Annotated in this window: 56 protein-coding genes, 1 pseudogene and 2 riboswitches (2 of these 59 only partly in view); of the genes and pseudogenes, 29 read left to right on the top strand and 28 right to left on the bottom strand. The window is 47.6% G+C overall.

Going from position 1 to position 57,671, the window contains the following annotated elements:
* Positions 1–491, bottom strand: partial view of an ABC transporter substrate-binding protein gene (locus I2H74_RS06250; RefSeq protein ID WP_195572528.1) — the 5' portion only. Its footprint begins 808 nt before the window's first position; the window shows 491 of its 1,299 coding nt (coding positions 1–491); the start codon lies at positions 489–491; its stop codon lies off the left edge, out of view.
* 412 nt (positions 492–903) lie between these two features.
* Positions 904–2,682: an ABC transporter ATP-binding protein gene (locus I2H74_RS06240; RefSeq protein ID WP_195572526.1), complete on the bottom strand. Its 1,779-nt coding sequence runs from the start codon at positions 2,680–2,682 to the stop codon at positions 904–906.
* Positions 2,683–2,834: 152 nt separating this feature from the next.
* Here I2H74_RS06240 and I2H74_RS25095 point away from each other — a divergent pair, with 152 nt between their 5' ends.
* Positions 2,835–3,722 (top strand): AraC family transcriptional regulator, encoded by an 888-nt coding sequence (locus I2H74_RS25095; protein ID WP_195572524.1) that lies wholly within the window; start codon positions 2,835–2,837, stop codon positions 3,720–3,722.
* Positions 3,723–3,787: 65 nt separating this feature from the next.
* Here I2H74_RS25095 and I2H74_RS06230 read toward each other — a convergent pair whose 3' ends face one another.
* Positions 3,788–5,065: an adenylosuccinate synthase gene (locus I2H74_RS06230; RefSeq protein ID WP_195572522.1), complete on the bottom strand. Its 1,278-nt coding sequence runs from the start codon at positions 5,063–5,065 to the stop codon at positions 3,788–3,790.
* A 110-nt stretch (positions 5,066–5,175) separates the two neighbouring features.
* Between I2H74_RS06230 and I2H74_RS06225 the strand changes: the two genes are divergently transcribed.
* Positions 5,176–6,060 (top strand): LysR family transcriptional regulator, encoded by an 885-nt coding sequence (locus I2H74_RS06225; RefSeq protein WP_195572520.1) that lies wholly within the window; start codon positions 5,176–5,178, stop codon positions 6,058–6,060.
* Positions 6,061–6,462: 402 nt separating this feature from the next.
* Here I2H74_RS06225 and I2H74_RS06220 read toward each other — a convergent pair whose 3' ends face one another.
* The 3 genes from I2H74_RS06220 to I2H74_RS06210 all read right to left on the bottom strand — a co-directional run bounded on the left by I2H74_RS06220 (position 6,463) and on the right by I2H74_RS06210 (position 7,800).
* Positions 6,463–6,810: a hypothetical protein gene (locus I2H74_RS06220; protein ID WP_195572519.1), complete on the bottom strand. Its 348-nt coding sequence runs from the start codon at positions 6,808–6,810 to the stop codon at positions 6,463–6,465.
* A 158-nt stretch (positions 6,811–6,968) separates the two neighbouring features.
* Positions 6,969–7,505: an ROK family protein gene (locus tag I2H74_RS06215; protein WP_195572517.1), complete on the bottom strand. Its 537-nt coding sequence runs from the start codon at positions 7,503–7,505 to the stop codon at positions 6,969–6,971.
* Positions 7,465–7,800 carry a hypothetical protein gene (locus I2H74_RS06210; RefSeq protein WP_195572515.1) on the bottom strand — a complete coding sequence of 112 codons (336 nt, stop codon included), beginning with the start codon at positions 7,798–7,800 and terminating at the stop codon, positions 7,465–7,467. The genes I2H74_RS06215 and I2H74_RS06210 overlap by 41 nt, the downstream gene beginning before the upstream one ends.
* A 234-nt stretch (positions 7,801–8,034) precedes the next feature.
* On the opposite strand from I2H74_RS06210, the gene I2H74_RS06205 reads away from it, so the two are divergent.
* The 3 genes from I2H74_RS06205 to I2H74_RS06195 are packed head-to-tail and all read left to right on the top strand — an operon-like array spanning position 8,035 to position 10,748.
* Positions 8,035–8,721, top strand: coding sequence for a GntR family transcriptional regulator (locus I2H74_RS06205; RefSeq protein ID WP_195573392.1), 687 nt, complete (start codon positions 8,035–8,037; stop codon positions 8,719–8,721).
* Positions 8,722–8,772: 51 nt separating this feature from the next.
* Positions 8,773–9,867, top strand: coding sequence for a mannonate dehydratase (gene uxuA, locus I2H74_RS06200; protein WP_195572513.1), 1,095 nt, complete (start codon positions 8,773–8,775; stop codon positions 9,865–9,867).
* Complete coding sequence (locus I2H74_RS06195) at positions 9,864–10,748, top strand: SDR family oxidoreductase (RefSeq protein WP_195572511.1); 885 nt, start codon at positions 9,864–9,866, stop codon at positions 10,746–10,748. Before uxuA ends, I2H74_RS06195 begins: the two co-directional genes overlap by 4 nt.
* A gap of 190 nt (positions 10,749–10,938) precedes the next feature.
* Here the strand turns inward: I2H74_RS06195 and I2H74_RS06190 are convergent, their stop codons facing one another.
* The 3 genes from I2H74_RS06190 to I2H74_RS06180 form a co-directional block, all read right to left on the bottom strand.
* Positions 10,939–11,661 carry a DUF981 family protein gene (locus I2H74_RS06190; protein WP_195573390.1) on the bottom strand — a complete coding sequence of 241 codons (723 nt, stop codon included), beginning with the start codon at positions 11,659–11,661 and terminating at the stop codon, positions 10,939–10,941.
* Between the two features lie 327 nt (positions 11,662–11,988).
* On the bottom strand, positions 11,989–12,438 hold the full coding sequence (locus I2H74_RS06185; RefSeq protein ID WP_195572509.1) for a thioredoxin family protein: 450 nt from the start codon (positions 12,436–12,438) through the stop codon (positions 11,989–11,991).
* Between the two features lie 186 nt (positions 12,439–12,624).
* A complete protein-coding gene (locus I2H74_RS06180) occupies positions 12,625–13,899 on the bottom strand; it encodes a Gfo/Idh/MocA family protein (protein ID WP_195572508.1) in 1,275 nt (424 codons plus the stop codon).
* A gap of 389 nt (positions 13,900–14,288) precedes the next feature.
* Between I2H74_RS06180 and I2H74_RS06175 the strand changes: the two genes are divergently transcribed.
* Complete coding sequence (locus I2H74_RS06175) at positions 14,289–14,612, top strand: DUF5658 family protein (protein ID WP_195572507.1); 324 nt, start codon at positions 14,289–14,291, stop codon at positions 14,610–14,612.
* A 256-nt stretch (positions 14,613–14,868) separates the two neighbouring features.
* Here I2H74_RS06175 and I2H74_RS06170 read toward each other — a convergent pair whose 3' ends face one another.
* The 4 genes and pseudogenes from I2H74_RS06170 to I2H74_RS06155 all read right to left on the bottom strand — a co-directional run bounded on the left by I2H74_RS06170 (position 14,869) and on the right by I2H74_RS06155 (position 19,393).
* Positions 14,869–15,609 (bottom strand): ABC transporter permease, encoded by a 741-nt coding sequence (locus tag I2H74_RS06170; RefSeq protein WP_195572506.1) that lies wholly within the window; start codon positions 15,607–15,609, stop codon positions 14,869–14,871.
* A 1-nt stretch (position 15,610) separates the two neighbouring features.
* Positions 15,611–16,560 (bottom strand): annotated as a pseudogene (locus I2H74_RS06165) (ABC transporter ATP-binding protein).
* 602 nt (positions 16,561–17,162) lie between these two features.
* Positions 17,163–17,465 (bottom strand): DUF6509 family protein, encoded by a 303-nt coding sequence (locus I2H74_RS06160; protein WP_195572505.1) that lies wholly within the window; start codon positions 17,463–17,465, stop codon positions 17,163–17,165.
* Between the two features lie 5 nt (positions 17,466–17,470).
* Positions 17,471–19,393 carry an ATP-dependent DNA helicase gene (locus I2H74_RS06155; protein WP_195572504.1) on the bottom strand — a complete coding sequence of 641 codons (1,923 nt, stop codon included), beginning with the start codon at positions 19,391–19,393 and terminating at the stop codon, positions 17,471–17,473.
* A gap of 193 nt (positions 19,394–19,586) precedes the next feature.
* Here I2H74_RS06155 and I2H74_RS06150 point away from each other — a divergent pair, with 193 nt between their 5' ends.
* Entirely contained in the window at positions 19,587–19,910 is a 324-nt protein-coding gene (locus I2H74_RS06150; RefSeq protein WP_195572503.1) for a DUF3889 domain-containing protein, read from the top strand.
* A 133-nt stretch (positions 19,911–20,043) separates the two neighbouring features.
* On the opposite strand, the gene I2H74_RS06145 is transcribed toward I2H74_RS06150, so the two are convergent.
* A complete protein-coding gene (locus tag I2H74_RS06145; protein WP_195572502.1) occupies positions 20,044–20,316 on the bottom strand; it encodes a hypothetical protein in 273 nt (90 codons plus the stop codon).
* 310 nt (positions 20,317–20,626) lie between these two features.
* Between I2H74_RS06145 and I2H74_RS06140 the strand changes: the two genes are divergently transcribed.
* From I2H74_RS06140 to I2H74_RS06130, 3 genes are read left to right on the top strand one after another with little or no spacing between them, the layout of a single operon-like run.
* Positions 20,627–20,974, top strand: coding sequence for a DMT family transporter (locus I2H74_RS06140; protein WP_195572501.1), 348 nt, complete (start codon positions 20,627–20,629; stop codon positions 20,972–20,974).
* Entirely contained in the window at positions 20,971–21,285 is a 315-nt protein-coding gene (locus tag I2H74_RS06135; protein ID WP_195572499.1) for a DMT family transporter, read from the top strand. Before I2H74_RS06140 ends, I2H74_RS06135 begins: the two co-directional genes overlap by 4 nt.
* A gap of 29 nt (positions 21,286–21,314) precedes the next feature.
* Positions 21,315–21,899 (top strand): TetR/AcrR family transcriptional regulator, encoded by a 585-nt coding sequence (locus I2H74_RS06130; RefSeq protein ID WP_195572497.1) that lies wholly within the window; start codon positions 21,315–21,317, stop codon positions 21,897–21,899.
* A 168-nt stretch (positions 21,900–22,067) separates the two neighbouring features.
* Here I2H74_RS06130 and I2H74_RS06125 read toward each other — a convergent pair whose 3' ends face one another.
* The 3 genes from I2H74_RS06125 to I2H74_RS06115 form a co-directional block, all read right to left on the bottom strand.
* Positions 22,068–22,343 carry a barstar family protein gene (locus I2H74_RS06125; protein WP_195572495.1) on the bottom strand — a complete coding sequence of 92 codons (276 nt, stop codon included), beginning with the start codon at positions 22,341–22,343 and terminating at the stop codon, positions 22,068–22,070.
* 21 nt (positions 22,344–22,364) lie between these two features.
* Entirely contained in the window at positions 22,365–22,793 is a 429-nt protein-coding gene (locus tag I2H74_RS06120; protein WP_420707421.1) for a ribonuclease domain-containing protein, read from the bottom strand.
* Between the two features lie 167 nt (positions 22,794–22,960).
* Positions 22,961–23,287, bottom strand: coding sequence for a cupin domain-containing protein (locus I2H74_RS06115; RefSeq protein WP_195572492.1), 327 nt, complete (start codon positions 23,285–23,287; stop codon positions 22,961–22,963).
* A 233-nt stretch (positions 23,288–23,520) separates the two neighbouring features.
* Positions 23,521–23,691, top strand: a riboswitch (M-box (ykoK) riboswitch).
* 181 nt (positions 23,692–23,872) lie between these two features.
* Between I2H74_RS06115 and I2H74_RS06110 the strand changes: the two genes are divergently transcribed.
* The 9 genes from I2H74_RS06110 to I2H74_RS06070 all read left to right on the top strand — a co-directional run bounded on the left by I2H74_RS06110 (position 23,873) and on the right by I2H74_RS06070 (position 33,751).
* Positions 23,873–24,592 carry a response regulator transcription factor gene (locus tag I2H74_RS06110; protein WP_229106427.1) on the top strand — a complete coding sequence of 240 codons (720 nt, stop codon included), beginning with the start codon at positions 23,873–23,875 and terminating at the stop codon, positions 24,590–24,592.
* Between the two features lie 2 nt (positions 24,593–24,594).
* Positions 24,595–26,001 carry a sensor histidine kinase gene (locus tag I2H74_RS06105; protein WP_195572488.1) on the top strand — a complete coding sequence of 469 codons (1,407 nt, stop codon included), beginning with the start codon at positions 24,595–24,597 and terminating at the stop codon, positions 25,999–26,001.
* A gap of 79 nt (positions 26,002–26,080) precedes the next feature.
* Positions 26,081–26,596, top strand: a complete 516-nt coding sequence (locus I2H74_RS06100) for an FG-GAP repeat protein (RefSeq protein WP_195572486.1) — start codon at positions 26,081–26,083, stop codon at positions 26,594–26,596.
* Between the two features lie 129 nt (positions 26,597–26,725).
* The gene (locus I2H74_RS06095; RefSeq protein ID WP_195572484.1) at positions 26,726–27,697 is read left to right on the top strand and encodes an LCP family protein; all 972 of its coding nucleotides are present in this window, start codon (positions 26,726–26,728) and stop codon (positions 27,695–27,697) included.
* Positions 27,698–27,751: 54 nt separating this feature from the next.
* Complete coding sequence (gene ftsW, locus I2H74_RS06090; RefSeq protein WP_195572482.1) at positions 27,752–28,894, top strand: putative lipid II flippase FtsW; 1,143 nt, start codon at positions 27,752–27,754, stop codon at positions 28,892–28,894.
* A gap of 4 nt (positions 28,895–28,898) precedes the next feature.
* Positions 28,899–30,029 carry an FtsW/RodA/SpoVE family cell cycle protein gene (locus I2H74_RS06085; protein ID WP_195573388.1) on the top strand — a complete coding sequence of 377 codons (1,131 nt, stop codon included), beginning with the start codon at positions 28,899–28,901 and terminating at the stop codon, positions 30,027–30,029.
* A gap of 282 nt (positions 30,030–30,311) precedes the next feature.
* Positions 30,312–30,800 (top strand): RNA polymerase sigma factor, encoded by a 489-nt coding sequence (locus tag I2H74_RS06080; protein WP_195572480.1) that lies wholly within the window; start codon positions 30,312–30,314, stop codon positions 30,798–30,800.
* Positions 30,790–32,055: an anti-sigma factor family protein gene (locus tag I2H74_RS06075; protein ID WP_195572478.1), complete on the top strand. Its 1,266-nt coding sequence runs from the start codon at positions 30,790–30,792 to the stop codon at positions 32,053–32,055. Before I2H74_RS06080 ends, I2H74_RS06075 begins: the two co-directional genes overlap by 11 nt.
* A 106-nt stretch (positions 32,056–32,161) precedes the next feature.
* Entirely contained in the window at positions 32,162–33,751 is a 1,590-nt protein-coding gene (locus I2H74_RS06070; RefSeq protein WP_195572476.1) for a DEAD/DEAH box helicase, read from the top strand.
* A gap of 97 nt (positions 33,752–33,848) precedes the next feature.
* Here I2H74_RS06070 and I2H74_RS06065 read toward each other — a convergent pair whose 3' ends face one another.
* Positions 33,849–34,727: a LysR substrate-binding domain-containing protein gene (locus tag I2H74_RS06065; protein WP_195572474.1), complete on the bottom strand. Its 879-nt coding sequence runs from the start codon at positions 34,725–34,727 to the stop codon at positions 33,849–33,851.
* 116 nt (positions 34,728–34,843) lie between these two features.
* Here I2H74_RS06065 and I2H74_RS06060 point away from each other — a divergent pair, with 116 nt between their 5' ends.
* Entirely contained in the window at positions 34,844–36,037 is a 1,194-nt protein-coding gene (locus I2H74_RS06060; RefSeq protein WP_195572472.1) for a CynX/NimT family MFS transporter, read from the top strand.
* A 92-nt stretch (positions 36,038–36,129) separates the two neighbouring features.
* Here the strand turns inward: I2H74_RS06060 and I2H74_RS06055 are convergent, their stop codons facing one another.
* Both I2H74_RS06055 and I2H74_RS06050 read right to left on the bottom strand, forming a co-directional pair.
* Positions 36,130–37,623 carry a protein kinase domain-containing protein gene (locus tag I2H74_RS06055; protein WP_195572470.1) on the bottom strand — a complete coding sequence of 498 codons (1,494 nt, stop codon included), beginning with the start codon at positions 37,621–37,623 and terminating at the stop codon, positions 36,130–36,132.
* A 28-nt stretch (positions 37,624–37,651) separates the two neighbouring features.
* The gene (locus tag I2H74_RS06050) at positions 37,652–38,923 is read right to left on the bottom strand and encodes a CpaF family protein (protein WP_324254014.1); all 1,272 of its coding nucleotides are present in this window, start codon (positions 38,921–38,923) and stop codon (positions 37,652–37,654) included.
* 684 nt (positions 38,924–39,607) lie between these two features.
* On the opposite strand from I2H74_RS06050, the gene I2H74_RS06045 reads away from it, so the two are divergent.
* Both I2H74_RS06045 and I2H74_RS06040 read left to right on the top strand, forming a co-directional pair.
* Complete coding sequence (locus I2H74_RS06045; protein ID WP_195572469.1) at positions 39,608–39,934, top strand: helix-turn-helix domain-containing protein; 327 nt, start codon at positions 39,608–39,610, stop codon at positions 39,932–39,934.
* Positions 39,935–40,100: 166 nt separating this feature from the next.
* Positions 40,101–40,180: riboswitch (ZMP/ZTP riboswitch) on the top strand.
* 52 nt (positions 40,181–40,232) lie between these two features.
* Positions 40,233–40,847 (top strand): DJ-1/PfpI family protein, encoded by a 615-nt coding sequence (locus tag I2H74_RS06040; protein WP_195572467.1) that lies wholly within the window; start codon positions 40,233–40,235, stop codon positions 40,845–40,847.
* A gap of 167 nt (positions 40,848–41,014) precedes the next feature.
* Here I2H74_RS06040 and I2H74_RS06035 read toward each other — a convergent pair whose 3' ends face one another.
* The gene (locus tag I2H74_RS06035; protein WP_195572465.1) at positions 41,015–42,211 is read right to left on the bottom strand and encodes a GTP-binding protein; all 1,197 of its coding nucleotides are present in this window, start codon (positions 42,209–42,211) and stop codon (positions 41,015–41,017) included.
* Positions 42,212–42,445: 234 nt separating this feature from the next.
* On the opposite strand from I2H74_RS06035, the gene I2H74_RS06030 reads away from it, so the two are divergent.
* A complete protein-coding gene (locus I2H74_RS06030; protein ID WP_195572463.1) occupies positions 42,446–42,877 on the top strand; it encodes a VOC family protein in 432 nt (143 codons plus the stop codon).
* 127 nt (positions 42,878–43,004) lie between these two features.
* On the opposite strand, the gene I2H74_RS06025 is transcribed toward I2H74_RS06030, so the two are convergent.
* On the bottom strand, positions 43,005–43,379 hold the full coding sequence (locus I2H74_RS06025; RefSeq protein ID WP_195573385.1) for a nuclear transport factor 2 family protein: 375 nt from the start codon (positions 43,377–43,379) through the stop codon (positions 43,005–43,007).
* Positions 43,380–43,509: 130 nt separating this feature from the next.
* Here I2H74_RS06025 and I2H74_RS06020 point away from each other — a divergent pair, with 130 nt between their 5' ends.
* Positions 43,510–43,920, top strand: coding sequence for a GNAT family N-acetyltransferase (locus I2H74_RS06020; RefSeq protein WP_195572461.1), 411 nt, complete (start codon positions 43,510–43,512; stop codon positions 43,918–43,920).
* A gap of 140 nt (positions 43,921–44,060) precedes the next feature.
* Here I2H74_RS06020 and I2H74_RS06015 read toward each other — a convergent pair whose 3' ends face one another.
* From I2H74_RS06015 to I2H74_RS06000, 4 genes are all read right to left on the bottom strand, one after another.
* Complete coding sequence (locus I2H74_RS06015) at positions 44,061–45,197, bottom strand: 5-methyltetrahydropteroyltriglutamate--homocysteine S-methyltransferase (protein ID WP_195572459.1); 1,137 nt, start codon at positions 45,195–45,197, stop codon at positions 44,061–44,063.
* A 245-nt stretch (positions 45,198–45,442) separates the two neighbouring features.
* Entirely contained in the window at positions 45,443–46,276 is an 834-nt protein-coding gene (locus tag I2H74_RS06010) for a phosphoenolpyruvate hydrolase family protein (RefSeq protein ID WP_195572457.1), read from the bottom strand.
* A gap of 121 nt (positions 46,277–46,397) precedes the next feature.
* A complete protein-coding gene (locus I2H74_RS06005) occupies positions 46,398–47,609 on the bottom strand; it encodes a Tm-1-like ATP-binding domain-containing protein (protein ID WP_195572455.1) in 1,212 nt (403 codons plus the stop codon).
* Positions 47,610–47,833: 224 nt separating this feature from the next.
* Complete coding sequence (locus tag I2H74_RS06000; protein WP_195572453.1) at positions 47,834–49,036, bottom strand: phosphoenolpyruvate hydrolase family protein; 1,203 nt, start codon at positions 49,034–49,036, stop codon at positions 47,834–47,836.
* Positions 49,037–49,159: 123 nt separating this feature from the next.
* Between I2H74_RS06000 and I2H74_RS05995 the strand changes: the two genes are divergently transcribed.
* Positions 49,160–49,654 carry a PH domain-containing protein gene (locus tag I2H74_RS05995; protein ID WP_195572451.1) on the top strand — a complete coding sequence of 165 codons (495 nt, stop codon included), beginning with the start codon at positions 49,160–49,162 and terminating at the stop codon, positions 49,652–49,654.
* On the top strand, positions 49,651–51,237 hold the full coding sequence (locus I2H74_RS05990) for a PH domain-containing protein (RefSeq protein WP_195572449.1): 1,587 nt from the start codon (positions 49,651–49,653) through the stop codon (positions 51,235–51,237). Before I2H74_RS05995 ends, I2H74_RS05990 begins: the two co-directional genes overlap by 4 nt.
* Positions 51,238–51,398: 161 nt before the next feature.
* Here the strand turns inward: I2H74_RS05990 and I2H74_RS05985 are convergent, their stop codons facing one another.
* Both I2H74_RS05985 and I2H74_RS05980 read right to left on the bottom strand, forming a co-directional pair.
* Entirely contained in the window at positions 51,399–52,292 is an 894-nt protein-coding gene (locus I2H74_RS05985; RefSeq protein ID WP_195572447.1) for a GNAT family N-acetyltransferase, read from the bottom strand.
* A 171-nt stretch (positions 52,293–52,463) separates the two neighbouring features.
* Complete coding sequence (locus tag I2H74_RS05980; protein ID WP_195572445.1) at positions 52,464–53,450, bottom strand: phosphotransferase; 987 nt, start codon at positions 53,448–53,450, stop codon at positions 52,464–52,466.
* Between the two features lie 200 nt (positions 53,451–53,650).
* On the opposite strand from I2H74_RS05980, the gene I2H74_RS05975 reads away from it, so the two are divergent.
* The 3 genes in view from I2H74_RS05975 to I2H74_RS05965 are tightly spaced (at most 19 nt apart) and all read left to right on the top strand, a layout consistent with a single transcriptional unit that may run on beyond the window.
* Positions 53,651–54,964 (top strand): glycosyltransferase family 4 protein, encoded by a 1,314-nt coding sequence (locus I2H74_RS05975; RefSeq protein ID WP_195572443.1) that lies wholly within the window; start codon positions 53,651–53,653, stop codon positions 54,962–54,964.
* A 15-nt stretch (positions 54,965–54,979) separates the two neighbouring features.
* Positions 54,980–56,683, top strand: coding sequence for a CotS family spore coat protein (locus I2H74_RS05970; protein WP_195572441.1), 1,704 nt, complete (start codon positions 54,980–54,982; stop codon positions 56,681–56,683).
* A gap of 19 nt (positions 56,684–56,702) precedes the next feature.
* Positions 56,703–57,671, top strand: the 5' portion of a protein-coding gene (locus I2H74_RS05965; RefSeq protein ID WP_195572440.1) for a glycosyltransferase family 4 protein. The gene runs 168 nt beyond the window's last position; 969 of the gene's 1,137 nt are visible here — the first part of the coding sequence; the start codon lies at positions 56,703–56,705; its stop codon lies beyond the right edge, outside the window.

Below are 57,671 nucleotides of genomic sequence, written 5' to 3'. Positions count from 1 at the left end.
ACTTCCTTAAACAGCTTGATGTTGTAGTACATCACATAGGGATTGCAATCAACGGTGATGCCGTACAACTCATCCCCCTGCTTCGCTGCCCCCCATAAGCCTTCTGCATATTCCTCAGCCTTCGTATAGCTGGCATCGGTCTTTAGAAAGTCGGACAGCGGCAGAATCGATTCACTCTTCACAAGCTTCGCCATCGTCGTATCGCCAACATAGAAGACGTCTGCCCCTGCTCCGCCTGATAGTTCGGTCATAAGCTTCTGCTCATAGCCGTCACTTGGAATCGGGATAAGTTTAACGCTCACATTTTTATTTTTCTCCTCATACGCATCGATCGCCCGTTGGTAGACCTTCAGCTCTGCGGGATTGCCCCAAGCCGACATCGTTAGCTCTACCTTGCCCCCTGAACCGCCAGAATCACTGCAAGCCTGCAGCAATGGAACCATAACGAGCATGGCCATCATGACACAGAGAATCGATATTCTCTTTTTCATAAACACCCTCCTTATTGTGGTAAGCGTTTACAAACATGAAGATCAAAGTTCATATCCATCTTATGGAGCATACGACACGTCCATGCCATTATTTTTTATGAGAACGAAAGGAATTCGAGTTCTTTCAGGTTCTTCACCGTAGGATAATATGATTTTTTAAAATTATGATACGAATTAATATGTCAATATTGAGATATTAATCCTTCTTCTCTTGCAAGCCGTGAAAGCATAGGGGGCAAGCCAAATCTTCGTGTTTGAGGTTGCGGAGGAGCGCCGCCAAAAGGCGTTGGAGCTTGGTGCGACTTATGCCGTTAATCCGATCGAGAAAAGGGCGACCGTGAATCTTCATGATGCATGAAGATAACGATCGCCCTTTCCTTCGTTATGCTTGAGTCTGTTCTAATCCATCTTATTACATATTCTTGAGCTTATAGAACTCGCCCTTCTGCGCAAGAAGCTCTTCATAGGATCCCATCTCAATAACACGTCCGCGCTTCATCACGACAATTCGATCCGCATTGCGAACCGTAGATAGACGGTGCGCTACAATAAAGGTCGTTCTTCCCTCCATCAGCTGCTCCATCGCCTGCTGCACATGCTTCTCGGAAGCGTTGTCCAATGCTGAAGTTGCTTCATCCAGGATAATAACCTTCGGGTCCCGTACTAGTGCTCTTGCGATGGCAATGCGCTGACGCTGCCCTCCAGACAATCGTCCGCCATGCTCACCCACCGTAGACTCAAGGCCTTCCGGCAGTGCATCGATGACATCCTGCAAGTTCGCCATCCATATGGCCTGCTGCAGGCGCTCCTCTGTAATATGAGGCAGGCCGTAGGTAATGTTCTCCCGAATCGTGCCTGAGAACAGAATATTATTTTGGAGCACAATCGCAAGGGATTGGCGATATCGCTTCATGCTCCAATCCTCCATGGGGAGACCGTCAATGAATACACGTCCCGTCTGAGGCTTATAGAATCCGATGATCAAATTCAGGATCGTCGACTTCCCGGAGCCGGATTCCCCTACAAATGCAATCTTCTCTCCGGCCTTTACCGACAAATTGAAATCCTCCAGCACATGCCGGTCGGAGTCAGGGTACCGGAAGCCAACATGCTCAAAGCGGTATTCGCCCTTAAGCTGCTCTGGCTTCAGCTTCCCTTGATACTCCTCCGTCTTCTCTGAATGAAGCACCTCCGTTATGGAATGCAGGGATTCGAAGCCCTTCACCAGATTCGGATACACATTAATGATGGATGACACCGAGCCTACAATCATCCCAAAAAAGCCCTGGTACATCACGATGTCGCCGACCTTCATATAGCCGAGATACGACAAGTATGCGGTAAAGAACAAGCATGCGACCTGAAAAATCTGAAAGGCTACCCAGCTTGATGATCCAAAATAAGCCTCCAGCACATCAAGACGATGCCCGCGCTCGCGAATGTGCTGCAGCGCATGATCGACTTTTCGAATCTCTTCATCTTCAAGGCCATGTGCACGTGTGACGGGAATCATCTCCATCGTCTCCGATACACGTCCAGACATGTTTTCGATATTTTTGCGGACATCTCGGTTCCTCGTTGCCATCTTCGTCCGGAAGAAGCGCACGAGGAGAATCGACATCGGTGCCAGGAAAATAAAGAACAGCGCCACAATCCAGCTGTGGTATAGTGTTAGTCCGATAATGATAATTAAGTTGATGATCGCCGGAATGATATTCATCAGAATCTGGCGAGACAAGAAATCAATCGCTTCTACGTCGCGGAGCACCTTCGATTGCAGCTTCCCAGCGCTAATATCGCCATGGAAGCCCAAGCTTAGCTTCTGCAGCTTGCGCACAAGCGTGCTGCGAAGTCCCGCTTCCACGTGACGCACCGCTTTGCTTATATAGCTGACATGAAGCGTATGCGTCAATATATTTTGCATGATAACAAGCAAGATAACAACGAGATTGATCCAAAAATCCCGCATTCCATACTGATCCGGATACGTCACAATATTAATGATATTTGCCGTTACTAGTGGCAGAATCCAGACTGGCGAAGCTTTGATGGCATAGAAGAATGCGGATAAGCCGATCTCCTTCATATGCTCCCTGTACAGCCGTGACAGCAGACGAAGCGGCTTGATTCTTGCTGCCTGCTCTCCTTCAAACCATTTTGAGAAATCCAATGACTCCATCGTTTTAGCCATTCGATTGAGTCCCCCTTTTGTTGTCCTTGATGTGTGCTCTATGTTGAACATGGATAAGTATAGTGCTACCCTTACCCAACATCCATAACAAGATCGGTCAGTTCTTGTGCTATAATTTAACTAAATCGGACATTTAATAGGAGGGTTTCCCCGTGGAACATTTTCCGCCTGAGCGTTGGTTTGATACGATCAACGGTGAATCTCACTTATTCAGTACGCATACCCGAATCGTTGAACGAGGCTGGTCCTTCGATCGCCATATTCATCATAATCTGATTGAACTAAATGTTGTTCTGGAGGGCCACCAGCATGCAAGTGTTGGCAGCGCTCGGTACAAGCAGCGCCAAGGCGATTTGCTCATCATTGCTCCGAAGCAAATTCATAGCTATGAGTCATTGGAAGCAGACCGCACGCGTTTTTTCGTAACTCATATACAAGTTCCTGACGACGACTTCCTACAGCTGCTAGCAGCTGAAAATGAAGAGCATTACACAAGCCGCCACCCACTAAACAAGCGTTTAATGCCCATCATCCATCAACTCATCGACGCGCTTTATAGCCAGAGCTTCTCTAAGATTACGATCATGCTCAAGCTGTACCAGATTCTAGACACCATTCAGCAGTACCTGAAGTCAAATATGGATGGCAAGCTTCATGCGGAACAAGACCATCTTGCCTATCAGATCGCAAAGCATATAGAAGCCTTGGTGATTATGAGTCAGCAAGACGAACAGCTTCTGCATGCCGATTGGTCCGAGCTAATCGCTCAGCAGCTTAATATGAGCAGACGCCACTGCCATCGTCTGTTCAAGTCCGTGTATGGCATGTCCTTGCGGGATTACTTTATGATCTTGAAGCAGCAGGAGGCAAAGCGGCTGCTGCTAACCACCGAGGATTCGATTGAGGAGATTGCCCATCGCATCGGCTATGAGAATGTGCAGAGCTTCAGCCGCCAATTTACGAGATGGGCCAATTGTACACCAAGAGACTATCGAAAGCTGCATAAGGATGAAGCCTTTCATTTGACACCTCTGCAATGAAGAAACCATGCAAAAAGACCTTCGCCATTCCTGCTTAATGAGGACAACGAAGGTCTTCTTTTATATTAGCGTATAATCATTTGCTCGCGTCTTGGACCGACAGAGATATTGTGGATTGGCACTCCGATCAATTCCTCAATGCGAAGCACATAGTCTTGCGCTGCCTTAGGAAGCTCTTCGAATGTACGAATGCCGGAAATATCGCTCTTCCAGCCAGCAAGCGTCTCATAAACCGGCTTCGCCTTGTCGAGCTCAGCGGTTACTGGGAATTGCATCGATTGATTGCCATCAACCTCATAAGCTACGCATACTGGAATCTCATCCAAGTAGCCAAGAACGTCCAGGTTCGTAAGCACGACTTCCGTTGCGCCTTGCAGCATGCAGCCATACTTCGTCGCTACCGCATCGAACCATGCCATACGGCGTGGACGGCCTGTTGTTGCGCCAAACTCTCCAGCATCGCCGCCGCGAACGCGAAGCTCTTGGGCAACGTCGCCTTCCAATTCGCCCACAAAGGGGCCAGCACCTACGCAGCTGGAATAGGCCTTCGTTACGGCAATAACCTGCGTAATCGCATGCGGAGGCACTCCTGCGCCAACCGTTGCAAAGCCGGCAAGCGTGGATGAGGACGTGGAGTATGGATAGATGCCATGATCCGGGTCGCGAAGCGCGCCTAGCTGCCCTTCAACGAGAATCTTCTCACCGTTTTTCAAGCCTTCATGTAGAAGGGTTACCGTATCACATACGAACGGCTTCAAGAAGTCCGCATGCTCAAGCACGGCATTCATAATGTCCTCTACTTTAAGCTCTGGCTTCTTGTAGAGATACTCCATCATGATATTTTTGGATTCAAGCGCTGCTTCTATACGAGCTTGCAAGCGTTCCTTGTTGAACAAATCTGCAACTTGAATGCCAAGCTTCACATATTTATCGGAATAAAAAGGGGCGATTCCTGACTTCGTGGAACCGAATTGGCGGTCCGCAAGACGCTCCTCTTCGAGTTCGTCGAACAGCTTATGGTATGGCATAAGCACTTGAGCACGATCTGAGATACGCACGATAGGCTCAGGCACTCCCTTAGATACCAGTTCCTTGTATTCTTTTACAAAGTCACCGATATTAAAAGCTACGCCAGGTCCAATAATATTAGTTACGCCTGGGTAGAATACGCCGGAAGGCAGCAAGTGGAGCGCGAATTTGCCATGGTCATTAATAATCGTATGGCCTGCATTGCTCCCGCCTTGATAACGAACGACATACTTCGAATTTGCAGCGAGTACATCCGTTACTTTCCCTTTTCCTTCGTCTCCCCAGTTCGCACCAACAATTGCTGTAATCGTCATTGACACACCTCTTCTATACTTGAGATTGTTTCCCTATGATCAGTATAATGGGATTACTCATATAAATTAAATTAATGTTTATAATACCTTCTATAAAGGGGATTTATGCCATGATCGAAAACATGGAGTGGTATCGCGTCTTCTATGTCACAGCCAAAGCCGGCAGCTTTACGCTTGCCGCAGAGCAGCTGTTTATTACCCAGCCAGCAGTCACTCATCATATCAAGCAGCTAGAGCAGGCGCTTGGCGGGCAGCTGTTCTTTCGAACCTCCAAGGGCGTTCATCTGACCCACGCCGGGCAGATGCTTTATACCTATATTGAGCAAGCCATGAATCTCATTGGAACTGGCGAACGGAAGCTTGCCGAGCTTCATCAGCTGATGGAGGGCGAGATACGTATTGGTGCAGGCGACACGCTGTGCAAGCACTATCTCCTTCCTTATCTTGAGCAATTTCACGAAAGCTATCCGAACATTCATATTCAAGTCACCAATCGAACGACGCCAGAAACAATACAGCTGCTTAAAGCAGGCAAGATCGACTTTGGCATTGTGAACCTGCCTATCTCGGACAAGCAGGTTACGATCTTAGAGAGCTGGGAACTTATTGACTGCTTTATTACCAGCGCCAAATATAAGGATATCGCCAGTCAACCGCTGACTTGGGAGCAATTGATTCAGCTTCCGCTCATTTTGTTTGAAAAAGGGAGCAACACAAGATCGTATATCGATCATTTCTGCTTGCAGCAAGGGGTTGAAATGAAGCCCGAGATCGAGCTTGGCAGCGAGGATCTGCTGGTGGAATTCGTGCGCAGAGGGCTTGGCGTCGCCTGTGTCGTCAAAAATTTCATTCAAGAAGAGCTGAACAAGGGCACCTTCTATGAAATTGAAGTTGCCCCTCCACTTCCGCCACGCAAGGTCGGCATCATTACGATGAAGCATATTCCGCTTACCTCGGCGGCAACCACTTTTATTGAGATGCTGCCGATCGGGTAACGAGATGCTTACGATCTGGTAACGAAATGTCCACCCTATTCACCGCAGCTTACCTCTCCGCGTTATAGGAGTATAAGGTGATCTCTATTCTGACATTTGCAAAATGAACGATAATACCTAGATACTCCTTTTTTGACACAACGAATGATGCCCTCCTCTGATTGAAGCTAGAATCAATTGTATGAAAAGAAAAAAGGTCTCACCTAAGCTAACCCTTAGTGCAGACCTTTTGTTTTATGCATATACCAGCGAAGCTGCTTACTCTCAACAGTGATAAACACGAGAGTTGATTGATATTGATCATATGAAACGGCTTCATATAAATGTCTGCAATGGTCATTTAACAGAGTTTATCTAAAAACCTGAAAGTGCAGCTGTCTCGTGCTTGAATAAGCAGCACGGCTACTTTTTCTCTACCTTCAACAAAGTCACAGGCTTAAGCGTATACGTATCCTTAAGCTTCTCCTCTGGAATAACATTGAGCTTCACGAGACCTGCCAGCTTGGAGGGGTCCGTCTTAGAACAAAGCCTCCACACCTCAGGATCAGGGAGCGCTTCATACAATTTCGTGTCATCGTATTCCTTACGCTCCTGCAGAACCAGCTTGACTCGATAAGAGCCAATCTCGATATCCGACGTTTGCTGCTCTTGGCAGTAGGACATGATCTGCTCATGCAGCTCCTGAAGCTCAGCCTCAAGCTCCTTTTTTTTCTGCTTCAAATGATAATATCGTTTCACTTGGGTATCCATTTGCGTTTCATTCCCCTTTCACTGTCATTTAAGCAGCAACAAGCCAAAGATGTAATACCGTATACCATGATAAGATTAAGATGCAAACGATTAGCGTATCTTTTGGATTTCATGATTATTTAACATGCAGACCCTATCCAATGTTCTTCTTTATCCATTTATACAAATGCAAGCTGCTCTCTTGCATATTCACTCGCTCCAATCGCAACACTGCGATGTCCCTCACGCGCCGTCTCGATTCTGCAAGCTTGGAACAAATCTTGCAGCGTGTACTGTGCCGCGATCGTAATCGCCCGCTCCAAATAGCCAGGATACTGAGCTGCTGCGCCTCCTATCACAATCACATCTGGATTGTACAAGTGAATAATGTTCGTAAGCGCAAGCCCAAAGTAGAAGCCTGCCTGCTGGATTATCGAAGCTGCTTGAGCATCATGCTTCTCAAGCTTGCGCAAAAAGACTTCGGCACTGACCTTAGCCTCCCGGAGAATAGCTGCGCTGCTTGCCAAGTCATCCAGCTTTTTCACCCGGCCACTTACGGGAACCATCGTGTATCCAAGCTCTCCTGACCAGCCGCATGCTCCTTGCAGCGGCTTCCCGTCTACAACAACGTGAGAAGCGATACCGGCATCGGCCAGAATAAATGCTACCGTTCGGTTATTTGGATAAGGCCTCGTTTCCGCAATGGCAGCTGCCATTAAGCAGTCTCACCGGAACCTTTCCATCCGTAAATTGGTCGGCCGTTACACCATTCAGAATGTCCATATCACTGAACTGCACGCGCTGGTCGCCTTCAACAAGACCAACCAAGCCAATTCCTACTCCTGCTGGCTCACTTGGAAGCTCTTCAATAAAAGACCGAATATGCTGCTTCAATGAATCGAAGGTGCATGCACTGCCTGTGGGCACCGTTCGCTCCATAATCCCCTGCTCCGTCTGCGCGTACATGTACATGCTCGTTACCCCTACTTCAATTCCCACATAAGGATTCATGCCGTTCCTCCTCCATCTTAAGTCGGTCTTGAACTCACAACCGCTGTTCATTGTAGGACTATATGAGACTACTAGCGAAAACATGACTTTCAAAGCGAATGCCGTTGAAAGAACACGCCCATCCTGCTCAAAACAGCATGATGATCAAGGATAAAGAGGAACATTTTTCAAAAAAAGAGGTATCAGCGATACTACTTGTATGGTAGTATGGTAGTTGAAAGAAGGTGAATCATGATGAACGGATCTTTCCAACGAACACCCGACTCTGCTGGGAATGTGGTGTACAACGAGCTAAAGCAGCGCATTATGAATCTGGATTTGCCGCCTGGCACCTCCCTATCAGAGAAGGAGATGTCCCTTGCGTTCGATGTCAGCCGCACCCCTGTGCGGGAAAGCTTCGTGCGCTTGGCACAGGAGGGACTCGTTCAAGTCCTGCCCCAGCGAGGTACGAAGGTGTCTCTGATCGATCCGGCGTATGTGGAAGAGGCGAGATTCATGCGTGAGCAGCTGGAGAAGGCCGTTATTCGCTTAGCCTGCGAATCCTTCCCTGAAGAAGCCATGAGCAGGCTGAAGCAGAATCTAGCACTACAGGCCGAAAGCATGGAGAAGCATGACGGCAAGCAGATGTTTGAGCTCGATGAGGCCTTCCACCGTACGCTGTTCGAAGGCTGCCGCAAGAGCGGAACATGGGCGGTCATGCAGCAGATGAATGCCCATTTGAACCGCAGCCGCCGTCTGTGGCTGATTGCCTCCTCTGATTGGAGGCACCTTTATGAGCATCACGGCAAGATGGCGGAGCTGATTGAGAAGCACGATGCCAAAGGCGCCGAGCAGCTGATGCAGGAGCATCTGACGTTAAGCATTACCGATCTGGAAGTATTAAGAGCCACGTATCCGAATTATTTCATCCCTGTAAGCTGATTGAACTTGATCCAAATGAGCTGGATCAACCATTAATGAGGCGGTGAACGTATGCGTATGACATTTCGATGGTTTGGCAAGGGCAATGATACCGTATCCCTTAGCCAGATTAAGCAAATTCCAGGCGTAGAAGGAATCGTATGGTCCCTTCACGATGTGCCGGCCGGCGAGGAATGGCCGATGGAGAAGATTAAGGCTGTTCAGGAGCAGGCTTCTGAGTATGGACTCCATCTGGATGTTGTTGAAAGCGTTAACGTACATGAAGACATTAAGCTTGGACTTGCTTCGCGTGATCACTACATTGAGAATTACATCAAGACGATAGAGAAGCTTGCCTCGGTTGGCGTAAAGGTGATTTGCTACAACTTCATGCCGATCTTCGATTGGCTCAGAACCGATTTGTTCAAGGAGATGGAGGATGGATCAAATGCTCTCTTCTTCGAAAAATCCCGCATTCATGGCATGGATCCGTTTGAGCTTGTCGAATCCATCAATAAAAACAGCGAGCTGACGATGCCAGGCTGGGAGCCTGAGCGTCTCTCCCATCTCACGAGCTTGTTTGAGGCGTATCAAGGGGTTACGGAAGAGAACCTCTGGGATCATCTTGAATACTTCCTTCAAAAGGTCGTTCCGGTTGCGGAGAAGCACGACATCCAAATGGCGATTCATCCAGACGATCCGCCTTGGTCTGTCTTCGGCTTGCCTCGCATTATTACCTGTCAGGACAATCTGCGCCGCCTGCTCCGCCTCTATGACAGCCCGTCCAATGCCATTACGCTTTGCAGCGGGTCATTCGGTGCGAATCCAGACAATGATATCGTTGCGATGATCCATGAGTTTAAGGACCGGATCCCATTTGCCCATATTCGAAATGTTCGAGTATATGAGAATGGGGACTTCATTGAAACCTCACACCGTACTCAGGATGGTACGGTAGATATTGCAGGCATCGTCAAAGCCTATCATAATATCGGCTTTACGGGATATGTCCGGCCTGACCATGGCCGCCATATCTGGGGAGAACAGTGCCGTCCGGGCTACGGGCTGTATGACCGAGCACTTGGCATCATGCACCTGTGGGGACTATGGGATGCCTATGAGCGGGTGGCACAAGCCGCGAAGTCTGCAAAGGAGGCCATGGTATGAGTTGGAATCCACAAGCTGCATCCGAGAAGGCTGCGCTCCCCCTGCACCCTTCTTTAGCAGGGAAAGTCGCGGTTGTCACTGGCGGCGCTGGCGTATTGTGCAGCGCAATGGCTATAGAGCTGGCTAGACAAGGCGTGAAGGTCGCGATTCTAAATCGCACGCTCTCGAAGGGTGAAGCCGTTGCCCAAGAGATTGAACAACAGGGAGGAACGGCCATCGCCGTATCGTGCGATGTGACGGATGCTGCCAGCGTGCAAGCGGCCTCCGCTCTTATTACGGAGCAGTTCGGCCCATGCGATATTCTCATCAATGGTGCCGGCGGCAACCATGCCAGCGCCAATACGACCCACGAGACATTCCGGCAGGAAGATCTGGAGCTCCCTGATGTCACTTCCTTTTTCGATACAAAGGTGGAGGGCTTTAGACATGTGCTGGATCTGAACTTTACAGGCACATTGATTCCAACCCAAGTGTTTGCGAAGCAAATGATCGGGCGTGCCGGAGCTGTCGTCATTAATCTGTCGTCCATGAGCTCATTCTCGCCGTTAACGAAGGTAGGTGCTTACAGTGCTGCAAAGGCTGCCATCAATAACTTTACGCAGTGGCTTGCCGTTCACCTCGCAGATGCCGGAATCCGTGTAAATGCTCTAGCTCCCGGCTTCTTCCTAACGGAGCAGAATCGGACCCTGCTGACGAATGAAGATGGCAGCTTGACGGAGCGCTCGAACAAGATCATAAGCCATACGCCGATGCGGCGCTTCGGCACGCCTCAGGATCTGCTTGGCACTCTGCTGTGGCTTGCAGATGAGGATACCTCTGGCTTTATCACAGGTGCGGTCATTCCTGTAGATGGCGGATTCATGGCTTACTCTGGCGTGTAATCGGATCTTCGATGTTATCGATAAAAAGAACCCCCTCGCTTCACCATGAACCAGGTTGGCAAGCTAAGAGGAAGCCTGCGGACCTGGTTCATGGTGAAGCGAGGGGTTATTGCATGTATGGAAAATGAACTAGCTCTATGTACAAGCTTGAAGCCCCATGTAAACTTAGATTTCCGCTTTGATTACAACATCAATTCATCGTATTAACAATTAAGCCGATGTGCGTAAAGTAATTCATCGCTCCGAACAGTGCAAAGGCAATCCCTGCAAGGGTCCATACGACCGCGATCACCTTGACGACCTTCGATTTGCGATTGTTTAGTCCAAATGGGAACAGAATCGCACCGATGCCGGTTAAAGCATAGAGGCCAGAGATAAAGCTGGCTTCAAGCAGCGGATAATCCGCGAATTGCCCCGATATTGGCTCTTCAGGAGGTGCTGCAAACAGCTGATAGTATATCCCTGCAAAGGCGATCGCGATGAGTCCAAGGCCAATCGCTGCGGCAAAATAAGATAAGGGACGTGTCATTTCCGTTAAGTCATCAGCCACTCGTCCACCCGTAATCTTGGTTCCAGGCTGCTTTTGATCAGATCGGAGCAGCAGGTTGGACTTGCGCCACAGCAAGATGGCACCTGCCAGCATCAGAACCCCGAAAGCAAGCGAGGGTTCACCGAATATAATATCGTCAAACGGAAAACCGACCTTGGAAAGCGGCCAGGTTAAGGTCATCGCCCCGCCAAGCAGCGTAAGCAGAAAGCCGTTTACCCCGAAGCCCATGGCCCACCCTTCAAGGCTTATCGTTCTGTCTCGTTGGATGAGCCAGCCGAAGCGAACAAGCTGCAACAAGGCTACACCCGCAGCTACAGCCATTAAGGTATTGTACATTTGTGTGGCCGACCATTCGATATGCATCATGATCATCCTTTCCATTAATTATATATGTAAATGTTTATATAATAACATTCCATTATTACCCTGATCCCATAGCAATGAATCCGTTATATGCCATATCCTCAACCTACTATTGAGAGATTCTAAGGATGTATGAGACTACAGATTAGTGAAATTACCTTACCTATAAAAAGGCCGTTCGATGATGGTGCGACTTGGATGATATTTTTTATGCTTCATCATCATGCCATAGAAAAACGCCCCTGCTTCCTATCCGATTAGGCCTAACTTTAAGCCTATCCTCTGATAGAAACGCATGGAGCGTCTTTTATTGATCATCAAGTTAAGTTATGAAGCAGTCATATACTTGTTCATCAACTGCTGAATATCCTCATTGGAGAAGCGGCCCTCATCGATTCGTTCGACCTCTTGTCCATCTCTGATATAAAGAAGTGCTGGCACGGTTGAAATATTGAGCGAGTTCAGCATCTCAACCATCTTCTCTTCATTTTCTTTGCGGCCTTCGTCTGTGTTGAAGTAGTGCACTTCCGCTTTGTTTGCTTTTACTTCCTTCACAAGCTTCGGCTCGAATTCCTGACACACCGGACAGGTTGGCCGCCCCACATAGACGAATCCAGACTTCTTCTCTGTTAAGAACGTCTCTAGCTGCTGATTGGACATCGGCATCAACACCTTCTTGTCCATCTGTTCAGGAAGCTTTAATAGCAGCAGAATCAAGATCAGGATGACGAGCCCCCACAGAAATTTGTTTTGGAACCATTTCTTTTTCTTGTTCACAAATCCACATCCCTATCAGGTATTAAGATAACCTTAGGTTTAGCAACCCTTCTATTCGCATTATAAATGAAACTATAACGGGATGTTTCATCAATTCCGTTCAAATATTCAAGGATTTGTGAACAAAAACACAAATGGAAAAATAAAGGAAATGCCCTGCGGGCTGCGCTTTAGAATGATCTCTATTCACGCATTGGCCTGAGCTGCAAATTGCTCAGCAAATGAAGACAGTGAAACCACTTCACCTGTAAGGCGAGAATGCTCGGCAGCAAACGACATGAGATGGCTCTGCACAGAAATATCAGCAGAAGTTAGACCTTTCTCGCTGCCATTTGCTCGAACAAGCTTAATAAAGTCCCACACCAAGCCTTCATCGCCGCCTCCATGGCCAGCGTGCCCGCCAGGTGTATCAAGATGAATACATTCAGATGATTCCTGTCCAAAGCGAATCCACTCTATCTCATTCTTCTCCATGGCACCGCGAATCTCGCCTGCTGTTCCCATCAGCTTAATAGTACGGGAGCATTCCTGTGTAAAGGCCGACATTGTAAATACCGCCGTTACTTCATTATCAAATTCCATATTCACGACCTGATGATCGACGACATCATTATCGCAATGGTAGACGCAGCGTCCATAAGGGCCTTCCTCGATCGCTTTTTGTCTTGCTTCATAGCTTAGGTCATTGCTGATCGCTAGCTGCATCCAGTTCGGCTCATCAATTAAATAAGTCTTCGGTGCATAGTAGATGCATGTATCTGCTGCAGGGCACCCATCCAGGCAGCGCTTTGGCGCGCCTTTCGGCGCATTCTCTGCTCGGAAATGCGAAAGGCTGCCGAAGGAAGAAATCCGTTTGCAGGAAGCGCCTGCAAGCCATAGCATAATGTCCATGTCGTGACAGGACTTCGCTAGAATCATCGGGCTGCTCTCCTTTGAATTTCGCCAGTTCCCCCGCACAAAGCTGTGTGCTTGATGCCAGTAGCCCACATTTTCATTATGCTGAATCGACATTAGTCTTCCAATCTTTCCTTCCTCAATCATGTGCTTGATCGTACCGAAGAACCGTGTATAACGGAGCACGTGACAGATCGAGAAGACAAGACCCAGCTCCTTCGCCTTCTCCCCCATCTTTATGCATTCCACCGGATCAGGCGACATCGGCTTCTCCAGCAGAACATGATAGCCTGCCTCCAAAGCTTTCATCGTTGGCTCAAAATGCATATTGTCCTGCGTGCATACAAGTACAGCATCCGCAAGCTTGGGTTGGCTAAGCATCTCACGCCAGTCCGTAAAGCACATCTCGTCTTTAAGCTGATGCGCCTCTTGGAAATTGAGCCTTCTCTCCTCCCAAGGGTCCGCTACCGCAACCACCTCCACTTCATCCGGATTGCTAATCGCTACATTCGTATAATTAATGCCACGCAGTCCTGCCCCGATCAATGCCAGCTTTACTTTGCTCATCTGTTCTCTCCTCCTGCATATAAGTATAGCGCTTACATTATGATCATATCGCAATCACCAGCGTGCCAACAATTTCGATCCTTTTACATGCTTCTGATTTCTTTACTCTCCTTGCTGATGCATGCTTTGCCGTGTTTTTGACCATGATGATAGAGAGAAATATTTCCAGTGGACATTGCAAATAAATCCTATATTGGCAACATCGCCCTACCTTCATGATCAAGTCTTTGTTTTGTCTATTGCAGAAAGGCTTCAAGCAAGCGAATCATTCTATGAATCTATGAATATCCTAGCAATAGATCGCTCGTGGATCCACTCGAAACATCTCTAACACTTAAAATTAACCCATTCTGCTGCTATGAACTTAAGTAGTAAAAGGAGTCATGAAGATGATCAAAGATCGGCCTCTATTCTTCATAAAAGCGATTATCTTATTCAGCCTGTTCGATGCCCTCTGCACGGACATCGGCATTAAGCTTGGCTGGGTGACAGAAGCCAATCCCATTGCAGGCGCAGTGTATGAGTGGAGCATACTCGCTTTCTATGGCCTGAAAGCGCTTCTTCCCCTTACCCTCCTGCTCCTCTATCCAGTGATCACCATGCGGCGATTCCATCAGTGGCTTATTACGATGACAGCTTTCATTTATTTGGCTGTTAGCCTATATCACTGCGTTTGGATGGTGTACGGCTGGTATGTGCATCGTTTAATCTGAACAATTGGCTGTCAACAAAAAAAGGACGGTCATCCCTACGCAAATTCATAAGCAAGCCCAGCGAATTTAACATTCCATTTTGTCAGCCCTATGCGCGGTTCTTGCTTCGTCCATGACAGTCTTCATGTTGTCGGTTAGGGGGTCCCATGGGGGAACTCCACCTAGTTTCTGCCCGAAGATAAAATGTTAGACTGACTTTAATGTATAACCAGTGTAACTGTATCCTATTTTGCTCATTCTTAGCTCCGTGTTATGTTTAGTCTGCTCCTCTCTCTTTGACGAACAACCATAGTCCAATTGCAAAGAAAAACAAGATATAGGCGATATCTATCGCTAACGACATAGGTAAGCCCACTAATTCCGATTTAGATTGTGATGTGCTCCAATAGACACTTAAATCATCATGATGAATGAATAGAATGTGCGTCCATGATGTCGATAAGAGACTACCACCAAACATTATCTGTAAAAAGTATAGCACTAAGCTGCAGCCTACTGCGATAGCAGCTGATCTCGTCCACACGCCAATCAAGGATGCTAGACTTGCATATAGGCAACATTGCAATACGAGTGCTCCGATAGAGTATAGTACAACCGTCATGTCCCCCCATTGCATGTTTTGTGGAGCCATCAGAAGATTCAATAACAAAGAAACAATGAATATACTAACTACACTCGTAACGATGAGCAAGATCATCGCAGCAATCTTTGCAGCATGCAACCGTGCGCGCGAAGACGTATGCAGGAATAGTTGTTTCAGAGTACCATATTGATACTCATCCGTCCAAATAAGAGGTGACAAAACAATCGCCCAAGGCAGAATAACAAGCATTCCCGATAGGTCAAGCAAAGCATCTACCATTTGAGCCACCGTAACATTGGCCTGGAGATTACTGATGTACGACCAAGACAACAGTACCGTCATCACAATAAAACCAATATGTGAAAGAATAAAGATTCTTTTATTTACTATCTTCAAACATTCATTCCATAGCAATTTAACTCACCTCACCGCGCGTAGTTGTCCATTCTAAAAACTTATCCTCTAAACTCGTATGTGCCGGCAACACCCGATGAACTTCCACCCCGGCATCACACAATGCTCTAATCAGCTTTGGAACTTGACATTCATCAATAGCTACTGTCATCTTATGCAAACCGTTAGATAATTTCTCTGTCTGCATATCATCCAATGCATGATGATCATCCCCAAACAAGTTAACTACAACTTCGCTTGTAAGCTCAATATGATCAACATGAAGGGTAACACAGAATTCCCCACCACTTAATTCATCATCAATCCGCTGCTCTGTCATTAAGCAGCCATTCTGCATAATAACCACTCGGCGTGCCATCTGCTCAATCTCAGACAGTTGATGACTGGAGATCACAATTGCTACGCCCAAATCTGCCGCAATTTTATTTAAATAGTTCCGGGTTTCACGGACACCAGCAGGATCAAGTGCATTCATCGGCTCATCTAACACAAGCAACTTTGGCTTTCGCAGTAGTGCTTGTGCAATTCCCAAGCGTTGTTTCATTCCCATGGAGTACGTACCGACTCGCTGCTTAAGCGCATGTTCGATCCCGGTCAGACTGGCTACCTCCAACAGCCAATCCTTACTCGCATTTTTGTGCAGACGCTGATATTGACGTAGATTTTCATACCCACTCAAATAAGGTAGAATGCAGGTGCTTCAATCACTGCCCCTACATTGAGGAGTGCTTTAGAAAACTGACTCTTAATACTGTAACCTGCAATCCGCACGTCCCCGGCACTTATTGTGCTTAGACCAACGATCATCTTCATCGTAGTTGTCTTGCCCGCTCCGTTCGCACCAAGTAGTCCAATAATCTCTCCCTCTACCACATCGAACGATATGTCTTGCACGATCAACTTGCCCTTGATTTCTTTCGTTAGGTGTTGCACCGACAGTACCGTTTCCAATTGTCCCACTCCTTACAATTTAAGTGCAGCTTCATTTTATGAATTCATTAAGAACAGCCTGTAAATAAAAATCAACTATGAACTCATTTCCCTATAGTAATATTGATAATAACTTGAAGTATGTACCAGGTCATTGGTTCTCATCTTTGTGATATCTGTCCCGGCAATGGAATGATAGATACCTTCAGTTGCTTGATCTAAAAGTAGAAATTATAATCGTTCCCTCCAATATCCAACGTAATCTCGAGTTGTTCATATATTGTAAGTGTAGTTAGTAGGTTTTAAAGAAGAAATTTAAGATTCTTACATTTACCCTACAATATTGTAAGGTTTAATAAGTATTATATTTTCAATCAAAGTATAGGCAACAAACACTATCCCACTGATGTATAGAAATAAAAAAACTATCTATTTCCTTAAAGAAATAGATAGTTTTTGCGAAAATGTATCTTAATGTGCAATTTTCCCTAAATGATAGGGTGACCCTTATTATATCCGTCTAATTCTAAATTTCGTCCAAGGATTTTCGAGTTTTTTGAAGGGTGATGACCATCTCTTCCTACAGCAAATCTTATTACGGGTAAACGGAGACTTTTCTCCCCTTATTCGCCCGCAGCCTCTTTCAACAGCTGCTCGCGGCAGTACTGCTCGACGAGCGCAAGTTCTTCATCTTCAAGATCGATGTCTAGATAACGATCCGTGAAGCGTTCGTGCAAGTCATACTTTACAATACTGGATTGGTCGCCATCGGCGCGGAAGATGACACGCACATATACACCATTTTCCAAGTAAAGCTCATCGTCCTCCGGCACCTCAATGTTCAGATTGCATTCATAGCGAATCCCGCTTAGAATGCCAAACGGATCTTTTACTTGTTCTGCCGTATGTCCAATTATCGTCAACATGATCGTTACTCCCCTCTAACAGGCAGGGCCAATTCCACCTGCTCTCGTACGTCTTTTTGGTTCAGCTCAGTGCCGAAAATCGACACCATGCCGCGGTCTTCGCTGGAGCGAATTAATCTTCCGATCCCCTGCTTCAAGCGCAGAAGCATGTACGGCATGTCTACTTCATTGAACGCATCCTTCGCATCATGGCGGCGCGCCGTGAATACAGGATCATTCGGCGGGAATGGAAGCTCCCACAGGATAACGTGGGACAAGGACGGGCCCGGAATATCAAGGCCCTCCCATAAGGATACGGCACACAGCACGCTAGACTCGTCCTGCTGGAACTGCTCAATCAAGCGGCTGATCTCCTGTGTGCCCTCATAGAGCATCGGATAAGGAAGTTGAATATCAGCTTCTGCAAGCGCCTGTTTAAACTGCTTCATTTCCTCTTCGCTTCGGAACAAGATAAGGGCTCTACCCTCGGATTCTTGAAGCAGCTCCACAACTTTGTTGATCTTTTCTTCTCCGACAATAGAAGTATGCAGCCTTGCCTTCATTTGCGCTTCATAGTCGTAAGGCGAAGGGGTTGAGAAATGAAGGGCCTGAGTCAGTCCAAGGCCTGCCGTCATATAATCAAAGGAACCATCAACAGACATCGTTGCAGATGAGAATACAATCGGCATGTGCTGAGCGAACACTCGCTCCTTCAGCACCTCCTGCACTTTCTTTGGCATAATGACTAATGACAGACCGTCCTGATCCTCTCTCAGCCAAGAGATAAGACGCTCAGGCTGATCGAAGAGCTGGAGAGCCGTCTGCATCATATCCAGATGCTCCTCCACAATCTTCAGCTGATATTCATTCAGCGTGAACGTACCTCCCTCGTATACGAGCTCCTCCTCAATCGTGTTCAGCACCAAACGAAACCGTCTAACTTCAGCTTTCAATGCATCGTTAAGCGGGTATTCCATGCGATCGGAGCCTGGAATCTTTACAGCCAGCCGGTGCAGTGTGTCGAATAAGGCTTCGCTCTGTTCGATCGCCTCATCAATCGTCACCGCCAGCGACTCACGGATCTCGCCTTCGAGCAATCGAACAATAATGCTTTCGAAGACAGCATGCTTAAGCTGATAAGTTAACGCATTCTGGGCTGCGGTTTCGAGAAGGTGACCCTCGTCAAACACGACGGAGCTGTGTTCAGGCAAGAGCGGAAGCTGGCCGTTTCGCTTTCTCGATTCATAAGTCCACACATGCTCCATATAAAAATCATGGGAGCAAATAATAAGATCGGCCGATTTGCGATAATGCTCCCGGGATAGCGTTTGACCACAGCGATGACGCTGAGGGCATACCAAGCAATCCTGGAACACATCCCAGCCGATTCTTGCCCATTGCTCATCTGACAGGTGAGCGTGGTCCTTGCGATCTCCATATGGATAAAAGGCTTGAAGCGTATCTGGCTTTCTGACGAATTCAGGGAGAGTCTGATAGATATCTCGATACAGCTCTCGGTCCTCTTCCCCGTATCTGGCCAGATCGAGCTTATTCAAGCATACGTACTGATCTTGGGATTTGCTAAGCCTCGCATCAACCACAAGATCAAGATGCTTTGCAATCTTGGCAATATCGCCATCTGGCTTGACAAGCTGCTCGATGAGCGACTCATCCGCACAAGCGATAACAGCAGGCTTTCTTGTGTATCTGGCATAGCTAATGGCATATAGCAAATATACAAGCGTCTTGCCGGTGCCGACTCCCGCTTCAGCAAGAATCGTTTTCTTTTCTTGATAGGCTCTCTCCAACTGGAAAGCCATATAAATCTGTTCATCACGAACTTCGAATCCCGATTCAGGCAAGATATCATAGAATACATCCGCGATCCAGTCGCTTGCTTGCTTGATATAGGGTTCCGACGGGTTAAATTCAAACGGGTAATTTGCCAAACGAACGAACGCCTCCACTTTCTGTCCTCAAAGTGCATTCAATCATTATACCTTAAGTATGGACAAGAGAGAATCAGAATCTACTGGATGAATGAACCGCTTTTATGAATGAAATAAGGCCAAATCACACACGCTGTGAACATAAGCGCTTCACCAGCACAACGATACTTACTGAAATGGAGAGATGGATGCTATGCATACAAGAGGCACAAAGCTTCTGGCTGGCCTTGTTCTGCTGCTACTGCTGTATGGGCACACCGTATCGTCCCTATGTGCTCAGCCCGACTATGCTCGCTGGGGACGTATTGCTGTTCAAGAGACGATAAAGCGATATCAAGCTTCTGTGCTGGACTACCTTCATATTGGTCGCCAAGAGGTTAGCCCTACTGTTGCTGAGGAGCAGTTCAAGCTGTGGGTCAAGCAAGGCACACGCGAATTCGGGGTGCTCGTTACCGTTAGATTCAATCCGAAGACCAACGAACAGCTCTCGATCAGCTTCAAGGAAACCTCGTCATAGCTGTGCGTAACAGCGTAGAAAGCCTGCCTTCCTCTTGCAGTGAAGGCAGCTTACTTTATTCTCTTTATGACCTATACATGACACAACAAAATAGAGCATAACAAGGTTATGCCCTTAGTCCATGCTGCTCGCCTTATTGATTTCGCTTAAAACTCAGTCGATTGGAAATAATCGTCGTTACCCCTGCAACCAAGGTCACCCAGGCCACGGTATGATATTGCAGCAGCAAACTAATGCCCCCGACAACAAGCAGAATCCCACCGATGATTCCTCCAACAATAGAGCCTACACGAGCAACATGACGAGGCGGCTTCGTAAGATGGGTCACGCTGTTCATGGCCTTCTGAACCGACTGCTGAGAGAGCTTCTTCGTATCTGCCAATATCTTCTCATTATATCTCTTCATCGTATTCCCTCCTTCTCTCCAACGAGATGAACCACCATACATCTAGAAACCTAAGCCAGATATACATAACATTTCTTGACCAAGAACTTTATAATTATACCGACCGTCGGTATGTAAATTAATCATATCGTCTCTTTCCCCGTTTGTCAATATCTCCCTTCGCCTTTGTATGACGCCTCTTCAACATTTTGATTAGAAAGTCTTTCTCATGTGTTGATTTTTAAGTCTTACTAGCATACAATGTACTCCATAAAATCTAACTAACGTTAGTTAGATTTTAAATACACATATATTCAAGGGAGAGATTCTTATGGGCTGGATTTATCTTATTCTGGGAGGAATATTCGAGGTAGGATGGGCACTAGGGTTGAAGTACTCAGACGGCTTTACCAATATACCTGTTGTCCTTCTAACACTTGTACTGCTGATTATCAGCTTCTGGTTCTTTGCTAAGACCCTAGCGGTTCTCCCTGTTTCTACGGCTTACGCTGTCTTTACGGGTATTGGGGCATTTGGGACAGCTTTGGTCGGCATGATATTTTTGGGCGATTCCGTCAGTGTCATGAAAGTTCTGTTATTGCTGCTGCTCATCAGCTGTATTATCGGTTTGAAATTAGTGTCTGGCGAAAAACATGTAGAAAGCGGGGATGAAAAATGAGCTGGGTATTCTTGACGCTTGCAGGATTGTTTGAAGTAGGAGGCATTATAAACCTGAAGTTGACAGAAGGCTTTTCAAAATGGAAGCCTACACTCTTCTTCATCTTGTTTTTAGGATTAAGCTTTACATTTCTCTCTTTATCTCTAAGGGAAATTCCGATCAGCATTGGCTATGGGGTGTGGACAGGCATTGGAGCTTCAGGAAGCGTATTGTTGGGCATGTTTCTCTTTAATGAACCTAAAGATCTTAGAAAGCTGGCACTAGTAGGTGGTATTATAATAAGTATTGTAGGACTTAAGCTTGTGTCCTGATCATGACGTTTGGAATCGAGGTGTAGTCATTGAAGAAAGGGAACGAAACAAAGCAAAAGATATTAGATCATGCCCTGCAATTGTTCTCTTCAAAAGGATATGAAGAAACTTCCCTTAAGGATATCGCTACAAATGTAAATATTAAGCCGCCTTCTATATATGCTTATTTTTCGAGTAAAGAAGAGCTGTTTGAGACGATCGTGGATTTTGTTATTGATGACTGTATTCAGTTTGTTAAAAAACAAGCCGCTTCTCTATCATCGCTTTCAACAAAGGATCAGCTGTATCAATTGCTGGACGCCTTAAACAAGTACTATTACAGAAACGACAAGGGGCTGTTTCTAAAACGATATGGCATCTTTCCTCCTGAGCCATTTAAGGACATCGTCCTGGAAAAGAATAAGCGGTTTGATCATGAAGTCCAAGCTTTGCTTTACTCGATTATAGAGCGAGAGCCAGCGCAGGATTCATTCATTTCCAAAGAAAAGATTGCCATCTCGTTTATATGCATGCTGGATGGAATGCTGTTCTATTTGATGAATCTTCCTTATGAGGAGTATGAGAAACGATTAAACGTAAATTGGGAAGTGTTTTGGAAGGGGATTATGAAATAAGCGATCGATATGAGGATAAGGTACAGAAGGTTATATGGCTCTATTGCCAAACCAATTTTATGCTTATCGTACTTAATTGCACAGTGCCGCCAAATTCTTGTCTCCCTAAAATGGACAAGAATTTGGTGCGGCACTGCATACAATGAATCTTTACTTAGGCCTTGAGCTTTACGATTCAAGCCGTATATGAAATCCTTCCATTTCTTGCTCCGCTTCTTGGAAGAGCTCAAGCAGCGTATGGCTGAATGCCCCAAGCCTTTGTTCGCTTTCACGAAAATGCAGCCAGCGGATGGTAAGCGGCAGGTCAACCCATCCGGTTAGGCAATCCCATAAAGCATCTAAATTGTGACCATAATGATCGGGCAAGGCCAAAGCTTCTTTTAAGATGGCATGCAGTTGTTCCTCATTGCCAATTGCTCCACCGTCAAGGATGATTTCACGCAACGCTAGATGCCTCCTGTACCTTTACGTTATTTGTTCAAACGTGTTGTAGTGATCTTCGGTCTTATATATTAAGCCATCATTGGAATATAGGATTCGATATTTCCCGCGGGGGCCGCCCTTGTAATGGATATCGGCTTCGTACCAAGTCCTCCCCTTCTTGTCGGGTAACTTTCGTTCGCGATTATGAAAGACATCGCCGCCAATGCTTTTGCCGGGAGCGACCTCATCTAAATTCCCCTTCTGCGGGTTCCATCCCAACTTCCTTGCTTCGGCTTTCGTAATAAAATTATCCGGCAATTTTTGATGTTCCATCAAGTGCTTGGCCACACTCTCGAACGTCGTATAATCTTCTGCCTGCGTCTCTTGGGAATTAGCAGCAATTCCACAGCCTGCGAGCAGCAATAGGCATAACCATGCAAACAAGACTGACTTCATTGCTTTTTTCAACATATTCATCCTCACTACTTATCACTTCTTTGTCTTTGATTTCTTCGTTCAACACTTTATCATTTGAGCATTCATTTGTAAAATGAGCAAAAAAGGCCTTCAAGCATGATCCATGCTAATAGACCTTTCCTGCCCTGTTTATATCATAGATCCTCGTGTTCCTCTAACAATCATCGGGATTGCCTCGAAAGCAAATCTTCTCTTATCGGCGTAAAGCAGTCCAGCAGCGCGCTCGGCGCTAGTGCCTTCACGCCATGCAGCGCCCCGCTTGGGATGACGATGCTCTCTCCTGCTTCCAGCAGGGTCGTCTTGTCATCAATGGTAAAGGCAAGCCTACCATACAAGCAGTAGGACATTTGCTCGTGGACATGACGATGCAAATAACCTTCCGCCCCTTCTTCGAATCGAACTTCCATCATCATGAGCGCTTGTCCAGGCTCCATCACTCTACGCTTAACGCCGGGTTCTGCTGCCTCCCATACTTGATCCACACTCATTGCCTATCCTCCTACTTGATGCTTAATCGTGAAAGATTCATCTTTCTATGCTTATGAGTCATTCGAAAGATGATAATACTGAATATAGCCCTATCTCCTATATTACCGGTTATTGGAACCAAGCAGCGGATTCAATTTCAACAATTTGGTATAGAATATTGTCATTCATCACAAGCTCGGGATTACCCTCGCTTGACAATAAGCTGAGATCCATATACTATCAGGCATAGTAATCAGGTCCTCGTTAGGTGAGGCTCCTATACAAATACAGGCCACTGCCCGGAAACATCGAAAGATGCCAATGGGTAGAACAGGGATTGCCGGATTAAGGCTTTTCATAAGGTGGCTAAGGGCTCACGCCCTTTACGTTGTATAGTGCCAAAGCTGTGACTAGGGGGAATGAGGCAATAGTTGGATATGATTATCAGTCCTTCTGCCGCTCAAGCTGTATGCACCGAGCTCTCCCGAACTTCACGGGAGAGCTTTTTTCATTTCCAAGATAACGATGAATGATTACTCCATTTCACGACGATCGTCAGCGCATCGAATAAAGAACACGATGCGTGAATGAAGGAGGAAACAACCATGATACTAGAATCTACTCGCCATCCCATCCTCGTGGTGGAGGATGACCATCATATCCGGCGTTTCATCCGCATTAACCTGGAACGAAACGGATTCCAAGTTAAAGAAGCCTCAAAGGGAGCCGAGGCCCTTCTCGCCTTCGAGCAGCACAGCCCAGAAGTTATTGTGCTGGATGTTATGCTGCCGGATATTGACGGCTTTGAATGCTGCAAGCAAATAAGAGAGCAGGACCCTAACGTCATCATTCTATTTCTTACGGCCAAGGGGCAGGATCTGGACAAGATCAGAGGACTTGAGCTAGGGGCAGACGACTATATCGTGAAGCCCTTCAACCCGCTTGAGCTTGTAGCACGGATCAAAAGTGTAATGAGGCGCACGCAGGTATCGCAAGCACTAATCACCTCAGAGACTCGTCATGTCATCACGGTCGGGCCTTTGCGCTTAGATATTGATGCGAATCGGCTGTATAAGCATGGGCAAGCTATTGAGCTGACACCCAAGGAGTACCAAGTCATTAAAGTATTTATGGAACATCCGGATAAGGCGCTGACACGAGATGAACTTTTAAATCTTGCTTGGGGAGAAGACTTTGTAGGCGACCCAAAAACCATCGACGTTCACGTGCGGAAGCTTAGAGAGAAGATCGAGGACAACAGCTCCAAGCCCGTATGGATAGAGACGGTATGGGGACGCGGATACCGCTTTAGAAAGGACGGATAACAATGAGCATCCAAAAAAGACTCGTGGGCAGCTATCTGGCGGTGATCATGATTACCGTGGGACTGCTGGAGGTCGTGCTCATTACCTCTGTTAATTACTATTATCATCACAATGTGGAGGAGTCGATCACCAATCAGGCTGAGATCTCGGCTAACTTTTTCAAAAACTATTTCTCCGATACAAAGCTAAGTGAGCAAGCCGATCATCTCCTGCGAGGATTCGCTCAGAACACGTCAGCGCAAGTGCAAATCATCGATGTCTCTGGAAGCCTGCTCGAGGACTCCAACAAGAATAAGCCTCATCGCAGCATGCTCGGCTATCCCGATGTGAAGGAAGCATTGAGCGGTGGCGTTGGCAAATGGAAAGGCAGTGAGCCTGCTTTACATGCACCTGATGATACGCTGCTTGCCATCGCCTACCCTCTTGTCTCCGCAGATGGAATCGTTGGTGCCGTAAGGTACGTAACCTCGCTAACGCCTGTTATCGCAACGATCCGTTACATTGCGGCTTGGTTTATCGGCGCTGGTCTACTAATTCTTGCTCTAGTCGCCGTTCTCGGCATGATTCTATCGCGAACGATTACCGGTCCTATCCGGGAGCTAACGGCTGCTGCCGACGAGATGGGTGAAGGGAACCTGTCTGTTAGAACCAGCAAACGATATCAGGACGAACTCGGCACCTTAGCAGACACCTTAAATACGATGGCTTCTCGGCTTGAACAGCATGAGGCACTAAAGAACGACTTTATCTCCTCCATCTCTCACGAGATTCGAACGCCGTTAACGAACATCCATGGATGGGTAATCACCTTGAAGTCTGATCCATCAAAGGATGAAAGCCTCTGGTCGGAGGGTCTGGACATTATCGATGCGGAAAGCATTCGGCTTACTCATCTGGTTGACGAGCTGCTTGATTTCTCCAAACTTGAGAATGGGCGGATTCAGCTTGCGCTTACGAAGGTCGAACTGCCGAAGCTCCTCCAGCAGATCAGCACGCAGCTATTGCCGCGAGCGAGTCGGCTGGGACTTGACCTTCGTATCGAGATGGACCCTGCGCTCCCTCCCGTGAATATCGATGAGAATCGAATGAAGCAGGTCCTGATCAATGTCTTGGACAATGCCTTTAAGTTCTCACGTCCGAACGGCCGTGTGTCCCTTCGTGCGGCGCACCATGATCATGAGATTCATATGACCGTCCAAGATAATGGACAAGGCATTAAAGCAAGCGATCTCCCGCACATTACACAAAAATTCTATCACGGAAATGAACAGTCTTCAGGAAGCGGACTTGGACTTGCCATATGTCAGGAAATTATGAAGCTGCACCAAGGATCGCTGGAGATTGAAAGCGAATGGGGAGAAGGGACGACCGTAAGGTTAAGAATCCCGTTAACACATCATGAGCGATAACTTTAACGATTTCATAACCCCTTTTCAAAACGACTTCATTACACTGGAAAAGAAGAGAGATGGGCAAGGAGTAAATCATATGGAAAGAAGATGGATGATACGCATCATGGTCGTCTTGATGCTATTGCTTCAAGGCTGCAGCATGCCAGCGCCTCCTATCGATCTGATACAGGCACCTGAAGCATACGATGCGGAACCAAGTGAGGACCAGCTAAGGCAGGCCCTGCCGGATGGTTCCAGAATCCTGCTCCCCTTGTCTCAGGAAGGCAGCTCAGGGATTACGTTTGGAGATGTAGACGGGGATCAAGCCGAGGAAGCGATCGTCGTATTCGAGGACGGTACGATGAATAACAGTCTCCGTGCTGCACTGCTCAAAAAGATCGACAATGAGTGGAAGATCGTATGGGAGACAAACGGTTCGGGTCATGGCCTAGACTTCACCCAATTTGAAGATGTCAATCAAGACGGTGTTCCAGATCTCGTTCTAGGGTGGGTGCTCGGAGGCGGCGAAAAGGGCCTGGATGTGTATGCATGGAAAAACAACACACTCGAATTATTGCAAAAGAAAGGCTACCGCGATCACCCAAAAGATTAAAATGAGAATGAAGCCTCCCTTCCATAATCAACGATCCATCGTTGGGCTCTCTCGTGCAGAGAGCCCTTTTCTGTGATGATTTACAACCGCCGATCCATTCAACACGAACGAAAGGCAGGTTATGAATAGATGAAAAAAAGACGGACATGGAGCATGGTCCTGCTCTCATTCATTCTTATCGTGACAGCAGGCTTCATTTTTCGAAAGCCGCTCTCTGTATGGGCCTTTGACCATTTGCTTGCAGGTAAAGTTGAAAAATCACTTGAACAGGCCTATCAGCCTCTAGAGGGAGACCGCCCTAAACTTGAAATGGGCGATCAGTCGCCATTTTCCCTTCTACTGCTTGGCATTGACCAGCGTGATAAAGAAGTAGGACGCTCAGACTCGATGATCTATTCCGTTGTTCGGCCAAAGGATCATCAAGTACTGCTCGTCTCCATTCCAAGAGATTCGTACACCGAGATTATTGGAAAAGAAAAAAAAGACAAGATTGCTCATGCTTTCGCCTTTGGCGGAGCGGAGATGAGTGTAAAGACGGTGGAGCACTTGCTCGATCAGCCTGTCCATCATTACGCCTCTATCAACTTTAAAGGCTTTGTCGATGTGGTGGATGCGCTAGGCGGCGTATCTTTGCCTATCACAATGGATATTGAGAATAAGCAATGGAACCACGATAAGTTCCTGATTAAAGCCAATAAGCCCATCTATTCCGGCCTAGAGGCATTGAATTATGTACGCTACCGTGAAGATACAGACCAGCAGCGGATGGAACGCAATCAGATCTTCCTAAAGGCAATCACAACCCGAGCCCTGCAATGGAAGCAGCTGAGCAAGATTCCATCTCTGTTAAACATAGCCGGCAGCAACCTGCAAACGGATATTGCACCTAATGGCGTGATGGACCTTGGGAAATGGATGTTCTTAGCAGATGAATCCCCTGATTTTCACAGTTACGCCTTAACAGGTGATGGAAAGATGATGGACGGCATTTGGTACTACATTCTCGATGAGGACACGGTAGAACGTGCTCATCAGATGATCGAGGATTGGTTGAATCCAGACGCTGACATCAATAATCTACTTGCTCAGCTCAAACACTAGAATGGCCTTAATGCAAAAGGAGTTCACTATCCTTAAGACAGGAGGTCGGTCTAGATGAAGCAGCCGCGCATAGGCCGTCCTGATTATCTGCTTCTCATTACGACCATCATTCTCGTAAGCATTGGCGTCGTTATGATCTTCAGCGCGAGTTCCACCGTGGTCGCGGTCCGTTACGGCAACGCTTGGCACTACGCCGCAAAGCAGAGCTTATTCGCAGGAGTCGGACTTCTTCTCATGCTGGTGTGCATGTGCATTCCATATCGAATATGGAAGCCGTTCGCTCCTCACCTGCTGTTGATCTCCTTTGTGCTGCTCCTGTGGGTATTGATTGGCGGAAATCTCGTAAATGGAGCCAGAAGATGGATATCCATCGGCTTCTTTCAGTTTCAGCCCACTGAATTTGCGAAGTTGTCCCTTATTATCTATTTGGCCGCCCTGATCAGCAACAAAGGGGAACGGATCGCCTCCTTCAAGCGAGGGCTTCTTCCTATCTTGATCGTGGTCGGCCTGCTTCTTATGCTCATCATGCGGCAGCCGGACTTCGGCAGCTCGATGCTGCTGATCATCATCGCTTTAGCTATTGTCATATCAGGCGGAATCCATCTTCGGCAGCTCGCGATTGTCAGCGCAGCCTTGATTCCCGTTATGACCATGCTTGCCTTCAGCAAAAGCTACCGTGTCAAGCGATTAGTCGCGTTCTTGAACCCGCTGGAGGATGCTAGCGGCAGCGGCTACCAGCTGATTCAGTCCTTCTACGCTCTTGCTCATGGAGGTTTGTTCGGAACAGGGCTTGGGCATGGTGTGCAAAAGCATTTTTATTTGCCTGAGGCTCACACGGATTTTATCTTCGCTGTTGTGGGAGAGGAATTTGGCTTTTTAGGGGCACTATTCGTTATTCTTTTGTTTTTACTCTATCTCGGATGCGGTCTCCGAACGGCTTTAAGAAGTAATGATCCCTTTGCTATTCTGCTTGCTACGGGGATCATTACGATGATTGGCGCACAGATTCTGCTTAATCTGGGTGCTGTTACGGGAGCACTGCCTGTTAAAGGAATGCCGCTCCCCTTCATCAGCTATGGAGGCTCCTCCCTCCTGCTGTGCATGGTAAGCACTGGCATTCTGCTCAGCATTTCTCGTGACAATCATCGTCGTTGTGCTGCAGAAGCCCATCCAAATGCTAGGAAACAGAGGGTTTGATCATATGCTAGACTTTAAAAAATTTAAAAAGATTGACGGTATTACCTTTATCCTATTATTAGCATTAGTTGCGGTAGGCACCATTGCCGTATACGATGCAACGCAGCACTCTGACCTGAGAGGAATCTATTGGAATCAGATCATCATGTTCTTGACATTCTGTATTCCGATGTTTCTTATCGCACTGCTCGACTATCATGTGCTAATCAGCCGATTGGCCTATATCCTGTACGGTATCGTGATTATCCTGCTTGTCATGGTCTTGTTCATGGGCTCCACGCTTAACGGCGCTACGCGCTGGATCAGCATCGGCGGCTTCCAGCTTCAGCCCTCGGAAATGATGAAGGTCGTAACCATTCTGCTTGGGGTACATTTGCTTAAAAAACATCAGGGAAAAGAGCTTCGAAGCTTTCGAGACATTGCGCCGATCATGGCTGTCTTTTTCGTGCCGCTTCTGCTCATCTTAAAGCAGCCTGATCTTGGGACAGGCCTCGTATTCATCGGGATTATGCTCGGGATGCTGTGGATAGGCAATATTCGTGCCAGTTATATGGTGATTGGCTTCGTTGGCTGCAGCTTGCTCGTACTGACGATCTTTGGACTATACTTTTACAATGAAGAGCTGCTTGCAAAGATTATTCATCCTCATCAGCTGGCTCGAATTCAGTCATTTCTTGACCCGACAAGCGACCCTGACAAGTCATGGCATGTGGACAATGCCATTCTAGCCATCGGCTCAGGACAATTAAGCGGCAGCGATGGTAAGTATCTGGAGGGAGGATTCATTCCTTATGCATACTCCGACTCCATCTTTGTCGTCATTGGTCATCGCTACGGCTTTATCGGCTCTTCCGTGCTGATTCTGTTATTTTTCCTGCTTATCTGGAGGCTTGTCGGCATTGCAAGGGATAGTCGCGACTTAGCCGGCACCTACCTTGTGGTGGGGGTGCTTGGCATGTTTATCTTTCAGATCTTTGTGAACATCGGCATGCATATCGGACTTCTTCCGCTGACGGGCATCTCCTTGCCCTTTATTAGCTATGGAGGCAGTTCCATGCTTACGAATCTCATTGCGATTGGTCTTGCATTAAGCGTCCATGCCTATAAAAATGACATCCCCTATGATGATCTATAAACGTTTGCGGTTCTATCTTTATTTGCGCCTAACGTCCCTCATAAGGAACTTAGGCGCATTTTTGTATGAATGCCCATGTATTTGAATAATGGATAGAAAGACCTTCGTTCGCAGAGAGTCTTTACAATCGCTGTGGTTAGAGCCTATCTTGATTATGGAAACGGATTGATTAACAGGCTTGAAAAACGACCGTTCTCAACATTAATTTTTTTCACCTGTAACGAAATCCGCTCAACGATACACAAATAGAGGTAAGCAAAGAGAGAGGAGGAAGGTTTAGTCATGTATGAGGACATCGAACAGCTGTATTTAAAATATTATCCTGAGCTTCGCCGCTTCCTGACAAAATACTGCTCTGATGCGAATGCCGTGGATGATCTCATACAGTCGACCTTCCTCGAGGCATTAAAGAGCATGGAAAGCTTCAAGCAGCAGGCTTCATGGAAAACCTGGCTGTTTGCGATCGCAAAGCATCAGTTGTATCGGCATTACCGCAAGCATAAACAGCCCACGCAGCCAATCGATGAGCTCTCTTACACGGATCATCTAGGAGCAGATGACATTCCGAACATGGTGCTGGCTAATGAAGTCATGCAGGCAGTGAACAAATTGCCTAAGCCTCATCGAGACATTATGCATCTCCGACTCATTGATGGGCTATCGTTTAAAGAAATTGGAACGCAGATTGGACAGTCTGAGAATTATTGTCGAGTTAATTACTACCGTACGAAGGAAAAACTAAGAAAGGAGCTGCAAGCCGATGAATTGTAATCTTGCCAAGGATCTTCTGCCATTATATATTGAAGGGCTTGCTCATGAAGAAAGTGCAGATCTGCTGGAGCAGCACCTAAACACCTGCCCCGATTGCAACAATGCCTATCAGCAGATGAAGCTTGATTATGAGAGCACTCCTCCATCAAGCCATGATGCTAATGAAATGCATGCGATGATCAGCCGACTTCGACAATACCAACGAAACATTAAGCTTGCAGGCGTGCTTGCAGCTATGCTGCTTTCCTGTGTCGTTACAGGGGCGAATGTTCCATTCTTGTCGACGATTCCGTTTATCATTCTGGTTCCATTTCTGTGCAGATTGTATTACCAGCGCTCATTATGGATTATCGTGTCCTCACTCCCGTTTGCAGCGCTTGGAGCGTGGATCAATGAAAATAATAGCAGCTATATCCCCACCTTTACGGTCATTGCATGCTTGCTTACATGTCTAGGCGTCGGTGCAGCAGTATTATTTCAACAAGGAATCCGTGCCATTCAAACATGGTCGAAGACCGTTCTTATCCTGCTGTCGCTCGGCATCATGATCTTCAGCTCGTCTGGATACTTTTCCTTAATGGGCAACCCGATCGGGTACGTGAAGGCAATGGCCGACACGCGGCAGTATGTGAACGAGACCTATTCTGATGGAACATTATCGTTTGTAGGCGTCCAGTACAATTTTAAGTTCAAGCGTCATTATGGCCTGTTCGAATATGTGCTAAATGGCGTTAGGCAGCGCGCATCGATAGAGATCTATCCAGACGGATTTGTTGTGGACAGTTATAAGTATCATCTGGATACGATCTTTGCTGATGAGCGAAGTGCCGATCTAAAGACAGCGTTAACAGGGGCGCTGAATGGCGAGCCCCTCTATATAAGCGCTTATGCAGCGGAAGGACAACAGCTTCAGATCGCAAAGGAGGAGCTGAATGATACGTACTACAACCTCTCCTATAACCTTGAGCGTCGCGATAAGGCTACTGCAAATCGCCAGAGAGAAAGTGCCAAGCTAACGTACGAGATATCGCTAGGACGCTTCTCGGATGAATTGGATCACATGAATAAGGAACAGTTCGTGGCTAAAGCTGCAACAATTGCAAAGGAGCTCGAAGCAAAGAAGATTCTCTATGCCCGCATAGAGCTGAAGGCTAAGCGAGATGCGACTACTGTGCAGACGCTAAGCTTTACGCCTCAAACTCCGCTTGATGAGCTGAATGGCAGGGTGCTAACCTTCGATGAAAACAGTAAGTAATGCACTTAGTCTGCCAGCATGCACAGCCATGTTTACCGTTCATTCTTGCTTCGTGCGCGCCGCATGATACAATAGCATGAGGACTTCAACAAAAGGGAGCTTATAGATGACGAAATCTTTTAAACAGCTAGGCATTCGAACGGAGCTGGTTGAGCAGCTAAAGGAGCTTGGCATTGTTACGCCAACTCCGATACAGGAGCAGTCTATTCCATTCATACAGGCGGAGCATGACGTGATTGCAGAAGCGCAAACGGGGACAGGAAAGACCCTCGCCTTCGTGCTTCCTATGCTGGAGCGCATCAATATAAACCGAGATGATATTCAAGGTCTGATCCTGACGCCAACACGCGAATTGGCGATTCAAATTACGACAGAGCTCAAAAAGCTTACGCCAGTAGTCGGCGCGCGTGTTCTCGCCGCTTATGGCGGCCAGGATGTGGAACGGCAGCTTCAGAAGCTAAAGGGTGCCGTGCACATTGTTGTAGCAACACCTGGCCGGTTGCTTGATCATCTTCGTCGGGGATCCATCAGCCTTGGCAAACTCAAAATGCTTGTTCTGGACGAAGCCGATCAGATGCTTCACATGGGCTTCTTAACAGAAGTTCAAGATATTATTACGCAAACACCGACCAGCCGTCAGACACTCTTGTTCTCAGCAACGATGCCGCTTCAGGTTCGTCAGCTTGCTTCAGCCTACATGAAGCAGCCCGAGCAGGTTCAAGTGGAGACAGAGCAGATTACCCTTACGGAAATTAAGCAGATTGCGCTGCAGGTAACGGATCGGTCTAAATTCAACGATTTATGCTCGCTAATTGATCAACTCCGACCTTATCTCACCGTTGTATTCTGCCGGACGAAGCGCCGGGCCAGCAAGCTCAATCAGGAGCTGCAGGAACAGGGCTATGCATCCGATGAGCTGCACGGCGACCTGACGCAAGCGAAGCGCGAGCAGGTCATGAAAAGATTCCGTGAAGCAAAGCTGCAAGTCCTTGTCGCGACCGATATGGCAGCGCGCGGACTTGATGTTGAAGGCGTGACTCACGTATTCAACTATGATATTCCGGCCGATGCGGAGATCTATATTCACCGGATCGGTCGTACAGGGCGGGCTGGGAATACCGGCACGGCAATTACATTTGCAACCGCGCGAGATCGCGGCAAGCTTGAAGCGATTGAGCGCGGAATCCGCATGACGCTGCCGACACGCCAGATCGGGAGCGCAGGGCTTGAGCGCATTGGCGGCGATACGAAGGCCGCAAAGGCTAAGCCAGCCCGCAGCGCGGGCGCGGAGCAGGCTCCTAGCCGCGGGAATCGTGGTGCTGGGCGCACTGAGCAAGCTCCTAAACGCGGCAAGCGCGATGCGGGACGGGCAGAGCAAGCTCCTAGCCGCGACAAGCGCGGCGCGGGACGCGCGGAGCAGGCTCCTAGCCGCGGCAAGCGCGATGCGGGGCGCACAGAGCAGGCTCCTAGCCGCGGCAAGCGCGATGCGGGGCGCACTGAGCAAGCTCCTAGCCGCGACAAGCGCGGCGCGGGACGGGCAGAGCTGGCTCCTAGCCGCGGAAAGCGTAGCGCGGGACGGGCAGAGCAAGCTCCTAGCCGCGACAAGCGCGGCGCGGGGCGCACAGAGCAAGCTCCTAGCCGCGGTAAGCGCGGTGCAGGACGGGGCCGTCACTCAGGCGGACGAGGCAGGCACTAAGACTCGCCCACCTTCATAAGATGCAATAAGCCGGATCGCCCGGCAGTCCATTGGGCGATCCGGCTCTTTTTATACCACGCACGGGCACCGGACATTACTACTGAGCAGCAAAATGCTCTGTAATTCTTTGCATAAACGTCCTTGCTGCGCGACTAAGATACTTGTCCTTTCGATAATAGATCTCCAGGTCTCGTATAGGCGAGCCTTGAATCTCTACGGCTTGGATTCCAAGTCCTTGGAAGCTCGCAATCAACTTGCTTGGCTGAATAGTTGCCCCTACCCCTGCCTTTACCAGCTGAAGCAGGGAGGTTACTGTGCCTGTCTCCATGATGATATCTAGCGAGATCTCTTTTCCACGACACCAATTCTCAATTAATTCACGCCCGATGAAGCCCCTCGGATACATGACGATCGGAACCTCGAGCAACTGCTTGGGATCAATGATCGTTTCTGCTGCCAGCTCATGCTCTTTGTGGATGTAGAGACTATAGTTCTCGGTGTAAAAAGGGACACGTTCAACGCGTGGATCTGGCTGTATCGCCAGACCAATTCCCATATCCACTTCGTTATCCAGCACTAAATTCAAGATATCGATGGAAGGAAACATCTGAACCTTCGTATTCGGGAATTCCTTATGGAAATCGACGAGCAGTGAGGTTAGGCGATAATCTAGATCGGAAGGTAGTACTGCCACTCGAAGATGACCCGCATGCAAATTCGTCAAGTCCGAAATTGCATTTTTTGCATTTTCAAGCTGCTGAATGGCCTCAATCGCATAATGCTCAAGAATCCCCCCTGCTTCCGTCTTGACCGTCTTCTTTCCTATTCGATCAAACAATGGTACTCCAACCTCATCCTCCAGCACACGGATTTGCTGACTTAGCGTCGGCTGTGTAATGCCGAGCTTGTAGGCAGCTTCAGAGAAGTGAAGCTCCTGGCATAATGCAAGAAAATAGTGCAGCTGCCTGATCTCCATCAGTTCGCCTCCTTAAAACCATAGATAAAAACTATTGTTTGTATAGATAAAATAGAATTGATCTATCATTTTTATCATATTACACTAAGAACAATCTTAAGGAAAGGAGTCTTCTGATGCGATCATTGTATCTTATCCTCATTCTTTTTTTTCTATCACTTAACTTAAGGCCATCCATCACATCTGTGGGGCCGCTGCTTGACATCATTCGGGCTGATCTCGGAATGAGTGGTGTTGTAGCAAGCTTAATAACGACACTGCCTGTTCTTTGCATGGGCATCTTCTCGCTCTTATCGATCAAATTCAGTCAGCGCTTAAGCATCGAGGCTTCCTTGCTGATCGCTTCGGCTTTGATCTTCGCTTCAACATTGGTTAGAGCCTTTACACATAGCTCATCCCTATTCATACTGACTTCCTTAGGATCAGGTATTGGGATTGGCATTATAGGACCGCTTATTTCAGGCTTTATCAAGAAATACTTCCCGGATCAACTTGGCGTGACAAGCAGCATATACGCCGTGTCTATGGTCATAGGGGCGGCAGTAGCCACAACGTTCTCCATTCCTTTATTCAACCTGTGGAATCAATCGTGGCAATTATCCTTAAGCTCCTGGAGCATATTGGCACTCATCGCAGCCCTCTTGCTTCTGCCGCTTATCCTGAGCAACAGAACCGCTAATGCTCCCTCGGCCATACCATCGCTGCGCGTTACCAATAAGCGCGTCTATCTCTATATGCTGCTGCTGGGGTTTGTTGCAGCGGTCTTTTACTCCGTAACGGCATGGCTTGCACCCTACGCCCAATCCATCGGCATGAACAGCAAAGAAGGCGGTTATCTTCTCACTGTATTCACGCTCGTTCAGATTCCAGTGAGCTTGGTACTGCCCATCATAGCAGCCAGATCGGGCAGTCAGATCAAGTGGCTGATGGCGTGCTGCCTGTCAGAAGTGGCTGGTATCGTGCTGCTTCTGCTGTCCTTTTCGCCTTGGGCAGCTATTCTATTGCTCGGCATTGGTGCTGGAGGACTATTCCCGTTAGCGCTGCTTCTGCCCATGCATGAAGCAAGCACCTCGAATGAGGCTACTTCTTGGTCGGCTCAAACGCAATTCGGCGGCTTCATCATTGGCGCTTCCGGTCCGCTGGTAGTCGGATTCACAATCGATATCTTTCACAGCTTTACTCCCGCACTTATTGTGCTGCTGCTGACAATGCTCGTCATGCTGCTCACGATCATACGATTAGGCCGACGCAAGCAGGAGCCTTCATCGTCTATCCTGCAAGAGCCCATAACAGCTATACACCGCGAATAATCGCTCTAATAAAAATAGTCCCTTATCGCGCTTAGCAGCTGTAAGGGACTAACCCATTTTCACCATGTTATTCATCCGCTCTATTCTAACCTCTATCTTTTCCCGAGCCATCGTCTCAGCCAAGAGCCTGTGGCGTTGCGGTTTTCTATTGGAACGAGCTCGCTTACAACACGCGAGACCTCTTCGCTGCCTGCAAATGGATCAGGTTGGTAGGGCAGCGCTACTGTGCACAGATCCGGCATGTGCTGCATCATATCACACACAGCCTGTCTTGAGGCAAAAGGAATACACAGCGTCCAGCGGCTGTATCCAGCTTTCATTTGATTATGATAAAAATCAATAATATCAGGCAGATTCCATACACTTCCCGATCCTACAATGATCGGAATATGAGCCTTCATCGCATTTTTATAATAAGAGGAGGAGCGAAGTTCTCCTACATCAAGCACGATGTAGTCATAGCCTCGTGACAGCAGCTCGCTCATGCTCAGCTTGGCATTGCTTTTAATGTAATCCACGCCTCTAATATGGAATTGATCCAGGTCCATCGTCTTGTATGCTACATCCTCATAGACGCACTCTATTTTCTCATAATCGCGCGTCCCGTTAGCCTCAAATAACGCCACTGTGTGCTTTTTTCGAGCCAGCTCTTGAGCAATCATGATCGATGTATGACTGCTCCCAACACCGCGGGCTGTGCCCGCAACAGCAATCACGACACTGCTAACGGCAGCCTCAGTGTAAGGAAGTGGCTTAGGTGAACGTTCCTGAGTCTGCTGAAGTCGAGATGCAAATACATGAAGAGCATGTTTGACTTCTGATGCATTCGAGTACCGCCTATCGGGAGAGGGCTCAAGCAGCTTATGAATGAGATGAGTAAGCTCAATCGGCAGATCTGGATTCCACTCTTGAAGCGCGATTCTTTCTACAGCATACCTTTTTCCATTGCTTAAGAGATAATACATCACCAGCCCAAGCAGATACAGATCGGTTCTCTCGCTCACAGATCCGCCTGCCACTTGCTCTGGTGCCGCAAAGAACCTGCCGCCGGGCAGCATCGTAGAGGCTGAATCGGCGGCACCTCGATTCGGAATAAGGCCGTAATGATTGATGCGAACATGGTCATACTCATCCATAATCAGCTGTGAAGGCTGTAAACTTAATAGCAGAATCGGCTCGCTCTGTTCACAATGAAGATAGTGAAGTACTTCACATAATTGAAGGGCAAGCTTTATCACCCGCGCTATTGGCCAGTGCTGCCCTCTATGTTCCAACTCATAAGTGATTGATTCACCCTTCGTGTATTCAAGCACCATATAGCTTGAGCCGCATTCATCAGGATAGTAGTCCTTCACCTGCTGCAGATAAGGATGACTAAGACGCAAGAGCCTCTCCTCTTCTGCTCCAACCTGATTTTCAGCCGGAAGCTCTCTTTTTCTCCCACGAATCATGCAGCGCTTTTGCTTAAGCTTCAAATCCTCCGCCAGATAGAGGACTGCACGATTAACAAAGCCTAGAATGGACACAACCTGATATCGGTTACCTAACCGATCTGCAATATGAAGGCGCGGGGTACAGTCGTTCATCCTTCTCCCTCCTCCGATGTCATCTTGCTTACATCTCGTACCTTGCGGGCGCCGTATGCTGGAATTCGCTTTCGAGCTCCTCTTCGCGATATCCAGCCAAACAAAGCTTTGCTGTATGGACAAATGGTTCTGTCGTTCTCTGGAGAATCCCATCCGCAGGAGCATTGCCTGTTTCTTGTTCGACCCATTGATACAGCGGATTCAGTTGAATTTGACCGTTGCGAACGCCAAGCACTTCCGAGATCTCCATGATTCTTCGAGCATCCTGATGCTGGGTCAGATGAATGATGATATCGATAGCAGAACTGATTTGTTTTCGAACGACTTCAACAGGCAAATAAGTGCCGCTAAGCACCATGCTCTCCAAGCGGGAAAGCATATCCTCCGAGGAAGTGGCATTCCCCGTTGAAAGGGAGCCGTCAAATCCAACATTCATGGCCTGCAATAATTCGGCCGCTTCTGCCCCGCGAATATCGCCGACGACGATCCGATTCGGCCTCATGCGAAGCGATCGATGAATCAATTCTCTGATGGAATCTCGTTTCTTGCCTTTAGAATCCATCTGCCATGCTTCCATCTGCACCAGATTCGAAATATGGCCGATTTGAAGCTCTGCAACATCCTCAATGGTAATGATTCTTTCATCATTTGGGATGCAATTCGCTAATGCATTTAACAGTGTTGTCTTTCCTGACCTTGTTCCACCACAAATGAAGATATTATACTTCGACTGAACGAGTATTTTCAGCATGTGTGCAGCTTCCGAGGTTAATGTTCCCTTTTCCACCAGCATTTCGAGGATGACTGGTTGATGAGTGACTTTACGGATCGTCATTGTTGGGCCATTAAGCGCAACCGGCGGCATAACAATATTCACATGAGACCCATTCTCAAGACGAATATCAACGATTGGAGGTGCTTCATTAAGATCAGGATATATCTGCTTCACCATTTTGTGAACAAACTGCACGAGCTTCTCCGGGCTCTCAAACCGATGCTCGTAAGGATGCACATGACCATCGCGCTCGATAAAGATTTCATCATAATGATTAATCATAATTTCAGTTATGGAATCGTCCTCCATTAACGGCTGGAGGATATCAAGCCCACGATAATTCTCATAGATCTGTTGAGCATAGCTTTGCATCTGTGTCGGTGTGAGATATGCTTCTCGCGAATATTGTGCAACAACCGCTTCTATCCGGTCCCTAAGCTGCTCATCGGATAGCTGCTGCTTGACCATTTGCAGTTCATGTCTCACACGATTAAGCAAGTGCTTCAACATTTGTTCCTCTGTCACGATATCACCTCGTCCAATGACCTTATTCATGATGTGTTGGTGCATGGTTGACGGTCTTGTGCGATTGTAACGTAACGACACTTGTCCATTGCTCGTTCGTGTCCGAATGATCCTGGCGTTCACGTTTTATACAAGACAATAGGATCAGCTTACTTCATCAAGACGGGTTCAACATGCTTAAAACCAGTACTGCGTATTTGTGTGTATATGAACGTATATGAGCTGGGGATCTGCGACGTACACATGCCGGCCGACGCTTTCTTTATATTTAGGAAGGATATTCACGAAGGTCAAATGCTCTACATGCTATGGATCTTGCGCATGAATTAACAAGAGAGTGATCCAAATTGTCACACTCTAAGGAGTAATTCGCACCATCCAACCTATTGAATCGAAGCAACACTTAAAAAAACGGTACCTGCCAATACCTCTAGTCAAGAAGTAGCAGAGCCCGACAAAAAGATAGATCATTCGTCGTGCAACTTACATATTATCTTAATAGAGATATTTTGTAAATATTCAATCTTTTAAAAGATAATAAAGCATTTAGTCACATCACTTCTTGACTTTCGGGGTATAAATAATTAAATCCCAAATATTACACAAATAAATTTTTTTTAATCTTATACCTACAGAGGATTGTATTGGGATTTAGGCAATAAGACGGATTTGGAGGCAGACAGAATGCAGATTGGAGATCGCCTACGGAAATTTCGGCGAGAAAAAAAACTAACTACGACCCAGCTGTCCAAGCAGTCTGGAGTAACACAATCGACGATCAGTGAGATTGAAAACAATAACCGTTCTCCGCAGCTTGATACGCTTGAGAAGATTTGCCAAGCTTTAGAGATATCCATGACTGAATTACTATATGAAGCGCAAAATAATTCTTTCCCACTGACGGACGAGGAGAGACTTATCCTGAAAGTGTTCTATCAGCTGAACATAGAAGAACGTGAAGCCTTAAAGACGCTTGTTACCTCTCTATTGTATCGTTCGAAGCCCAAGTAACCGCCTCCGCTTAGACATTCTACAGGCAAGGAGCCTTCCTTGCCTTATCTCTAATCCCTGCCCTATCCCCATTAGATCCTAACTCCCCTATTCTATTGCAACTATATCGATTCAATCTTTACTTGTAAGGACAGCCATGATGAGGTATATCTAAAATATGGAAACTCATTATGTGTGTGACTGGCGTGAACGTGGATAACCACGAGGAAGCACATGCTACATCTGCCGTACGTCTGGGCAAAGTATTTGGTCTTACGATCAAGTGCTTTTTAATTTTCTAATAGAGGAGCGGATCTGTATGAATGAGGTTCATGCAGCTAGAAAAGTAGCCATTTTAATCTATGACCAGGTTGAAATTCTTGACTTCACAGGCCCTTACGAAGCCTTTATCGTAGGGAGCAATAGGGGCAGAGACTTTCACGTTTATACCGTTGCAGAGAGGGAGGAGCCTGTACATTCATTAGGGGGACTTAACGTTCTTCCCGATTATTCCATTCATACCTGTCCCCCGCCTCATATTCTGATCGTTCCAGGCGGATGGGGTGTCCGCAGCCTGCTACAGCATGAGGCTCTTATCCCATGGATTCAACAAGCCGCAGCCCAGGCAGAGTATGTTCTATCCATCTGCTCAGGTGCTCTGCTCCTCGCTGCAGCACAGCTGTTAGACAATTGCTTGGTCACAACGCACCACCATGTCATCCCTGATTTAATGGGAATGGTCCCTGAATCCTGTATGCTGGTCGAAAACGTACGATTCGTCGATAATGGTCATTTGCTCATGTCTGCAGGCGTATCTGCAGGAATCGATCTTTCCTTATACGTAATCAGCAAGCTTCATGGTGACGACAGAAGGAAAGAAGCCGCCAGCCTCATGGAGTATCCATACTGCTCCGCCCATATCCCTTCATCATAATTGACTATGGAGAATACTGCCGCGTTTAACTTCTGCCATTATCGGCATTTTCTTTACAAGCAAGGATGTAGATTTTTAGACGAAGAACGCTCATCAGTCATGTTCTAAAAAAAGCTGCAACGCAAAAAAGCATCGCTCCGCTTGCTATCAAGCTGCGATGCTTCTTCTCATACCTCTTCGGGTATGTTTGGAAACTCATCTAGAAATGTACGCCAATCCTGCAGCAGCTCATCTGCTGTTAAGAGACAAGTGTCGAGCGAGGAGATCAGCTCCTCCCGCTTCATATCAATCCCGATAAACACGATCTTGTTTATGCGGTCTCCATAATCGGGATGCCAATGCCTGCTCACCTCCGGCTCGTCCCTTAGCACCGCTTTCCGCTCCTCTTCAGGCAAGGCAGTGATCCAATAGCCGGATGGGCCGAACTGAACCGACGGGCCTGCTTGGCTCATGCTCTGGGCATACTCGGGGCGAGTCGCAAGCCATACCGTTCCCTTGGCACGTACAATCTCAACTGGCCAATTCTCCATCCATTGCATAAGGCGTTCCGGATGGAATGGATGTGCTCGTTCATAGACAAAGGAGGAAATCCCGTATTCTTCCGTCTCCGGTGGATGCTCAGGCATCTCCAGCTCTCTGATCCACCCTGCGGAAGTGCTGGCTTCTTCGAAATTGAATCTGCCTGTATGAAGGATATCGGCTGGATCTATCTGGCCATGACGGGTACGAATAAAGCGCGCTCTTGGCTGCAGCTTGCGAAGCAATCCTTCCAGCTCCTGAAGCTCCTCTTCACCGACCATATCACATTTGTTCAGCACAAGCACATCGCAGAATTCAATTTGATCAATAAGCAGATCGACAACATCACGAGTATCTTCTTCACTAACAGCAAGGCTTCGCTCTAGCAGCGATTCACCGCTCGTATAGTCATGCCAGAACCGATATGCGTCGACTACCGTCACCATACAATCCAATCGGCAATATTGAGTGAGGTCAATCCCCTGCTCTTCATCGATATACGTAAAGGTCTGCGCTACTGGAACCGGCTCTCCAACCCCTGTGGATTCAATCAATATATAGTCAAAACGGTCCTCCTTCGCAAGGCGCTCGACTTCACGCAGGAGGTCATCTCTAAGAGTGCAGCAGATGCAGCCGTTCGACATTTCGACCAATGTCTCCTCCGTACGTGAAAGCCCTCCTCCGTCCTTAATCATGGATGCATCGATATTCACTTCGCTCAGATCGTTCACAATCACGGCTACGCGCAGCCCTTTTCGATTATGAAGAACGTGGTTCAAGATTGTAGTCTTTCCAGATCCCAAATATCCGCTCAGCACCGTTACGGGAATTACTTTTGATGACATTTCACCACTCCTTAATCGTAATTATTACGATTTAATAATAGATGACGGATGAAATACTGTCAAACTTTAATCTCATTCGCTTCATGAAAAGGTTTGAATGAATGCGAGTAAGCACATACTTGAATAGGGGCTGACGATCGCTTATGATGAAAAAGCGACCATGCTTGTCCAGCATGGCTCGATTGGCATGCACGCGGTACTACCCATTTTCCTTATACGGAAGGAGAACAAGAAATGGCTGTTAATGTGTATTTGAATTTTAATGGAAACTGTCGGGAGGCTGTCGAATTCTATGCTGATGTATTCGGCACGGAGCAGCCGCAAATCATGTCCTTTGGCGATGGTCCGCCAAACCCGGAATATCCGCTTCCAGAGGAAGCAAAACATCTAGTGATGCATGCACGCCTAACCATTAGCGGCAGCAATGTTATGTTCTCCGACACCTTCCCAGGCATGCCTTTTGTTGTAGGCAACAATGTCAGTCTGGCCATTGTGACCAATGATCTTAAGAATCTGGAGAATTGGTTCCACAAGCTGAAAGTTGACGGCAAAGTGAGCATGGAGCTGCAGGAAACTTTCTGGAGCAAACGCTATGGCCAAATCACCGATAAGTTTGGGATCGAGTGGCAATTTAACTATGAAGAGAATGATGGCAGTCCAGCATAAGGGTTAGAAAAACAACAAAGGATATCTCGCACTTTTTTTCCTGAGGAAGAGAATGCGGATATCCTTTTATTTTTGATGTCCTTTTTTCATGCCCTCATGATACAACAGTTCAGTACGTTACGCTTGATTAGAGAGCGCTTAGATGCTCATGAATCAGCCTCCAGTCCTCCTCCTGACGAACAAATACATTCGTTGCTCGGCCTGTGCCTGATACTTTTGCTCCATTCACTATCCCCTCATAACGGTAGGTGTAAATGCAAGTGGCAGCTCGCTCATCCAGCGCCATCCACTGAACATCGTGAGCGGAGTATACTTCTTCGCGAACAACGTCCCAAGCATGCTCAAAATAAGCCCGAATCTCTTCAAGCGACTTGCAGGTCCGGTCGGAGAACCAATATACCGCATCCTTGTGCAGTAATTTCTCAACCTCTGAAAAATCATGTGTATTCGTTGCTTTGATATAACACTTAAGCGCTGCTTCAACCTCATGACGATGAGTCACTTCCACCTGTTATGTCCCCTCTTTCAACGATTCATGTTCTTCAATCATGAAACCACGGGCCGGATAGATCTACCAATTGCCTGATTTCTATTCTATAATAGAGAGCATTGTCAGGAAAAGGAGGCGCTTTATGCGATACACAACATCACTGGAAGGAATCATACCTGACATGCTGGAAGGCTTCTTTGTCGATTGGCCGAATCCTCCTTCCCCCGCGACTCATCTACAGTTATTGCAGCAGAGCTACAAAGTCGTTTTAGCCGTAGATGATAGTACCAATCAAGTCGCCGGATTCATCACGGCCGTTAGCGACGGTGTACTGTCTGCTTATTTGCCGCTGCTGGAAGTTCTTCCAGCCTATCAACATCAGGGGATCGGCGGAGAGCTCGTTCGCACTATGCTCAAGGAACTGGAAGATCTATATATGATCGACTTGATGTGTGATCAACCCCTGCAGGCCTATTATAAGAAGCTCGGCATGTTCCCTGCTTCGGGCATGATTGTCCGCAATTATAACGCACAGTCTGGCAAATCAACTTGATAGAAGACTTGAACGACTACCTATTCAATAAGCGAAGCATAACGCGCTGTAGTTGTTCTCTTCATCAAAAAAAGCCGCTTCTTATAAAAGAGAACGATTCCCCGTTGCCTCTATAAGAAACGCGGCTTATTCCTTAACCTTTATCCCCAAATCTCATGGGCAAGCTCGACAACAAGCCCGAGCTTATTCCATTGATCCTGCTCAGCTATCGTATTTCCCTCTTCTGTAGAGGCAAATCCACACTGCGGGCTAATGCACAGCTGGTCCATGTTTACGACCTCAGCAGCTTCTTGCACCCGCTTCTTAATCGCATCCTTGTCTTCCATCACGCCAGTCTTCGTTGTGATCAAGCCAAGCACGACATGCTGATCCTTAATATGGCGAAGCGGCTTGAAATCTCCTGCACGGTCGCTGTCAAATTCCAAGAAGAAGCCGTCGACATTGACGCGAGAGAACAGCTGCTCTGCAATCGGCTCATAACCGCCTTGGTACAGCCAAGATGACTTGAAGTTTCCTCTGCAGATGTGGATAGTAATCGCCATATCACTAGGCTTATGCTTCAGCGCCTCTACCGTGATATCTGCAAATGTCTTCGTCATCTCATCCGGGTCAAAGCCATTCTGACGAAGCTTGTCACGGAAATCATCGCTGAACAATGCGCCCCAGCTTGTATCATCAAGCTGAAGATAGCGGCACCCAGCATCATAGAACGCTTGAATCGCATCCTGATACACCTTCACGATGTCATTGGCCACATCCTTAAGCGAAGGATAGGCTGGGCTATCCAAATAGGCCTGACTCGCGATTACGCCGGAGTGGAAGATCATATTAGGACCTGGAATCGTCAATTTCGCTGTATGCTCGCCTGCAACATGCTTCAAATATTTGAAGTCTTCAAGGAACGGATGATCCTTCGGGAAGGCAAGCTTGGACGCCACGGTGTATCCTTTAGCCTTTTTCATCGCACCGTTAAAAAGGCCTTTCACCTCAAATTCGTATACACGAATGCCCTCTATCGCTTCGATAAAATCAAGATGCCACCACGTCCGTCTGAACTCGCCATCCGTAACGGCTTGAAGCCCAATCTCCTTCTGCTTCTCCACAAGGATTGCGATCTCGCGATCCTCAATCTTGCGAAGCTCCTCTTTCGTTAATTCTCCCTGCTGGTGCTTTGCTCTTGCTTCCTTCAAGGCTTGCGGGCGAAGAAAGCTCCCTACCTGATCCGCACGAAACGGCGGTGTCGTTCTGTTTGTGCTTACTGCTGGCTGCTGACTCATGCGAACGCTCCTCTTTTCCCTCTAAGCTTAACTGAAACCATAATGTAAATGTTTCCTGCTACATATTATTACATTTACATATGACAGTGGCAAGACAGAACATATTCAATCATCCAAGCTTCATGCAGGGTACATGAAAAGAAGCCCAAGCAGCTTCATTCTGCTGTGGGCTTCTTTGCGATCCATTACCGTAGACCATGGTTTAAATGTTTCCCTTGAATGGAGCACAACACGAGCAAATCCATTTACTTGCCAAGCTTTACACGCTTGAAGGCTTCCGCTTGCTGCTTAATTCCCACTTCAGCCGCAAAGCGTTCGATGCTTGAAGCACCGAAGAAGCCGTCTACGCCTTTCGTATGCTCGAAGATATATTGTGCATCTTCTGGCTCAGCGATCGGTCCGCCGTGACAGATGACCATAATGTCTGGATTAACCGACTTACCTGCATCGACAATCTTCTGAATGCGTTCCGCACAATCATCCAACGTAAGGGCTGTCTTAGCACCGATCGTTCCCTTCGTTGTAAGACCCATATGTGCAACAAGAATATCTGCTCCTGCCTTCGCCATCTTGATCGCTTGCTCTTCATCGAATACATAAGGTGTAGTCAGAAGATCAAGCTCATGAGCCTTGCGTATCATTTCGACTTCTAGATCATAACCCATTCCAGTCTCCTCAAGGTTGGCACGGAACACGCCGTCTATCAAGCCGACTGTAGGGAAATTCTGAACGCCTGCGAAGCCCTGCTCCTTCAGCTGCTTCAGGAATACATCCATAATGCGGAATGGGTCTGTACCGCACACACCTGCGAGCACTGGCGTATGTTTCACAACAGGCAGCACCTCTGCGCCCATGTCAACCACGATTTGGTTCGCATCGCCATAAGGCAGAAGACCTGCCAGCGAGCCGCGTCCTGCCATCCGGTAGCGTCCGGAGTTGTAGATGATGATCAAGTCTACGCCGCCGGCTTCTCCGCTCTTCGCAGAGATCCCTGTGCCTGCGCCAGCGCCAAGAATGCTATTGCCTTGAGCGACTTGCTCTTTCAACGTTTTGATGATTTCTTCCCGATTGTGCATCATGATGATGTCCTCCTTTGAACTTAGCTCTATGTTGTACATTCATTCTGTATGGATTGAATATCTATCTTTGAAGCCTGAACCGTGCTTGAATCGGTCGATTCAAGAACAGCTCGTTTGTTTCTTATGCCTGCATCAGCTCAACCAGCTTCTTTGCGGCTTGAAGCGCAAAGGTCTGATCGTTGATATGAGCGTCCACTTCAATCAATTCTACCCTGGATGTATCCAGGTGCTGTCTTAAGGTGTCAAACAGCATCTGATCCTCTTCTGTACCGTAGAAAGGCTGATCCTTCGCATCCAGCGCGGATACACCCTTAAGCGGCAGCAGGAGTGCTGTCTTCGAGTTGGTTGGATTCAGCTTCTCTGCAATGATTTTGCCAAGCTGCTCATTTTCCTCTACGGTCGTACGCATGAGGGTGATTGTCGGATTATGCTTGTACAGATTCCGAGCTTGGAACTTCTCCGGTACCGTATCGTAGGGGCCGAAGTTAACCATATCCAGCGCACCGACAGAGACAACCTGCGGAACACCTGCACGACCTGCTGCTTCTAGTCGATGAGGGCCTGCATTCAATACACCGCCAACCAGCTCATCACACCACTCCGTTGTCGTTAAGTCGAGCACGCCATCAAAGTAATGGGATTCGATCAGCTTCTCCATCGTTTTCCCGCCAGCTCCTGTAGCGTGGAATACGATCACCTCGTAGCCCTGTGACTCCAAATACTCGCGTGCCTGATCCACACAAGGGGTCGTCACGCCGAACATCGTCGCTGCGATAAGAGGCTTCTTCTCCACTTCTTGGTCCGAAATCTCATGCTTCACCATACCTGCCATTGCCAAGGCAGCATTTGTGAAAATTTTGATGGAGATGGTATTGAGTCCCGCCACATCGACAATGGACGGATACATCATAATATCGCTGGTGCCAACGTACTGAGATACATTGCCGGAAGCAACCGTTGATACCATCATTTTCGGCACCCCAATTGGAAGCGCTCTCATTCCGGGCGTCACAATAGACGTTCCGCCGCTGCCGCCAAAGGATAAGATGCCGTCGAATCGGCCTTCTTTATATAACTTCGGAATCAATACCTCAAGCCCTCGCGCCAGCACCTCTGTCGCTCTAGCACGATCCTTCTGCCTTGCGATATCGTCCATATCCTCTTTTACAGCCTTAGCAATATCACGATTTGAAACGTCCGGTGTAAACATGGGCTCGAATACTCCGCTGTGTATCATAAGGGTGTTCACGCCTAAGCCCTGCAAGATGCTTTGAACAAACTGAAATTCTTTCCCCTTCGTATCAAACGTGCCCACAACTGCTACCGTTTTCATCGGGTGTTCCTCCTTTTCCATATTCCATGTCAATGGAGTCGTTGTTCTTGTTATTCGTCTTGCTTATGACTTAAGTATACGCTTTCTTCTCACAAAACGATTGTATTCATGTATGCTAAAGTTGTGTTTATGTATGATACAAGCACCAAACCAACAACAGCACAGCCCGCGTCTACCTGAGCCTTGTTGGAAGACCCTTCATCAACAGGTCTATTGATACCCCTTCATTTCTTTGCCTCAATGTCACGCTGATATTCTCGCGGCGACATGCCAAACTGCCTCTTGAACATTTTGCTAAAATGCACGTAGTCGTTATAGCCGACCATGCTCGCGACATCAACCAGCTTGACGTGTCCAAGCTGAATGCATTCCTTGGCCTTATTCAAGCGAGTTTCAGTCAGATACGTGGTGAACGGGTACCCCACCTCTTTTTTAAACAACGCGCTCAAATAGGTTCTAGAGACATGGGCCAGCCTTGCAATTTCACTGAATGAAAGCTCTTCATGATAATGCTCTGCCACGTACTCCTTTACAAAGGAGACATAATCATAGTGCTGCCTTAATTCCTCGATCTGGTGGTTCAGATCGCTGTCCTGCTTTTTATCCCCTGCACGCTTAAAGTCAAAAGCGGTCTTCGCAATCGTATTCTCAAGCGGAATACGCTCGAACGAGGAGCCACCGATATAGCCGTGTGCTCCTGTGAGATTATACATCGACTTCACATCGATGGGCGTACTGATTGGCCCGCCATAAACCATATAAAAAGGCTTCCGCTCCGTTGTTTCCTCCTCGCATGCTGCAAATACCTCTCTTGCAAGCAGTGCGCCTTCCTTTATAGAAAGCACTTTTTTTGCGCCTAATGCGCCGCCCTTCGTAAAGCCCAAATGCGCGCAAATAACGTCAGCTCCTGCATGCAGCATCTTCTTCGCCTGTTCCGCACTAAACACAAAGGCAACCGTAAACATTTGCTTGTTGCTCGCAAGCCGTATTGCTTCCACTTCCGCATCAAATGATAATCCCGCCTCCTCCAATGCCTCTCGGTACTGGCCATCCATCATGCCGACGGTAGGGTAATTGTTAATGCCAGAGAAGCCTTGCATACGAATCTGCTCCACATACTGCTCCATATCAATCGTTACATCCGTTGCGCATAATCCGAACACAACAGGGATATGGCGTACAATCGGGATGATCTCCTTGGCGCCGAATTCCATGACAAGCTCGTTGCTGTTGGCAAAGGGCATGAAGCCTGCCAAGGAGCTCACTCCCATCTGACGATACCGGCCAGAGCTCAGCGCAAGGATAAAGTCTGCTCCGCCTTTCTCCGCATACTTTGCCGTCATGCCGGAGCCTGCCGCTACTCCGATCAGGTGCCCCTGCTCCTTGAGCCTTTTTTCAAGATGTTGGTTCATCGCTCGCTTGTCCATCCCCTTGCCTCTCCCTTCCTATCTATTCAGCTGTGAAACGTTGGAGTTATAATTAACGTAACATATATAGGGTGAAATAACGTAATTCTACCATAGGTGGCAAACAACTTAGGAGTGATTTGAATGACAACTCGCATTGCACCACCCGCACACCGATTATCCAAGGATGCCGTAAAGGTGTGGATCATTAGTGATACCATTCTTAATATTATCGGGTTTATCATACTTGGCATCCTCTTTTACCTCGACCATCGCTATGATTGGTATCCTTGGGTTCAATGGGTCCTTATAGGTATTACCATCCTCTCGATTCCTTTAACCATATGGTCATGGATAAAGCCGTTCCTGCTGTATAAAAATTGGCGCTACGGAGTCGATGAGGAGTACTTGCAGCTAAAATCCGGCGCATGGAAGGAAATCCATCAGCTTGTACCAATGACCAAGGTGCAGTCCGTATCTACCGTGCAAGGACCTCTGCTCCGCAAATACGGGCTTTGCTCGATCTCCGTTGAGACGATGGGCTCCTCTCATTCCATTCCTGCGCTTCCGAAGGAAGTGGCCGTAGCGCTTCGCAATCAGATTGCGCAATACGCCAAGGTGGATGAGGTGGAGCAATGATGAAGGACAAGCGCTATCATCCGTACGTGATGCTGTTTGAGCTTGGGAGTCTCATTAAAAACTCCTTCTTTATCGTCCTTTATTTATTTGTATTTCAGTGGAAGTCCACCTCGAACTTTGTGCATTACGGAAGACTCGCATTCTATCTGTTTCTTGTGATCAGCCTGATTGCAATCGTCTGGAGATGGTTCTCGCGCAGATACGAGCTTGATGATCATGCTTTTCATCTCTATAAAGGATTGATGCATCAAAAGAAACAGTCGATTCCGTATTCAAAAGTCCAGAACCACAGCCGTCACACGTCCTTGTTTCATAAGTTGCTCCATGTCACTTCCCTTCGATTCGAAACAGGAATAAGCGGCGAAGAGGCGGCCATCGTGTTCAAGGTGGTCACGATAGAAGAGGCGGATAGGATCGTTCATCTGGTGACAGGGCAAGCTATACAGGGCGAAACGGATATTCTTATCGAGAATGAAGCGGATGAAAGCAGAGATGTATCAGGAACTGAGACTTCTGGGCTGGATTCAAGCTGCACAGAGAGGATCAAGGAAGAGCATCAGCCTCGCATCGCGAGCCCGAAACGGAACACTGCCGGTCGTACGATTCATTTTAGACCTACACGAAAAGATATTATAAAGGCCTCCTTTACATCTCTTAGCTTTCTGGTGCTCCTTCCACTGCTTGTATCTTTTTACTTTAAGCTGGATGAGATGTTCCATGTTGAGGAGGAAGCAGAGGGCGTTTTCATCTACCTCTTAGAGTCTTGGTGGATGCTTGTGATTCTAATTGCGGCTCTAGTTCTTCTATCATTGGCTTTTGGTCTCATCCGGACCTTCTTGATCTATGGAAAGTATGAGATATCGTCGGATGCTTCGCACATCTTTATTGTGAGAGGCCTGATTCAGGAATCCTCCTTTTCTATTGCTAAAGACAAGGTGCAGGCAGTCGAGATTGAGCAGTCATTCATGAAGCGCATATTGGGTCTTGCCGAGGTGAGGCTAACGAGCGCTGGCGACCTGTCCTTTGAGGATGAGAAGCTCAAGAGCAGCTCGCTCTACCCTTATCTTCCGGTCAAGCAGGCCTATGCCATGATTAAGGAGATACTCCCAGCCTATGAAGTAAATGAGCATATGTATAAGCTGCCCAATGCTTCGATCTGGGTACGGCTTGCTAGGCCAAGCTGGATATGGATGATCGCTACTGGCTCGCTTATTGCCTTCAAGCCTTCATGGTTCGGCTATAACGGCTGGTGGTGGGTGCTGTCATGTGCGCTGCTGCTCTACGTTCTTGTGTCTAGAATCATGGACTTCAAGAATACGCGCTATGTGCTGAGCCAACATTTTGTTCAATTTAAAACAGGAAGCTGGTCTACCAAGCTTTTTATCTCGAAGCGCAATAAAATTATTGAGATTAAAGTCTCGAGCAACCCGCTTCAGCGCAGGCTTGGGCTTGCATCACTCGGAACCATCAATCGCGGAAAGCCTGTATACCATGCCAAGATAGAAGATGTTCCTAATGAACTGTCCGTGATGTTCCTGGATTGGTATAAAGGGAGAACGGCTGAGATTGAGATTAAGACTTAAACCCATACCGTAAATGAAAAAAGAAGAAATAAAAGAATCGGAAGAGCGGATCTTGATCCCTCTTCCGATTCTGCTATAACGAATACATATAGCTCCGAAAAGCCACTCCATTATTGTCCTTCCCCTGACCTGTCTCCATAAATCCTACTCGCTCTCAAACTCTACGCATGCGCTAATAAAGGCACACGGAACATTGCCTTTTTATCCAGGTCAAAGTTAGCTTTAATAAAGAGCCTATCATCATCATTATCCCACGGCTCGCATTGAGCGATCTCCATACACGGATCGGGCGTGAAATGAAAATGAATACTCTCCGTCTCCTTATTTGCAATGCGCTTAAGCAAGCATTGCATATTTATATCACCTTGACTTACGACATCATATAGATGCAGCGTATGACCCTCCTGTTGATAGACAACAATGGCGTCATCCTCTTGTGAATAATAGATGGAGTCAGGAAATGCATGTAATGCATAGAACATAAAGAGCCCTTGGTTATTGCTGACCCCGAATTGCTCGGAAATCGGTTTACGGGATAGCACCATTCGTTTGATAAATTGCAAGTCTTCTTCACTGGAACAATCAAGCTTGCGCAGGATAGAGTCTCTATTTGGAATGGGATCCCTTTTAAGTTCGAATTGCCATTCATGAACGGGTTCAAATCCAAATTTGGGATAAAAGTCAAGTGCAGAACGATTAGCAAATAAGAAGAAGAGATCACACTCTTGCTCGTAAAGATGAAGAACATGCTCCATTAATGCCCTAGAAAGGCCCATCCCCCTATAATCAGGATGAGTAGCGACCGTTCCTATTTGAATCGCTTTCTTGTTTTCTCTATGAATCCTGACATCCATTTTGCTGATGGAAACATTAGCAACGATTTCGTGATCTTTTAGAAATGAATAGCATATGTAGCGGTCATCCCAACATCCTTTTTGATACCAATCTTCAAAATTTATATCAAACACGAGACTCGTTAATTGATTAAAACGATCTCTGTAAACTTTATCATCCTTGTAATCTTGAACAAGAACGAGATTTTGTTTTGAATGCAATGTTATCCCTCCTTATGATCCTATGATACATGGATTTTCATTCAACGTAAGCCTACTAGGTAAGGTTAAAAACAGATATAACTAAACTGTCCTGCCCCGCAGCTCAACAAACAACATCTAGATCGATCAACACTCCGATCAAATAAAAAAGCCGTTAGCCTAATAACTAGTCTAACGGCTCTTCTCATCGTGGTTAGGCTTAACGGCGCTAATACGCTTCCCGCCTTCTTCTTGAAGCCATGCAAGCAGCGGAAGCTGCCTTTGGACCTGCTTCTCCCATTTTTCTAGTGGATCAGCACTCGTCACAGCATGCAGCAGGAAGAACAACGATATTCGCGCGACAGCAGCCGGCAGCAGCTCTCGTTCTTCAGACGTAAGCATGCCGTAGCCTTCTAAGAAAGCAACGTCGAATGTGTCCTGATAGCGCGGCAGCAAGATATAGATGCACCATAAAGCATAGGCAACATCATGTATGCGAATTCCCTCTTCCATGTAATCAAAGTCGAGTACCGCACTAATGCGATGCTTGGTATACAGTTGGTTCCAAAAATGCCAGTCTCCGTGAATCAAAGTGCTTGGGAGCCTTCCCATACTGTTCCAAGACTGTTCGATCCGCTCAGCATAACATGCCACTTGATCAAGTTCACTCGCAGGAATCCCATCTAATCGTTGAAGCTGCTTTAGCGCTTCTGTGTAATAGTCCTGTGTGGGATAGAAGGAATGCGCAGGCTTAAGGTTCAACTTGCGTCCAAGCAGCGTACGATGTAGTCTCTTGAGCATTTGGCCGCTCGCGTGTACCTGCTCGCTGTGGCAATGGAATCTTTGACCAGACAGATTCGGTGCAACCTGTACCACGCGCTCATCAATAATGGAGAAGCAGGTGTTCTCTTGCGTAAGAAAGGGCAGAGGTACAGGAAGCCCTTCCTCGTTTAGATGCATGATAACTGACTGAAGCTCTTCAAGCCGTGGGATGCTTGTTGATGGATTAAGCAGGCGAATAACGTACATTCCTCGGTCCGTGCTGAAGCGAAAGGTTTCATTAAAGGAACCGCTAAGCCGATCCAATTGCCCTGACCAGCTGCCAAGATCAAAGCGGCTGCATGCAGTATGCATGATCTGTTCATATCCATGCTCTTGGGCTTGCTCATCGTGTAACATGGAGATCGCTCCTTCTTAACGCTCGAGAGATCCTCGCATGATCCCGCTTCTATACTATATTCAGCTGTAAAAGAAAGTTCATCTGCCTGAGAACAGATTTACAACTTTTTGAGCTCCTTCCGCTAATATACATGCCATTCCACTCGCAATGACATAAGTATAGCAGTATACGTGTACGCCTGTGGAAAGGATGTGAAAGAATGAGCAACAGTAAACGATCTTCAGCCCAGAATGCCAAGACTTCCAGCTCGAAGCAATCTTCCCATCCCCCTTCACATTCCAAGCAAGATGCCCGCAGAAAGCGAGATTCCACTCAAAGATCCTCAAGATCCTCTTTTTCCCCACTAGAAAAAATATCCGCTCCGCCGTTGCATATTTTGATGGTTCTCGATCAGTTCAACATCGGAGGAACGGAAACCTACACCCTCTCCCTTACTCGGGAACTGCTTCGCCAGGGAGTGAAGGTTACGGTAGCCGGCAAGCAAGGCAAACTTCTTCAATCCTTCAATGGACTTGGGTGCCCTGTGTATGAGCTTGACTTCGTGACGGACTATCATGAGCCTAATACCGAGCGTGAGCAGGAGCTCCTTCAGATGCTTGCCTCCATCGTGGAGCTCAATACCATTCATATTATTCACGCCCACCAATTCCCTTCCGGAAAAATCGCAAAGGCTGTAGCGGAAGCTGCCCACATTCCTTTTGTATTTACTGTCCACGGCACGTATTACGATCATACCTTCCTAGAAGAGATGAAGGATGCCATCGTCATCAGCGTTAGTCCTGCGGTAGAACGAATGCTTCGCACCAATGGAATCAGCTCACACTTAATTCCTAACGGCATTGATGTCGATGAATACCAACCGAGGAGCCGCGTCTACCGCGAACATCTAAGAAAGAAACTTGGATTGCCTCAGGATGCCTTGATCGCGATGTATGCGAGCCGATTATCCTGGGAGAAGGCGGACATTTGCAAGCAGGTTATTCATGCAGCCTCAGCCTTAAGAAATTTTGGTTTTCAGCGACTTTATATGCTTATCGTTGGAGACGGCAAAGACGAAAAACTGCTCTCCGATCTAGCAAAGCAAGAGCACCTGCTCTACCCGCAGCAGATTCTTACCTTTACAGGAGAAACCGTAAACATTCATTCGTACTTTCAGGTTGCAGATTGTGTAATAGGCACAGGACGAGTCGGCTTAGAGGCAATGGCCAGCATGCTGCCGTTTATCGCGTTCGGAACCAAAGGGTACATTGGGGCCGTTCATTCTTCAAATGCCTCCGCTGCCTGGGACAGCTGGTTCGGCGATCATGGCTCTACCCCAGAGTCCTTTACCATCGTGAAGCTGATGTCCGAGATTGAGCGTGTGCTCAACTTGAACGAGCAGGATCGGCGAATGCTTACCCACTGGGGCAGAGATCATGTGAATGAACGATATCGCATCTCCACCGTGACAAGGAGGCTGCTAGATACCTATCAACAAGCTGTGATGAATCTTGATGCAGCGAAGAATGCCTAGAATGGAGGGAGCCTCTTGGATCAATATCAAGTCGTGCCTTGGGATCACTTGGTGAACACCGTTTCACCCGGAGTCGTTCTCGAGCAGTATGTTCCACCTGAGCTGGAAGATCTCGCCTATCAGGTTATGAAAAATTACGATATGCAGGTATCCAGCATGGTGCTTGTAACTTCAAAGCCAGACAAGGGCGGAGCGATCTGGCGTATTGAGACTAATAAAGGAACAAGAAGCATCAAGGTGCTTCATCGTATTCCACAGCGAAGCCTATTCAGCGTCGGTGCCCAGCAGTATCTTGTTGAACAGGGTGCTCGCGTGCCCGCTCTCATTCCGACCATGGACGGCCAATTGTACGTGGAAGCCGGAGGGAAGCTATGGATCGTTACGGATTGGATTGCGCTTCAGCAAGCCTCCAAGATTGATTTGGAAGGAGCCTCAGCCTTATGTAAAGGACTTGGAGAGTTTCATTTTCATACAAAAGGATATGCTCCTCCTCACGGTGCAGCACGCTCCTCACGGATCTATGGGTGGATCAAGAACTACGAGAAGATCATCACCAAGATCGGTTGGTTCAAGCATATTGCCGAAGCCTATCCAGACACGGCAGGAAGCGCCCCATTGCTTCAGGTCGTTGATGACTTTGAACGCCAGGCGAGAGAGGCGCTTGACCGCTTCCTCACCTCAAGCTATGCCAAGATGACCGCAATGGGGGAGCCCTATTGGGGACTTGCCCACCAGGATTACGGCTGGTCGAACGGACAGATGGGACCAGGAGGAATCTGGGTTATCGACTTGGACGGTGTCGCATATGACCTTCCGTTCCGTGATTTGCGGAAGCTGATTACGAGCACGATGGACGACATGGGTGTGTGGGATCTGACTTGGATACGCGGCATGATTGAAGCCTACAATCAAGGCAACCCGATGGACCGGGAAATGTTTGAGATTCTATGGATTGATATGGCCTTCCCAAATGAGTTCTATAAACATGTGAAGGAAATCGTATTCGATCCTGTCACCTTCATGAACATGGAGCTAACTCCAATTCTGCAGCGCGTGCTTACGACGGAAAGCACAAAAGCTCAAGCACTGCAGGAGCTGTGGAAGGATATCGACAAATATCCAGCAGGCGACTACGTGGTTGAGCCAACGACAGTCGAATGGGACCTTCCCCTCCCGCCTGTTGGAGCGACGCCGCTCGCAAATGATCCTTCTCCTTTTACCTTCAGTAATCCCGCTTCGGAAGCCTCTCAAGAGCTTAACTCCATCATCACAAACACAGAATGGGATGACAATGGAGCATTGGAGCCGCTCGCCAGTCGGCGACAAAGCGGGGAGCGGAATGCGGATTCCAATGAGGAATCAAGCAGCGACTCCGCTTCAGAAGCTCAAGCAGCCGTCGCAACTGCCAACAGCGATCCAGCTGCAGATGCACCTTCTATTGACCCACTGGCAGTGCCTGCCGCGACCGCTATAGAGGAAGCCCCTACTCCTTTACGCCGCAGAAGGCGTGCTCGGAGAACATCCCGCAGGAAGTCTTCTAGACGTTCCTCATCCTCACTGAAGCGAGGCAAGTCTCGTTCATCCACTCAGAAGCGCCTCGCACGACCAAGACGCAGCCAAAGCACTTCTTCAAAACGATCTGTCAAGCGCAGACGCAGCTTGTCAAAGAATGGATTGAGACGTTCAAGACGCAGCACTCGATCACGGAAGATCGCTTGATGAAAGGAGGAATACGGCGATGAATGTATTGTTAATTTGTACGGAGAAGCTGCCCGTGCCTAATATTAGAGGCGGTGCCATTCAAACCTATATCGGCGGAGTCACACGCCAGCTTAGTCAATACCATCGCATCACCATCGTCGGCAGAGACGATCCCGAACTCCCGCCTGATGAAATGGTCAACGGCGTGCGCTACGTCCGAATTCCATCGGGCGGCGTGTTTGAGACCTATGCAGACGGCGTCGTGCAATTTCTAGCCGCAAGCGGCGAGCATTACGACCTCATTCACATCTTCAACCGTCCTCGGATGGTGCTGCCCGTTCGCAGTGTGGCTCCTCAGTCCCGAATCGTTCTAAGCATGCACAACGATATGTTCAACCCAGCTAAGATCAAGCCCGAGGAAGCGCAAGCTGTCATTGCCCATACCGAACGCATCATTACGATCAGCAATTACATCGGCTCTGAAATTGCACGCTATTTCCCGGCAGTCGAGCCGAAGCTTCGCACGATCTACTCTGGCGTTGATCTCGATCGATTCGCACCATGGATGGAATCTCAATCTGCAATGCAGAACAGGCAGTCCCTGCGAAGCCAGCATCAATTGGATTCGAAAAAGGTCATTCTGTTTGTTGGCCGCTTATCGCGGAATAAAGGGCCCCATGTCCTCGTAAGAGCGATGTCCCAAATCAAACATTCGAATGCGGTCCTCGTCGTTGTTGGCGGCGCTTGGTACAGCGACAATCGGGTGAGCGACTATATCGGATACGTAAGAGCGATCGCTGAACGTTCCCCGCTTCCTGTCATGACTACAGGATATATTGATGCGCAAGAAATCCATCGTTGGTTCTCTGCTGCAGATGTATTCGTCTGTACGTCCATCTGGAATGAGCCGCTTGCAAGGGTTCATTATGAAGCGATGGCGGCAGGCTTGCCGTTTCTTACAACCGCAAGAGGGGGGAATCCAGAGATCATCATCAATAATAATGGG

The organism is Paenibacillus sp. 1001270B_150601_E10 (assembly GCF_015558675.1).
GTDB lineage: Bacteria > Bacillota > Bacilli > Paenibacillales > Paenibacillaceae > Paenibacillus_B.
This window is presented reverse-complemented; position numbering and strand designations above follow the sequence as displayed.

What these genes read in the sequence shown, in the direction of transcription:
- I2H74_RS06240 (WP_195572526.1), bottom strand. Translation starts at nt 2,682, where the DNA reads ATGGCTAAAACGATGGAGTCATTGGATTTCTCAAAATGGTTTGAAGGA.
- I2H74_RS06230 (WP_195572522.1), bottom strand. Translation starts at nt 5,065, where the DNA reads ATGACGATTACAGCAATTGTTGGTGCGAACTGGGGAGACGAAGGAAAA.
- I2H74_RS06225 (WP_195572520.1), top strand. Translation starts at nt 5,176, where the DNA reads ATGATCGAAAACATGGAGTGGTATCGCGTCTTCTATGTCACAGCCAAA.
- I2H74_RS06220 (WP_195572519.1), bottom strand. Translation starts at nt 6,810, where the DNA reads ATGGATACCCAAGTGAAACGATATTATCATTTGAAGCAGAAAAAAAAG.
- I2H74_RS06215 (WP_195572517.1), bottom strand. Translation starts at nt 7,505, where the DNA reads ATGGCAGCTGCCATTGCGGAAACGAGGCCTTATCCAAATAACCGAACG.
- I2H74_RS06210 (WP_195572515.1), bottom strand. Translation starts at nt 7,800, where the DNA reads ATGAATCCTTATGTGGGAATTGAAGTAGGGGTAACGAGCATGTACATG.
- I2H74_RS06205 (WP_195573392.1), top strand. Translation starts at nt 8,035, where the DNA reads ATGAACGGATCTTTCCAACGAACACCCGACTCTGCTGGGAATGTGGTG.
- uxuA (WP_195572513.1), top strand. Translation starts at nt 8,773, where the DNA reads ATGCGTATGACATTTCGATGGTTTGGCAAGGGCAATGATACCGTATCC.
- I2H74_RS06195 (WP_195572511.1), top strand. Translation starts at nt 9,864, where the DNA reads ATGAGTTGGAATCCACAAGCTGCATCCGAGAAGGCTGCGCTCCCCCTG.
- I2H74_RS06190 (WP_195573390.1), bottom strand. Translation starts at nt 11,661, where the DNA reads ATGCATATCGAATGGTCGGCCACACAAATGTACAATACCTTAATGGCT.
- I2H74_RS06180 (WP_195572508.1), bottom strand. Translation starts at nt 13,899, where the DNA reads ATGAGCAAAGTAAAGCTGGCATTGATCGGGGCAGGACTGCGTGGCATT.
- I2H74_RS06175 (WP_195572507.1), top strand. Translation starts at nt 14,289, where the DNA reads ATGATCAAAGATCGGCCTCTATTCTTCATAAAAGCGATTATCTTATTC.
- I2H74_RS06160 (WP_195572505.1), bottom strand. Translation starts at nt 17,465, where the DNA reads ATGTTGACGATAATTGGACATACGGCAGAACAAGTAAAAGATCCGTTT.
- I2H74_RS06150 (WP_195572503.1), top strand. Translation starts at nt 19,587, where the DNA reads ATGCATACAAGAGGCACAAAGCTTCTGGCTGGCCTTGTTCTGCTGCTA.
- I2H74_RS06145 (WP_195572502.1), bottom strand. Translation starts at nt 20,316, where the DNA reads ATGAAGAGATATAATGAGAAGATATTGGCAGATACGAAGAAGCTCTCT.
- I2H74_RS06140 (WP_195572501.1), top strand. Translation starts at nt 20,627, where the DNA reads ATGGGCTGGATTTATCTTATTCTGGGAGGAATATTCGAGGTAGGATGG.
- I2H74_RS06135 (WP_195572499.1), top strand. Translation starts at nt 20,971, where the DNA reads ATGAGCTGGGTATTCTTGACGCTTGCAGGATTGTTTGAAGTAGGAGGC.
- I2H74_RS06120 (WP_420707421.1), bottom strand. Translation starts at nt 22,793, where the DNA reads ATGTTGAAAAAAGCAATGAAGTCAGTCTTGTTTGCATGGTTATGCCTA.
- I2H74_RS06115 (WP_195572492.1), bottom strand. Translation starts at nt 23,287, where the DNA reads ATGAGTGTGGATCAAGTATGGGAGGCAGCAGAACCCGGCGTTAAGCGT.
- I2H74_RS06110 (WP_229106427.1), top strand. Translation starts at nt 23,873, where the DNA reads ATGATACTAGAATCTACTCGCCATCCCATCCTCGTGGTGGAGGATGAC.
- I2H74_RS06105 (WP_195572488.1), top strand. Translation starts at nt 24,595, where the DNA reads ATGAGCATCCAAAAAAGACTCGTGGGCAGCTATCTGGCGGTGATCATG.
- I2H74_RS06100 (WP_195572486.1), top strand. Translation starts at nt 26,081, where the DNA reads ATGGAAAGAAGATGGATGATACGCATCATGGTCGTCTTGATGCTATTG.
- I2H74_RS06095 (WP_195572484.1), top strand. Translation starts at nt 26,726, where the DNA reads ATGAAAAAAAGACGGACATGGAGCATGGTCCTGCTCTCATTCATTCTT.
- ftsW (WP_195572482.1), top strand. Translation starts at nt 27,752, where the DNA reads ATGAAGCAGCCGCGCATAGGCCGTCCTGATTATCTGCTTCTCATTACG.
- I2H74_RS06085 (WP_195573388.1), top strand. Translation starts at nt 28,899, where the DNA reads ATGCTAGACTTTAAAAAATTTAAAAAGATTGACGGTATTACCTTTATC.
- I2H74_RS06080 (WP_195572480.1), top strand. Translation starts at nt 30,312, where the DNA reads ATGTATGAGGACATCGAACAGCTGTATTTAAAATATTATCCTGAGCTT.
- I2H74_RS06075 (WP_195572478.1), top strand. Translation starts at nt 30,790, where the DNA reads ATGAATTGTAATCTTGCCAAGGATCTTCTGCCATTATATATTGAAGGG.
- I2H74_RS06070 (WP_195572476.1), top strand. Translation starts at nt 32,162, where the DNA reads ATGACGAAATCTTTTAAACAGCTAGGCATTCGAACGGAGCTGGTTGAG.
- I2H74_RS06065 (WP_195572474.1), bottom strand. Translation starts at nt 34,727, where the DNA reads ATGGAGATCAGGCAGCTGCACTATTTTCTTGCATTATGCCAGGAGCTT.
- I2H74_RS06060 (WP_195572472.1), top strand. Translation starts at nt 34,844, where the DNA reads ATGCGATCATTGTATCTTATCCTCATTCTTTTTTTTCTATCACTTAAC.
- I2H74_RS06055 (WP_195572470.1), bottom strand. Translation starts at nt 37,623, where the DNA reads ATGAACGACTGTACCCCGCGCCTTCATATTGCAGATCGGTTAGGTAAC.
- I2H74_RS06045 (WP_195572469.1), top strand. Translation starts at nt 39,608, where the DNA reads ATGCAGATTGGAGATCGCCTACGGAAATTTCGGCGAGAAAAAAAACTA.
- I2H74_RS06040 (WP_195572467.1), top strand. Translation starts at nt 40,233, where the DNA reads ATGAATGAGGTTCATGCAGCTAGAAAAGTAGCCATTTTAATCTATGAC.
- I2H74_RS06035 (WP_195572465.1), bottom strand. Translation starts at nt 42,211, where the DNA reads ATGTCATCAAAAGTAATTCCCGTAACGGTGCTGAGCGGATATTTGGGA.
- I2H74_RS06030 (WP_195572463.1), top strand. Translation starts at nt 42,446, where the DNA reads ATGGCTGTTAATGTGTATTTGAATTTTAATGGAAACTGTCGGGAGGCT.
- I2H74_RS06020 (WP_195572461.1), top strand. Translation starts at nt 43,510, where the DNA reads ATGCGATACACAACATCACTGGAAGGAATCATACCTGACATGCTGGAA.
- I2H74_RS06015 (WP_195572459.1), bottom strand. Translation starts at nt 45,197, where the DNA reads ATGAGTCAGCAGCCAGCAGTAAGCACAAACAGAACGACACCGCCGTTT.
- I2H74_RS06010 (WP_195572457.1), bottom strand. Translation starts at nt 46,276, where the DNA reads ATGATGCACAATCGGGAAGAAATCATCAAAACGTTGAAAGAGCAAGTC.
- I2H74_RS06005 (WP_195572455.1), bottom strand. Translation starts at nt 47,609, where the DNA reads ATGAAAACGGTAGCAGTTGTGGGCACGTTTGATACGAAGGGGAAAGAA.
- I2H74_RS06000 (WP_195572453.1), bottom strand. Translation starts at nt 49,036, where the DNA reads ATGGACAAGCGAGCGATGAACCAACATCTTGAAAAAAGGCTCAAGGAG.
- I2H74_RS05995 (WP_195572451.1), top strand. Translation starts at nt 49,160, where the DNA reads ATGACAACTCGCATTGCACCACCCGCACACCGATTATCCAAGGATGCC.
- I2H74_RS05990 (WP_195572449.1), top strand. Translation starts at nt 49,651, where the DNA reads ATGATGAAGGACAAGCGCTATCATCCGTACGTGATGCTGTTTGAGCTT.
- I2H74_RS05980 (WP_195572445.1), bottom strand. Translation starts at nt 53,450, where the DNA reads ATGTTACACGATGAGCAAGCCCAAGAGCATGGATATGAACAGATCATG.
- I2H74_RS05975 (WP_195572443.1), top strand. Translation starts at nt 53,651, where the DNA reads ATGAGCAACAGTAAACGATCTTCAGCCCAGAATGCCAAGACTTCCAGC.